54 protein-coding genes and 3 pseudogenes (1 of these 57 only partly in view) are annotated in these 56739 nt (G+C 57.3%); 27 read left to right on the top strand and 30 right to left on the bottom strand.

The features are described 5' to 3' along the window. Positions 1–221: the beginning of a TDT family transporter gene (locus RX972_RS20875; protein WP_316878060.1), read on the bottom strand. Its footprint begins 970 nt before the window's first position; 221 of the gene's 1191 nt are visible here — the first part of the coding sequence; it begins with the start codon at positions 219–221; its stop codon lies beyond the left edge, outside the window. Positions 222–325: 104 nt separating this feature from the next. Between RX972_RS20875 and RX972_RS20870 the strand changes: the two genes are divergently transcribed. The 4 genes and pseudogenes from RX972_RS20870 (at position 326) to RX972_RS20855 (ending at position 2887) form a co-directional block, all read left to right on the top strand. Continuing rightward, on the top strand, positions 326–1246 hold the full coding sequence (locus RX972_RS20870) for a LysR family transcriptional regulator (RefSeq protein ID WP_316878059.1): 921 nt from the start codon (positions 326–328) through the stop codon (positions 1244–1246). A gap of 252 nt (positions 1247–1498) precedes the next feature. Then, positions 1499–1969: a hypothetical protein gene (locus RX972_RS20865; protein WP_316878057.1), complete on the top strand. Its 471-nt coding sequence runs from the start codon at positions 1499–1501 to the stop codon at positions 1967–1969. Positions 1970–2004: 35 nt separating this feature from the next. Beyond that, a pseudogene (locus tag RX972_RS20860) lies at positions 2005–2390 on the top strand (IS66 family transposase); the annotation flags it as partial. A gap of 101 nt (positions 2391–2491) precedes the next feature. Then, complete coding sequence (locus RX972_RS20855; RefSeq protein ID WP_099269751.1) at positions 2492–2887, top strand: GFA family protein; 396 nt, start codon at positions 2492–2494, stop codon at positions 2885–2887. Between the two features lie 221 nt (positions 2888–3108). On the opposite strand, the gene RX972_RS20850 is transcribed toward RX972_RS20855, so the two are convergent. From RX972_RS20850 to RX972_RS20835, 4 genes and pseudogenes are all read right to left on the bottom strand, one after another. Next, positions 3109–3753 carry a DUF2268 domain-containing putative Zn-dependent protease gene (locus RX972_RS20850; RefSeq protein WP_316878054.1) on the bottom strand — a complete coding sequence of 215 codons (645 nt, stop codon included), beginning with the start codon at positions 3751–3753 and terminating at the stop codon, positions 3109–3111. Positions 3754–3797: 44 nt separating this feature from the next. Next, positions 3798–4181: pseudogene (locus tag RX972_RS20845) on the bottom strand (IS66 family transposase); the annotation flags it as partial. A 98-nt stretch (positions 4182–4279) separates the two neighbouring features. Further along, complete coding sequence (locus tag RX972_RS20840; RefSeq protein WP_316878052.1) at positions 4280–4969, bottom strand: carboxymuconolactone decarboxylase family protein; 690 nt, start codon at positions 4967–4969, stop codon at positions 4280–4282. 87 nt (positions 4970–5056) lie between these two features. Then, positions 5057–6037 (bottom strand): aldo/keto reductase, encoded by a 981-nt coding sequence (locus RX972_RS20835; protein ID WP_316878050.1) that lies wholly within the window; start codon positions 6035–6037, stop codon positions 5057–5059. Between the two features lie 132 nt (positions 6038–6169). Here RX972_RS20835 and RX972_RS20830 point away from each other — a divergent pair, with 132 nt between their 5' ends. Continuing rightward, entirely contained in the window at positions 6170–7063 is an 894-nt protein-coding gene (locus tag RX972_RS20830) for a LysR family transcriptional regulator (protein ID WP_316878048.1), read from the top strand. A gap of 139 nt (positions 7064–7202) precedes the next feature. Here the strand turns inward: RX972_RS20830 and RX972_RS20825 are convergent, their stop codons facing one another. Next, a complete protein-coding gene (locus RX972_RS20825; RefSeq protein WP_316878046.1) occupies positions 7203–7664 on the bottom strand; it encodes an NUDIX hydrolase in 462 nt (153 codons plus the stop codon). A gap of 113 nt (positions 7665–7777) precedes the next feature. Here RX972_RS20825 and RX972_RS20820 point away from each other — a divergent pair. From RX972_RS20820 to RX972_RS20810, 3 genes and pseudogenes are all read left to right on the top strand, one after another. After that, positions 7778–7960 (top strand): annotated as a pseudogene (locus RX972_RS20820) (IS5/IS1182 family transposase); the annotation flags it as partial. Between the two features lie 82 nt (positions 7961–8042). Beyond that, positions 8043–8543, top strand: a complete 501-nt coding sequence (locus RX972_RS20815; RefSeq protein ID WP_316878044.1) for a GNAT family N-acetyltransferase — start codon at positions 8043–8045, stop codon at positions 8541–8543. Between the two features lie 42 nt (positions 8544–8585). Further along, complete coding sequence (locus tag RX972_RS20810) at positions 8586–9086, top strand: DUF3916 domain-containing protein (RefSeq protein ID WP_316878042.1); 501 nt, start codon at positions 8586–8588, stop codon at positions 9084–9086. Positions 9087–9102: 16 nt separating this feature from the next. Here RX972_RS20810 and RX972_RS20805 read toward each other — a convergent pair whose 3' ends face one another. From RX972_RS20805 to RX972_RS20795, 3 genes are all read right to left on the bottom strand, one after another. Then, a complete protein-coding gene (locus RX972_RS20805) occupies positions 9103–9579 on the bottom strand; it encodes a cyclophilin-like fold protein (RefSeq protein ID WP_255881287.1) in 477 nt (158 codons plus the stop codon). Positions 9580–9626: 47 nt separating this feature from the next. Continuing rightward, the gene (locus RX972_RS20800; RefSeq protein ID WP_316878038.1) at positions 9627–10838 is read right to left on the bottom strand and encodes an MFS transporter; all 1212 of its coding nucleotides are present in this window, start codon (positions 10836–10838) and stop codon (positions 9627–9629) included. A 91-nt stretch (positions 10839–10929) separates the two neighbouring features. Next, on the bottom strand, positions 10930–11952 hold the full coding sequence (locus RX972_RS20795) for an alpha/beta hydrolase (RefSeq protein ID WP_316878036.1): 1023 nt from the start codon (positions 11950–11952) through the stop codon (positions 10930–10932). A 231-nt stretch (positions 11953–12183) separates the two neighbouring features. Between RX972_RS20795 and RX972_RS20790 the strand changes: the two genes are divergently transcribed. Then, positions 12184–13131 carry an AraC family transcriptional regulator gene (locus RX972_RS20790; RefSeq protein WP_099269754.1) on the top strand — a complete coding sequence of 316 codons (948 nt, stop codon included), beginning with the start codon at positions 12184–12186 and terminating at the stop codon, positions 13129–13131. Positions 13132–13259: 128 nt separating this feature from the next. Here the strand turns inward: RX972_RS20790 and RX972_RS20785 are convergent, their stop codons facing one another. Continuing rightward, a complete protein-coding gene (locus RX972_RS20785) occupies positions 13260–14708 on the bottom strand; it encodes a fatty acid desaturase (protein ID WP_316878034.1) in 1449 nt (482 codons plus the stop codon). A gap of 252 nt (positions 14709–14960) precedes the next feature. Between RX972_RS20785 and RX972_RS20780 the strand changes: the two genes are divergently transcribed. Continuing rightward, a complete protein-coding gene (locus RX972_RS20780; protein WP_027899302.1) occupies positions 14961–15626 on the top strand; it encodes a hypothetical protein in 666 nt (221 codons plus the stop codon). Further along, on the top strand, positions 15620–16735 hold the full coding sequence (locus tag RX972_RS20775) for a hypothetical protein (protein ID WP_316878032.1): 1116 nt from the start codon (positions 15620–15622) through the stop codon (positions 16733–16735). Before RX972_RS20780 ends, RX972_RS20775 begins: the two co-directional genes overlap by 7 nt. Here the strand turns inward: RX972_RS20775 and RX972_RS20770 are convergent. Both RX972_RS20770 and RX972_RS20765 read right to left on the bottom strand, forming a co-directional pair. Then, complete coding sequence (locus RX972_RS20770; protein WP_316878031.1) at positions 16723–17631, bottom strand: hypothetical protein; 909 nt, start codon at positions 17629–17631, stop codon at positions 16723–16725. The two genes, RX972_RS20775 and RX972_RS20770, sit on opposite strands and share 13 nt — an antisense overlap. Before the next feature lie 24 nt (positions 17632–17655). Beyond that, positions 17656–18522: a metal-dependent hydrolase gene (locus tag RX972_RS20765; RefSeq protein ID WP_316878029.1), complete on the bottom strand. Its 867-nt coding sequence runs from the start codon at positions 18520–18522 to the stop codon at positions 17656–17658. Positions 18523–18646: 124 nt separating this feature from the next. On the opposite strand from RX972_RS20765, the gene RX972_RS20760 reads away from it, so the two are divergent. From RX972_RS20760 to mnmH, 5 genes are all read left to right on the top strand, one after another. Then, positions 18647–19576: a fatty acid desaturase family protein gene (locus RX972_RS20760; protein ID WP_122807711.1), complete on the top strand. Its 930-nt coding sequence runs from the start codon at positions 18647–18649 to the stop codon at positions 19574–19576. Further along, entirely contained in the window at positions 19576–21180 is a 1605-nt protein-coding gene (locus RX972_RS20755; protein ID WP_316878070.1) for a GH3 auxin-responsive promoter family protein, read from the top strand. The genes RX972_RS20760 and RX972_RS20755 overlap by 1 nt, the downstream gene beginning before the upstream one ends. Continuing rightward, the gene (locus RX972_RS20750) at positions 21165–22265 is read left to right on the top strand and encodes an aromatic ring-hydroxylating dioxygenase subunit alpha (RefSeq protein WP_316878027.1); all 1101 of its coding nucleotides are present in this window, start codon (positions 21165–21167) and stop codon (positions 22263–22265) included. The genes RX972_RS20755 and RX972_RS20750 overlap by 16 nt, the downstream gene beginning before the upstream one ends. A 532-nt stretch (positions 22266–22797) precedes the next feature. Then, positions 22798–23832 (top strand): selenide, water dikinase SelD, encoded by a 1035-nt coding sequence (gene selD / locus RX972_RS20745; RefSeq protein WP_255886269.1) that lies wholly within the window; start codon positions 22798–22800, stop codon positions 23830–23832. Further along, positions 23832–24932, top strand: coding sequence for a tRNA 2-selenouridine(34) synthase MnmH (mnmH, locus tag RX972_RS20740; RefSeq protein WP_027899294.1), 1101 nt, complete (start codon positions 23832–23834; stop codon positions 24930–24932). The genes selD and mnmH overlap by 1 nt, the downstream gene beginning before the upstream one ends. Positions 24933–24954: 22 nt before the next feature. On the opposite strand, the gene RX972_RS20735 is transcribed toward mnmH, so the two are convergent. Next, positions 24955–26010, bottom strand: coding sequence for a permease (locus tag RX972_RS20735; RefSeq protein ID WP_231677220.1), 1056 nt, complete (start codon positions 26008–26010; stop codon positions 24955–24957). 153 nt (positions 26011–26163) lie between these two features. Here RX972_RS20735 and RX972_RS20730 point away from each other — a divergent pair, with 153 nt between their 5' ends. After that, positions 26164–26772, top strand: coding sequence for a glutathione S-transferase (locus tag RX972_RS20730; protein ID WP_316878021.1), 609 nt, complete (start codon positions 26164–26166; stop codon positions 26770–26772). Between the two features lie 394 nt (positions 26773–27166). Beyond that, positions 27167–27874 (top strand): tRNA (adenine(22)-N(1))-methyltransferase, encoded by a 708-nt coding sequence (locus RX972_RS20725; RefSeq protein WP_316878019.1) that lies wholly within the window; start codon positions 27167–27169, stop codon positions 27872–27874. Positions 27875–27949: 75 nt separating this feature from the next. On the opposite strand, the gene RX972_RS20720 is transcribed toward RX972_RS20725, so the two are convergent. Next, a complete protein-coding gene (locus RX972_RS20720; RefSeq protein WP_316878017.1) occupies positions 27950–28501 on the bottom strand; it encodes a hypothetical protein in 552 nt (183 codons plus the stop codon). A 359-nt stretch (positions 28502–28860) separates the two neighbouring features. On the opposite strand from RX972_RS20720, the gene RX972_RS20715 reads away from it, so the two are divergent. Beyond that, a complete protein-coding gene (locus RX972_RS20715; protein WP_316878015.1) occupies positions 28861–29487 on the top strand; it encodes a glutathione S-transferase in 627 nt (208 codons plus the stop codon). A 95-nt stretch (positions 29488–29582) separates the two neighbouring features. Here the strand turns inward: RX972_RS20715 and RX972_RS20710 are convergent, their stop codons facing one another. Further along, positions 29583–29741, bottom strand: coding sequence for a DUF2986 domain-containing protein (locus RX972_RS20710; RefSeq protein WP_122807705.1), 159 nt, complete (start codon positions 29739–29741; stop codon positions 29583–29585). Between the two features lie 85 nt (positions 29742–29826). Here RX972_RS20710 and RX972_RS20705 point away from each other — a divergent pair, with 85 nt between their 5' ends. Further along, on the top strand, positions 29827–30954 hold the full coding sequence (locus tag RX972_RS20705; RefSeq protein WP_316878013.1) for a tetratricopeptide repeat protein: 1128 nt from the start codon (positions 29827–29829) through the stop codon (positions 30952–30954). 237 nt (positions 30955–31191) lie between these two features. On the opposite strand, the gene RX972_RS20700 is transcribed toward RX972_RS20705, so the two are convergent. Next, a complete protein-coding gene (locus tag RX972_RS20700) occupies positions 31192–31566 on the bottom strand; it encodes a cupin domain-containing protein (protein WP_231677223.1) in 375 nt (124 codons plus the stop codon). 98 nt (positions 31567–31664) lie between these two features. On the opposite strand from RX972_RS20700, the gene RX972_RS20695 reads away from it, so the two are divergent. Next, the gene (locus RX972_RS20695; protein WP_316878010.1) at positions 31665–32516 is read left to right on the top strand and encodes a LysR family transcriptional regulator; all 852 of its coding nucleotides are present in this window, start codon (positions 31665–31667) and stop codon (positions 32514–32516) included. Between the two features lie 88 nt (positions 32517–32604). On the opposite strand, the gene aldA is transcribed toward RX972_RS20695, so the two are convergent. Genes aldA through RX972_RS20675 form a run of 4 tightly spaced genes read right to left on the bottom strand, consistent with a single transcriptional unit; the run spans position 32605 to position 37399 of the window. After that, positions 32605–34038: an aldehyde dehydrogenase gene (aldA, locus tag RX972_RS20690; protein ID WP_316878009.1), complete on the bottom strand. Its 1434-nt coding sequence runs from the start codon at positions 34036–34038 to the stop codon at positions 32605–32607. A 17-nt stretch (positions 34039–34055) separates the two neighbouring features. Then, the gene (locus tag RX972_RS20685) at positions 34056–34856 is read right to left on the bottom strand and encodes an HpcH/HpaI aldolase family protein (protein WP_263271382.1); all 801 of its coding nucleotides are present in this window, start codon (positions 34854–34856) and stop codon (positions 34056–34058) included. A gap of 42 nt (positions 34857–34898) precedes the next feature. Further along, positions 34899–36083, bottom strand: coding sequence for an L-rhamnonate dehydratase (gene rhmD / locus RX972_RS20680; protein WP_027899279.1), 1185 nt, complete (start codon positions 36081–36083; stop codon positions 34899–34901). A gap of 17 nt (positions 36084–36100) precedes the next feature. Then, positions 36101–37399 carry an MFS transporter gene (locus RX972_RS20675; protein WP_027899278.1) on the bottom strand — a complete coding sequence of 433 codons (1299 nt, stop codon included), beginning with the start codon at positions 37397–37399 and terminating at the stop codon, positions 36101–36103. A gap of 274 nt (positions 37400–37673) precedes the next feature. Here RX972_RS20675 and RX972_RS20670 point away from each other — a divergent pair, with 274 nt between their 5' ends. Then, positions 37674–38618, top strand: a complete 945-nt coding sequence (locus RX972_RS20670) for a LysR family transcriptional regulator (protein WP_099269778.1) — start codon at positions 37674–37676, stop codon at positions 38616–38618. 178 nt (positions 38619–38796) lie between these two features. Here RX972_RS20670 and RX972_RS20665 read toward each other — a convergent pair whose 3' ends face one another. Beyond that, entirely contained in the window at positions 38797–39360 is a 564-nt protein-coding gene (locus RX972_RS20665; protein WP_316878003.1) for an RNA 2'-phosphotransferase, read from the bottom strand. Between the two features lie 172 nt (positions 39361–39532). On the opposite strand from RX972_RS20665, the gene yfcF reads away from it, so the two are divergent. After that, on the top strand, positions 39533–40159 hold the full coding sequence (gene yfcF, locus RX972_RS20660; RefSeq protein WP_316878001.1) for a glutathione transferase: 627 nt from the start codon (positions 39533–39535) through the stop codon (positions 40157–40159). Between the two features lie 36 nt (positions 40160–40195). On the opposite strand, the gene RX972_RS20655 is transcribed toward yfcF, so the two are convergent. Next, entirely contained in the window at positions 40196–41506 is a 1311-nt protein-coding gene (locus RX972_RS20655) for an ATP-binding protein (protein WP_316877999.1), read from the bottom strand. Positions 41507–41556: 50 nt separating this feature from the next. After that, the gene (locus RX972_RS20650; RefSeq protein WP_316877997.1) at positions 41557–42261 is read right to left on the bottom strand and encodes a response regulator; all 705 of its coding nucleotides are present in this window, start codon (positions 42259–42261) and stop codon (positions 41557–41559) included. Between the two features lie 150 nt (positions 42262–42411). Here RX972_RS20650 and RX972_RS20645 point away from each other — a divergent pair, with 150 nt between their 5' ends. Both RX972_RS20645 and RX972_RS20640 read left to right on the top strand, forming a co-directional pair. Further along, positions 42412–43575: an efflux RND transporter periplasmic adaptor subunit gene (locus RX972_RS20645; RefSeq protein WP_316877995.1), complete on the top strand. Its 1164-nt coding sequence runs from the start codon at positions 42412–42414 to the stop codon at positions 43573–43575. Continuing rightward, positions 43575–46700 carry an efflux RND transporter permease subunit gene (locus tag RX972_RS20640; RefSeq protein WP_316877993.1) on the top strand — a complete coding sequence of 1042 codons (3126 nt, stop codon included), beginning with the start codon at positions 43575–43577 and terminating at the stop codon, positions 46698–46700. Before RX972_RS20645 ends, RX972_RS20640 begins: the two co-directional genes overlap by 1 nt. A gap of 269 nt (positions 46701–46969) precedes the next feature. On the opposite strand, the gene RX972_RS20635 is transcribed toward RX972_RS20640, so the two are convergent. The 4 genes from RX972_RS20635 to RX972_RS20620 form a co-directional block, all read right to left on the bottom strand. Then, positions 46970–47707, bottom strand: a complete 738-nt coding sequence (locus RX972_RS20635) for a leucine-rich repeat domain-containing protein (RefSeq protein WP_316877991.1) — start codon at positions 47705–47707, stop codon at positions 46970–46972. 128 nt (positions 47708–47835) lie between these two features. Further along, positions 47836–48360 carry a hypothetical protein gene (locus tag RX972_RS20630; RefSeq protein WP_316877989.1) on the bottom strand — a complete coding sequence of 175 codons (525 nt, stop codon included), beginning with the start codon at positions 48358–48360 and terminating at the stop codon, positions 47836–47838. A gap of 67 nt (positions 48361–48427) precedes the next feature. Then, complete coding sequence (locus tag RX972_RS20625; protein WP_231666609.1) at positions 48428–49336, bottom strand: hypothetical protein; 909 nt, start codon at positions 49334–49336, stop codon at positions 48428–48430. Further along, positions 49336–50028 (bottom strand): hypothetical protein, encoded by a 693-nt coding sequence (locus tag RX972_RS20620; protein WP_231666608.1) that lies wholly within the window; start codon positions 50026–50028, stop codon positions 49336–49338. Before RX972_RS20620 ends, RX972_RS20625 begins: the two co-directional genes overlap by 1 nt. A gap of 402 nt (positions 50029–50430) precedes the next feature. On the opposite strand from RX972_RS20620, the gene RX972_RS20615 reads away from it, so the two are divergent. Then, complete coding sequence (locus RX972_RS20615) at positions 50431–50859, top strand: DUF2231 domain-containing protein (RefSeq protein ID WP_316877986.1); 429 nt, start codon at positions 50431–50433, stop codon at positions 50857–50859. After that, positions 50856–52148 (top strand): PQQ-dependent sugar dehydrogenase, encoded by a 1293-nt coding sequence (locus tag RX972_RS20610; protein ID WP_122705293.1) that lies wholly within the window; start codon positions 50856–50858, stop codon positions 52146–52148. The genes RX972_RS20615 and RX972_RS20610 overlap by 4 nt, the downstream gene beginning before the upstream one ends. 177 nt (positions 52149–52325) lie before the next feature. Here the strand turns inward: RX972_RS20610 and RX972_RS20605 are convergent, their stop codons facing one another. From RX972_RS20605 to RX972_RS20595, 3 genes are all read right to left on the bottom strand, one after another. Continuing rightward, complete coding sequence (locus RX972_RS20605; RefSeq protein WP_316877983.1) at positions 52326–54743, bottom strand: TonB-dependent siderophore receptor; 2418 nt, start codon at positions 54741–54743, stop codon at positions 52326–52328. 196 nt (positions 54744–54939) lie between these two features. Beyond that, entirely contained in the window at positions 54940–55905 is a 966-nt protein-coding gene (locus tag RX972_RS20600) for a FecR family protein (protein ID WP_316877981.1), read from the bottom strand. A 112-nt stretch (positions 55906–56017) separates the two neighbouring features. Further along, positions 56018–56515, bottom strand: coding sequence for an RNA polymerase sigma factor (locus RX972_RS20595; protein ID WP_099269787.1), 498 nt, complete (start codon positions 56513–56515; stop codon positions 56018–56020). Positions 56516–56739 lie beyond the last annotated feature (224 nt).

Here is a 56739-nt window from a genome sequence, read left to right as displayed (position 1 = left end):
ACCACGAACAGCAAGATGTTCAATAACCAGATGATTTTGCCAAGCTGCCACAGAACCGGAATGTTTCCGGGCAGTTGGCCCAGCGCCAAAGCGAGGATGCCGGTGCCCATCGTGGTGGCGAACCAGTTGGGCGTGAACTGGCGGATAGCCTCTTTCGGCGTCGAGAGCGCCGCTAAAGGCTGCAGCCCCTGTAATACTTTTCCAAAGCTCAGGCTGTCCATCCCGCCACCCTCTGTGCAATTGATGAGACGACAAAGTAACGGGATGCATCTATCGAACAAAACGGGTAATTTCGCTATCTCTTACCCATCTGATAGGTAATCCGGTGAGACTGACCCTTCGCCAGCTCGATATTTTTCGGGCCATTGCTCAACAAGGCTCGACCACGAGCGCGAGCCTCGCTCTAGCCTTGTCCCAATCAGCCACCAGCGCTGCACTGCACGAGCTGGAAAACTCTTTGCAAGTCCGACTGTTCGACCGCGTTGGCAAGCGCCTGGTGCTCAACGATAACGGCCAACGGCTGCTCCCTCAGGCTATTCGCTTGCTAGAGGCGGCGGTCGAAATAGAAGATGGATTTCAGCACAGCGATCCCGTCGCACGATTGAAAGTGGGCTGTAGCACCACTATTGGCAACTACATCATGCCGCTCCTGATCCCTCTGCTGAGCAAGCGAGCGCCCGGGGTGCGGGTCGATGTGGTGATGGGCAACAGCGCCGATATCGCCAGTCAAGCAGCACAGCTTTCCATCGATATAGGCCTGATTGAGGGGCCTAGTCAGTTGCCCGAATTGAGCGTCCAGCGCTGGTTCGAAGATGAACTGGTGATCATAGCTGCAAGCAATCACCCGCTGGCGCGCAAAACACAGGTTTCCCTCGACGATCTTCGCGATGCGCCCTGGCTTATTCGCGAAGATGGTTCGGGTACGGCCGAAGAGGTTTTACAACTGCTCGTGCCCCGGCTTGGCCCTTGGAAAAACGCCCAGCAGATCGGTAGTTCCGAAGCGATCAAGCGGCTGGTAGCAGCCGGGGTCGGCATCAGTTGTTTGTCGTATTGGGTGGTTAGCGATCTGATTTCCGAGGGCAAGCTGGCCGTGCTTAACCATCCAGTGCCATCGCAGAAACGGCAGTTGTACACAGTTCACCATCGCGGCAAATTTATTTCACGAGCAATGGCCGAGCTTCAGCGAACGCTTGCTGATTTCACCTCGGTTGTGAGCGTGAGCGGTGCCATTGGAGGTAGTCGCTGATAGGAGGCTTGACGCAGCTTGGACATCCCCGCGCATGACCAAGAGTCATTTGCTGGCGCTGTAGGTTGCTTGGTTGCTGACGACGGAGAGATACGTGATCTCTCAGGTCCGATGTTCATGGACATGCTTCACATGCTGTCATAGCTCGCGGGACCAATTTCGGCCACAGGCGGTCTCTGGGAACGACGCTTGAACATGTGGAAATCGCGCCCGGTTAATGATTAGTTTGTTCATTTTCAGGAAATATTGTGAATGCCCGTTTTTGAAATTTTGCCGCTGGAAGCAATCGGGCCCGCACGACTTGGCGCTTCACGCGCAGCAGCAAGGGAAGCAATGTCTGTGAATGGATTCCCGCTTGAACGAGCCTATGGCCGCGTCGATTATTTCTGCGAAGCTTCCATCCAGCTTGAGTACGGCCCTGGCGATGAAGTCCAATTCATAGGCGTCTCCGGAAACTCTCAGCTCAACTTCACGTTTAGAGGAGTTGATGTTTTTTCTATACCTGCGACCGAATTGTTTTCACTAATGGCTGCCTCGGACAATTCCGGCCCCCATGAATTCGACCGTTATGAGTACTGCTTTCCGAACCAGATACTCACGCTTTGGGATGCTGATGAACAGTATGACCGTCAACGCGGAGAAGAACGTGAGGTGTGGGGCCAAGTCGGGATCGGCAATGATGCGTATGTGGCAGCCATCGAAGCTATTGAGAAAAAGCTATAACTGGCTGGGCGGTACTCGCGCAGGAGTGGGGTATTGAAAGGCTGCATGCTTGGATGATCGCCCAGCGTGATCTTGTGCCCGAAGGTTCGGCTATCAGCAGAGCACTCGATACAGCCTTAAACGCTGGGCAGCGCTGTCGGGCTACCTCGATGACGGTGCCGTGCCCATTGATAATAATTGGGCAGAAAACCAGATCCGACCATGGGCTCTTGGGCGCAAGAACTGGCTATTCGCCGGGTCACTATGCAGCGGGAAACGGGCTGCGGCGATCATGAGCTTGATCCAGTCTGCGCGGCTGAATGGCCATGATCCGTATGCCTATCTGAAGGACGTTCTCACGCGCCTGCCGACGCAGCGGGCTAGTGAAATCGATCAATTGCTGCCACACAACTGGCAACCGGTTTGGTTGCGCGGGGCCTGATACCGGAGGCATGCGTTACGCGTAGCATTCTAGTCACTGCTTGTTGTTCGATTTACGATGGTGACCATAATCTTCGCACTGTGTCGAAATCGGAGGATGAAATGAAAGGAAGCTGCGCTTGTGGGGCTGTAGGTTATGAGATCGATAGCATTGATACGCCGATTAGCCATTGTCATTGTCGTACCTGTCGGAAGACCCATGCTGCTGCTTATGTCTCCACAGCTGGGGTGCTGAGAGAGCATTTTAAATGGACTCAAGGCTTGGACGCATTGAGGGCTTTCGAGTCATCTCCCGGAAAGATCCGGCACTTCTGCTCCCACTGTGGATCGCACCTTGCAGCTGAGCGTAACGGCTCAAATGCAATGATCGTGCGCGTTGCGACGTTAGACGAGGAGCCTGGATCCAGGCCCAAGTATCACATCTGGACGGAGCAGGACGTAGCGTGGCTGGATGGGGAAGATCTCCCAAGGTACTCACAATGGCAGCCTGATCGATAACAGAAACGTTGCTTGGTCATATCGCCCGTTAGGTGCGTACCCGTTATGAAGCAGCGACATTGTCACTGCACCAGGGGAGCTTCAGCCATTCGTAAAACCGTTCGACATTAGGGAGGCTTTCTCCAAAAAATGTACGCGCCCGGCAATCCCGTCTTGCGTAATGTCATTGCCTGGCAAGCAATGACTGGCGGGGCCATCTTGATGACCTTAGCCCGAACGCCTTAGATAACTGCGAGCATGCCACGAAACGCTTGTGCCTCCATCTCCACGAGACTAGAAGAGGTACTGCCCTCATGCTCCAGGAGGAATCGTTTTACGAGCTGAAATCCAAGGGAGTAGCCCAACCATCTCGGGAGGTCGGATGCACCAAAGAACCACGCGTCGTGGCCATAATCCTTGCGACTCCAGTAGCTCGCCGCCATTCCGACATGGCGTCGAATCTCAGACACATCAAGGCGCTCCCATGGTTCAGGTAAACCACCACAGATTTCCTGTGCAAAAGCGCCCGCCAGCCCCTCCGAAACAAGCGCTTCACCCAATGATGATCCATAACCTGGCCCATCCCATCGGGCAGCATGGTGAAGCTCATGTGCGAACAATCGTTCGAGCGACGCTTCTTGGTTTGCTCTGAAAATGTCACTCGCAGGATCTACGGTCAAAAAAATAAGGCCTGGTTCGGGCGCATATCCTAGATGCCCCTTTTCTGGAATGACATGAGTGCCAGCTTTCACGATCACATCAAGTGGGCGCAACGGCATCAACACAATTGCTTTTTCGTAGGTTTCTAACAGGCGGGTGTGAAGCCAATTACGGTGATCGATAAGCGCGCCACGCGCGTCGATGAAATGGAAATTTATGGATGTCATTGGTATGCCTCCTTGCGTAAAGCCTTACGTAACGAGATAGGTTGTCACCTATGCGGCAACAGCTGATCGATTTTACTCGATCGCTGCGTCGGCAGGCGCGTGAGCACGTCCTTCAAATAAGTATACGGATCATGCCCACTGATCCGCGCAGATTGGATCAAACGCATGATCGCCGCCGCCCGTTTGCCGCTACGCAACGACCCTGCGAAGAGCCAGTTCTTGCGTCCAGGAGCCCATGGTCGGATCTGGTTCTCGCACCAGTTATTATCAATGGGTACAGCCCCGTCATCGAGGTAGCGCGACAGCGCTGCCTAGCGTTTCAGGCTGTAATCCCGCGCTCTGCTGATAGCCGAACCTTCAGGCACAAGGTCGCGCTGGGCGAACATCCAGGCATGCAGCGTCTCCACCACCGGTACGGCTTTTTTTTGGATGTTTTTACCCTGGATTTAGACGAACCCCTAGCTGGCGTGAAATGACCGACTCACGTCCGGCCATTCGACGTACAGCGCCAGATTTGCCAAGTGATTTACTCGGAGCGCTTTTCGAATATTTCTTTGGCGATGTCTGCCGCCGACATTGCGTTCGGCCAACCGGCGTAGAAGGCCAGATGAGTAATGATTTCGGCAGCCTGAATTTGGGTCAGACCGTTATCCATGGCTTTGTTCACATGAAAAGGCATTTGAGCGGCTTGCCCCACTGCAACCAGAGCCGCGACCGTGACCAGGCTGCGGTCACGAGGAGTCAGTGCCGGACGCAGCCACAGGTCATGGAACAGTACCGAAGTTGTATAGCCTGCGAGCGCGTCGAATGCAGGGCCGATCATCTGTTCTACCGCCGCCACGCGCATCTCCTCAAAGGCTTCATCGACTGGGAGCAGGTTGTCCTTTACATCCGCCAACGCGGTTGGTGGGATACCGCGAGTCTCAAAAACGTCTTTGGCGATGGATGCCGCCAATGTCGCATTGCCCCAGCCTGAATAGAAAGCCAAATGAGTGATGACTTCGGCCAGTTCGGTGGGCGTAACGCCATTTTCCAACGCCAAGTTGAATTGGCGAGCCATTTCGGCTGGCTGATGTCGCGCAATCAAGGCGGCAACAGTCACGATGCTGCGATCCCGGGGCAGCAGTTGCGGGCGCTGCCATATCTCTTCCAGAAGCACGTCCTGGGTGTAGCGCGCAAATGCCGGTACGGCGAAGTTAGCTTCGTCTGACTTCAAAGTGATCGCTCGCTCGTGCAGGTGAATAGTGGGAAACGAGTGCCTGACGGTGCCCCTGAAGAAACACCGTCAGGCGCTGAAGAACGCTTAACGGTTGATGGTTTTCATCATCTGCGCGGTGTAACGCTCACCTTGTACAGGCACCTTGGCCAGAACCTCACCGAGTTCACGAAGGTCTTCTACGGTCAATTCCACGGTTGCTCCGCCTACGTTCTCTTCAAGGCGATGCAGCTTGGTTGTACCTGGGATAGGCGCAATCCACGGCTTTTGTGCCAGCAGCCAGGCCAGTGCAATCTGGGCGGGGGTGGCTTGCTTGCGTTGGGCGATTTCACCGATCAGGGTGACGAGATGGTGGTTGGCCGCGCGGGCACCGTCAGCAAAACGAGGCAGATTGTTCCGGACATCACCGTTGGAGAAGGTCGTGCCAGCATCAATTTTCCCGGTCAAAAAACCTTTGCCCAATGGACTGAAGGGAATGAATCCAATCCCGAGCGCTTCGAGGGTTGGAATAATTTCCTGTTCAGGCTCACGGGTGAACATCGAATACTCACTTTGAAGTGCCGACAGCGGCTGCACCGCATGGGCGCGACGGATAGCGTCTACGCCGGCTTCACACATGCCAAAGTATTTCACCTTGCCTTCGGTGATGAGGTCGCGCACGGCCCCGGCAACATCTTCCATAGGAACATTGGGATCGACGCGATGTTGGTAAAACAGATCAATGCAGTCGGTCTTCAGGCGCTTGAGTGATGCTTCCGCCACCTGGCGGATGCGCTCAGGTCGACTGTCCAGCCCAGCGGCGGGAGTGCCGTCCTTAAAACCGAATTTTGTCGCAATGACAATCTGCTCGCGGAACGGTTGAACGGCTTCGCCAACCATTTCTTCGTTGACATGCCCATAGGCTTCTGCCGAATCGAAGTGGGTGACGCCACGCTCAAAGGCCGCCCGGATGAGTTTGATTGCGTCCGCTTTGTCAGTGGCGGTGCCATAGCCAAATGTCAGGCCCATGCAGCCCAGGCCAATGGCTGAAACTTCGAGGCCGTTGCTACCGATTTTGCGCTTATGCATCATCCATCTCCTTTGTGGGTATTGGAAACCAACCCACAAACTGTTTGGTTATTGGGGATGCAGTTACTTTATAAACATCTGACTCATTCAAGAACTGGCATACTGCGATAACCGGTATGAGGTTAATTCATAATGGCACAAAGCGATTTCAACAGCCTTGCGGTGTTCATCACCGTTGCGCGCGAGCGCAGCTTCACCAGAGCCGCGGCCCATTTGGGTGTGTCCCAATCCGCTATTAGCCATAGCATCCGCAGCCTTGAAGAACGTCTTGGTATCCGCTTGCTGACCCGCACCACACGCGGCGCGTCGCCGACCGAAGCCGGCGAGCGATTGCTTGTGAGCCTTGTGCCTTACTACGAGGGGATAGAAGCCGAAATTGCCGCGTTAGGAGAGCTGCGTGACAAGCCGGCCGGAACTATCCGGATCACCTCGCCCGACCATGCGGCATCTACCATTCTCTGGCCGAAACTCTCTAGGTTGCTGCCGGAATATCCCGATCTGACTATAGAGATCAACATCGGCTACAGGTTAATTGATATCGTCGCTGAACGCTTCGACGCCGGAGTGCGTATAGGCGATCAAGTGGCAAAGGACATGATCGCAGTCAGGATTTCCCCTGACTTTCGAATGGCTGTGGTGGGAGCGCCGAGTTACTTTGCTCATCGTGCAAAACCAAAGATTCCCCAAGATCTTACAACTCATAACTGCGCGAATCTGCGTTTACCGACTCATGGTGGTTTGTATGCCTGGGAGTTTTCCAAGGCCGGCAAGGCGCTACAGGTTCAGGTGTCTGGCCAGATGATATTTAGCAACTCACCCCAAATAATGGCCGCCGCTCTGCAAGGATGCGGGCTGGCATATGCACCGGAGGATCTTGTGCAGGCACATGTCGAGGATGGTCGGTTAATCCGTGTTCTAGAAGACTGGTCGCCAACTTTTCCCGGATATCACCTTTACTACCCGAGCAGGAGGCAGTCCTTGCCAGCCTTTTCACTGATCGTCAATGCTCTGCGCTACAAGAGTTAGGGGACTCTGCGGTCAAATCCAGTATGGTTGCGATTTTCTCCCTGGTGACCGACAACCTCCAGCAGTTGACCCACACCCATTATCAATGTCTGCTCTTGGCCCAGAGTGTGTAAAAACGCATATGGACTCGCGGTGACGGTTACGCATCCGGTTCGAAGACACCTACATCCACGAGCATCTCAACTAATGCCTCTGGCCATACCGTTTCTTCAGTAGATCTCAGTTCGGGAGCGGACCACCAGTGATGATCTGCCATGACCTGAGTCTCGTGTAGGGTCCATTCGGAGCTGGAAAGGACAAGGTTTTCTGCGTGCACAACGAAATACTGCTCAACTGCCAATACCGTCTCGCCGCTGGGCAGGAGCATTGAAAACCTGCGAGCTGCCACAGGTCCTATAACTTTGTTGACCTGAATACCGGTCTCCTCACGCAGTTCACGTATTGCCGCGCCGTGAAATGTTTCTCCATCCTCAAGGCCACCGCCAGGGGTGGCCCAGTAATTTCTCCCGGCTAAGGCACCGTCTTTGTGAAGAAATTTGAAAAGCAGGACATCTCGAGCGGGGCTTATAACTAGTAATCGTGCTGCCTTTCGCTCACGCATTTAACGTATATCTTCCCTAAAGTTTGAGATGTGGAGTGCAGTCCTGATTGGCGGGGGCGCCCACCTAGCTCGTAGCATTATGATGGGGTAATGATACTTCAGCAGGGCTGCCCATGAAGCGCTTCATCCAAGGTGAACATCGCGGCCAAAGCACATTGCTTCCCGAGAGCCTCGAAGACTACGTCAGCGATACCAAGCCCGTGCGCATAGTCGACGTCTTCGTCGACTAACTGGACTTGGTCAGTTTGGGTTTTGAAGGTGCTGTTCCTGCTGATACTGGCCGGCCTGCTTACCATCTTGACCAATGACCGACACCCTTGTGCATTACCCCACGCCGGTTAGTATCGGCGCATGGACGCTAATAGTGGAAAAGCCCAAATGACCCAGCATCAAACCCATATAGGCAGAGCTGACGAAGCTGACCTGGAAGGGATTCTAGAGCTCCAGGCTGCCAATCAAATCGCCCAGGGCGGTTCCCTTTCTGCAAGCCTGCCTCGCTCGCGAGTGGAGGCGATGATGAGCGAGATGCCGCTGATCGTCTCGCGGCGCGATGGACGCATCACTGGTTTCCTGATGACCACCACTCGAGCGATGAACGCGGATCTGCCTATCGTGCAAGCCATGTTTGCCGCTTATCACGGCGCGCCCGACGCCTATGTCTATGGCCCGATCTGTGTCGGAGAGCAAGAGCGCGTCAGAGGCCTGGCGCAGAAGATGTTTGCTGATCTGCGAAGCCTTGAGCCGGGGCGTGAGGGCGTTCTTTTCATACGCCAAGACAACGAACCCTCTCTGCGTGCCCATCTGAAAATGGGCATGAAAGAAGTCGCGCTTTTTTCATTCAACGGGTTTGAGTACGTTGTTTTTTCTTATGTCGGATAGTCCGGGCGACTACGTGGCGAATTGATTTTGGCAGGTCTGTGCATGAGAAAAATAAGTACCAGCGGCAAGCGAGTCAGGGGCGTTGCTCGCCGCCTTCGTGCATTGGAACGTTGGGCCTCAAGCTTCAGTGATATTTATTACCCTCGCTCTGAGAAAGGGGAAAAATATAACAACTTTAAAATCCCGGTCGATATGTCGTTAGTCCAAGGCTCTCGGGCCAGAATCGAAGTTCAGGCGTTCTGTATTCAACAGTTGCTCGAAGCCGCTGCCCATCTGTCCAGAGCCGCCGACCGTTCGCAGGATTACTATCGGGTCGCATGCATTTTTGTGTGGCCTTGGGTCCACCAGAGTGAGGTCACGGTTTTTTATGATCGAGATTATTACCTGAGCTTTTTAGGGCAAACCAATGCCCTTAAGCCTGATTTGTTAAGCCAGACGCTTGCATTGCATCTGCCCGAGCATTTTGTGGAGCACGGGCATGACGTGACCCAGCCGGACGACGAAGTCAAGGTTCGGTGGTGGTGTATCGGGGAGCCAGCGTGATCGTATCGTCAGTCGCCTATTGCGCAGCAAACACCACCCGAGCGCTGTTTCTTCCGAGCACCTGAGCCAGATCGTCTGCATCCTCGACCCGGCCAATCCGGGTGTATGAATAGGGCGAATCAAACGTCAGGTAAAAAAGCACCAACGTGTTCGAACCGTACAGCATGAGATCACCGTTACGGATCACGCCCGGACGGAAGGGTGCGGTAGGCAACTGCTGCGAGAGGGTGACGTGTTTCTCGTTGTCGTTAAGGTCAGGCATGTCCAGGGTGAGCGGCAACCTCGCAGCAAACGCCCGGCCGGTCTCGTTGTCAGCGAGAGTGACAGTGAAACGGCGTTCGCCAACCGTCATCGATATGCGTTGCTCATTTGTTCGTGTGGACGTCGCGGTTGTTTCTGCGACGGCCGATATCGATATGACCTGAGTGCCGAGAGCCATCAGGCCAACCATTACGCGCAGAGCACTTTGACGTAAGCGATGTAATCGGGTCATGAATATCTCCTTGTCGAGAGAAGCGCAGGATATCCGGCGCGTATGAGTCAACTCACCGTGTCAGCGGATGTTCGCGATACACCGGATGCGGCCCGCGCCGCCAACAGCGCTAGCACAGCGGCGACCACCAGCAACGCAGCGCTCAATTCGAAGGTGGCCTGGTAGCCGCTCAGGTCGAACACAAAACCGCCAACCGTCGCGCCCAGTGCGATTGCCAACTGAACAATCGCGACCATCAGCCCGCCGCCTGCTTCTGCATCGTCAGGCAGGGTTTTCGCCAGCCATGTCCACCATCCCACCGGCGCGGCAGTGGCAACCAGTCCCCAGAAGCCCAGCAGTACCGCTGTGGCAATCGATGAGCTGCCAAATGAAACCAATGCCAGTGCGATTACAGCCATCAGCATAGGGATAACAACCAGTGTTCGATGCAGACCGTTTTTGAGAAAGATCTCGATCAGGAATGTGCCCGCCAGACCGGACAGGCCCAGGATCAGCAGCATCAGTGAAAGCATCGAAACGCTGACATGCGTGACGGTCTCAAGGAACGGGCGCAGGTAAGTGAACAGCATGAACTGCCCCATGAAAAACACGCTGACCGCCACCATGCCCAATGCCACCGGCATCTTCTTCATCAACTGGAATACGTTGGTGCTGCCTTTACTGCCGACTGCTTTCATCGCAGGCAGGCTGAACAGCAGCCAGGCAGAGGCGAGCAGGGCGACCGGCACGACGCAGAAAAACGCTCCGCGCCAACCGATCAAGGCGCCAAGGAAACTTCCCAAAGGTGCCGCAACAACGGTCGCCAGCGCGTTGCCGCCATTGACGATAGCCATGGCCCGTGTCACCTGATCTTCCGGTACCAGCCGCATCGCCGTTGCTGCAGACAGTGACCAGAAACCTCCAATGGCAACGCCGATCAGTGCGCGTCCGGCCATGAATATTGAGTAGTTGGGGGCGAACGCTACCACGGTGCCGGAGATGATCATCAGCAGCGTGAGCGATAGCAGCAGCAACTTGCGGTCAACCCGCGCTGCTACTGCCGGGATCAGCAGGCTGGTGAACAGGGCGAACAGCCCCGACACGGAAATCCCTTGCCCGGCTTGCCCCTCGGTAACGTTCAGGTCGGCAGCAATGGGCGTCAGCAGGCTGACAGGCATGAACTCCGAAGCGACCAGTGCAAAAGCTGCGAGGGACATGGCGAGCACTGCGCCCCATGAATGCTGATTGTTCTGTCGGGAGGCGTGATAGGTGTTGGTCATTGAATGATGTGTCCTGTGGTGCTTGAAGCGTCGCGGCATCTGAGTCGATGCCGCGAAAAGATGTGGGTGCCCAGTCTCGGCACCCACCGGGTTACTTCAGGTTGCTTTGGAAGAACGTGGTCAGCTTGGCGAACGGTATGAGGTTGACCCGGTCATAGAGGTCAACGTGCCCTGCACCCGGGATAATGACCAGTTCTTTGGGCTCACCGGCACGCTTGAATGCATCCTCGCTGAACTCACGGGAGTGTGCCTCGGAGCCTGTGATGAACAGCATTGGGCGTGGCGAGATGGTCTCGATGTCGTTGAACGGGTAGAAGTTCATGAACTTCACGTTGCTGGCCAGCGTTGGCATTGTGGTGGTTTTTGGTGACGCGCCGGCTGGCGTGACCTCGCCGCGCGGTGTTCGGTAGAAGTCGTAAAACTCGTCGCCGATGGCATTGCCGGTCAGCGTGAGCGGGGTGCCGCCGGTGTAGCGAACGGGACCGCCCTGAAACTCTGCAAGGCGTTGATTAGCGGCTTCGCGAATGATCTGTTGGCGTTGTTCCGGTGTCACGGCGTGCTTGAGGCCGTTACGATTGGCGGCGCCCATGTCGTACATGCTGACGGTCGCGATGGCCTTCATTCGCGGGTCGATCTTGGCCGCACTGATAACAAAGCTGCCACTGCCGCAGATACCTATAACGCCGATTCGCTCACGATCAACAATCGGCTGAGTGGACAGGAAGTCCACCGCGGCGCTGAAGTCTTCCGCGTAGATCTCAGGTGCAACGGCGTTGCGCGGCATGCCTTCACTCTCGCCCCAGAACGACAGGTCCAGCGACAACGTGACGAAGCCTTGTTCCGCCATCTTGGTGGCATACAGGTTTGCACTCTGTTCTTTCACTGCGCCCATGGGATGGCCAACGATGATTGCGGCGTGTTTGGCTTTAGCATTCAGGCCTTTGGGCATGAATAGATTACCTGCCACTTTCATGCCGTACTGATTCTTGAACGTGACCTTTTCGGTGGTCACTTTCTCACTTTTGTAGAAGTTGTCCGCGCCGTTAGTCATATTGGCTCCTATTGAGGAAAACGAGGCAACAAGCAGCCCGAACGCAAGCAAGATACGTTTCACTTGGTATTCCTTTTAATGAGTGGTTGATTGCAGGCGTTATCAATCTGGATACCGGAGCAATCAGGAGGGTTGTTCAGTGCTGCAGGTCATTGATGATCATTTTCCCGGTATGGCGGCAGGCTCTGTAGTGCATTCCACTGACTTACTTGCCTGATCCTCTGAGTCTCTGTTTTTTTGCAGGACGCCTGAATGCCGCCGGGTTAGAGTTCAGTGAAGAGACGCGAGACGAATATGGCGATCAATAAAAACACTGCTGCTCAACACTCGTCGGCACAGGAAAAGCTGGCGCGGATCATTGGCGACCGGATCGACCGTCCGGGTGATTTCGGTACGCCCATCGAAGGGCTTGGCTTCTTCCGTCGTGAGCACCCGTCGCCACCTGTGGTGTGCATGGTCGAGCCGAGCATCATTCTTGTCGCCCGGGGCGAGAAGCAGCTGTGGGTCGGTGGCGAGGGATATCCGTACGACCCGTCGCGTTTCCTGATCACCTCGCTGAATTTGCCCGCCAATTCCGAAGTGCTGGCCGCTAGCCCGGAGCAACCCTGCCTTGGGCTGACACTGAAGCTGGATGTGCGCATGCTGGCTGAACTGGCAGCGCAGGGCGGTCTGTCGCCGGTCCGCGATAAATCCGTGGTGGGGGGCGTCGGCATCGGCACAGTGACCGATGCCTTGCTGGCCTCCTTCGAGCGCTTGCTGGCGCTGCTTGAGGAGCCCGACGCCATTGCGATTCTCGCCCCGCTGATCAAGCGCGAAATTCACTACCGGCTATTGATGAGCGACCAGGCGAACAGGCTGCGACAGATCACAGCCGTTGATGGCCAGGGCTATCGCATAGCCAAAGCCATCGACTGGCTGAAACTGAATTACACCTCCGCGCTCCGCGTCGACGAACTGGCGGCCCAGGTGCAAATGAGCGCTGCAACCTTTCACCATCACTTCCGCCAGCTCACCGCAATGAGCCCTTTGCAGTACCAGAAATGGCTACGGTTGAACGAGGCAAGGCGTCTGATGCTTAACGAACACAAGGATGTATCTACAGCGGCATTCAAAGTCGGCTACGAAAGCCCGTCTCAGTTCAGCCGTGAATACAGCCGCTTGTTCGGCGTACCGCCCAAGCGGGATATCACGGTGTTGAGGGGGCAGGGTGAGGTGGTTGAGGGGCGCCAGAGCGGTACTTGAAGTGGCTGCTTTTGGCAGATAACTGCCTCAAAGCCTCGGAAGACGCCATGAGCCGTATCGCCATTGCCGAGCTGCTGGAAGGCCAGGTGGGCGACTGAATGGAGCAGGAATCGGATGCCGAATACGCATCAGGATTTGCGCCGCAGCCCTGACCACATCAGCGACGGCAATGCCCGTGACGGCAGAAGGTGCTCGTCTTTGCCGACGGCGCCGGGCAGGGAATGCCAGGGGATGCTCGCTGTGCGGTGATGCTGCAGATGCAGGTTGATGTTGTACGGCCAGATGAAGAACCGCCCCAGCCAGCCCACGCGCCAGGCGTATGTCCATTCCTGCCAGCCGGGCGTGACGCCGGGGCCGCCGCTGTGCTCGGCAATGCTGCGAATTTTCTGCAGCAGAGTGCCCAGGGTGATCAGGGGGATGAACCACAGCATCGCCAGCAAGCCCACTTCCTGGATCGAGCATTGCCAGACAAGGCAGGCCACAATCATCAGCCAGACCAGCGCTGCGGCAAGCAAAGGCCGGGTGAGCCTGGGCGGCGCGCCACCGGCAGCCTTGTAGGCCGCGATGTTGCGCAGCGTATTGACCATCAGCAGGTCACCCAGCAGTTGTTTCGTCAGTAGCTTTGCGCTCAACGGCTGAAAACGCCACGGCTGACGGAAATAGAGGAAGCGGCGCTCCGGGTCCTGCTCGGTCCCGGCGTGCTGATGATGCTCAAGGTGCAGCGGGCGATAGAATTCGATGGGCACCAGGCCTGGAACACCGATCGCCAGGTTGGTCAGAAAGTCGTTGGTGCTGCGTCGCCGGGTCAGGTTGTAGTGGGTAGCGTCGTGATACAGCACGAACAGCGCGTGCTGGCGTGCTGCAACGATAAGCATGGCCAGCAGGTAAAAACGCCAGTCTGCGAGGTGAAGCGCGACGCGGATCGTGACCAGGATGCACAGCCACTCGAGCAACAGAGCCGACAAGGTGCGCATGTCCACCGCATAGTGCTTGAAGATCAGCGTCGCCACGCCGCAGGCGACACCGATGGCCGCGCCATAGGCCATGTCGGTAAACACATGCTGCCCGGTGGTCATTACCGTCAGCATCAGCACCACACTCCAGATGGTAAATATCCAGGCTTTTTGCAGTCGCAAGCCAGCCATTGCGACGCTGATTGCTACAGGCAATGCCACATGCCCGCTGGGCGAGGCGGCCAGTGGAGCATCGAGCCGGTACAGCCAGTCGAGCCAGGCAGAGCCGGTTTCAGGGCGCAGGATCATGGTTGGCCAAAACAGATGGCAGACCAGACACAAGCCCGCCGCGAGGGCACCGGCAAAGAACGCCGGCAGCAGCCATGTCGACTGACGCCCCATGTACACGAGCACCGGCATGACCATGGTGTAGCTGAGGTACAGGGGCAGCGTGAACGGGAGAAGGGGAACGTGAGCGTCGACAATTCCGGGCTGCACAAGCTGCACAGAACCCATGGGTACATGCGTGACCAGAAAGTACAGCAGGCCGGTGACCAACAGGTACATCATCAGCCAGGTAACAGGCCGATCAACGCTGGAAGCGGCGGAGTGAGGAGGGTGCATGTGGGCAAAGCCTGTCAGGATAAAGCCTGGTTCATTTGATACGTGCGCAAGCGGAAAGTCAGCCAGGCTGACAGGTGCGCAATGATGATTGCAGAGGCGGTGAGGCATTGAATTGAGCTGACAGATTCATTGCCCTCAGCTGCCCGGCCATTCAGAATCCGGTCATTGTGTATCCATACATCGAAGGCCTCCATGAGTTTGTGCGCGACTGCTGTACAGCGCTCCGATCTGCAACCGAGTGATATTGATCGGATGTTCGAGATTTATTCCGCCTGTTATCAGGATACCTGTCTGTTACGGTTCAAGCAGGATCTTGACGACAAGACCCACTGCGTCGTGCTGCGTGACGCCTGCGACACGATCATGGGCTTTTCGACGCTGAAGCTGTTTGAAATGCACTGGGACAACCAGCCCGGCAGGTTCATTTTCTCCGGCGACACCATCATTACTCCTGAACACTGGGGCAGCCAGCAGCTCGCTTTCGCCTGGTCCCGACTGATTGGCGACCTGTGGCGTCAGGCTCCCGACGTGCCCCTGTACTGGTTTCTGATCTGCAAAGGGCATCGGACTTATCGCTATCTGCGGGCGATGGTACTGGATTACGCCCCTCGTGCGGGGCATTTGACCGAACCTCATGTGCAGGCCTTGATGGATCACCTGGCGTATACGCGTTTTGGCGATGCCTACGACCCTGCCACCGGCCTGCTGTCCTTCAAGACTCCGCAGGGGCGGCTGACCGCAGAGCTTGCACAAGTGTCGGAAAATCATGCGAGGTTGCCGGACGTTGCCTACTTTCTGCAAAAAAACCCTGGTTATGCCAAGGGCGACGAGCTGGTTTGCCTGTGCCGCTTTACGCCTGAAAACCTGCGGCCGCTGGCGCGACGCCTGATCATGGCCGAGCAGCATTCGACGTGCTGATTCGTCAGGCGGGTCCGGCGGACAACTCGCAGCTTCTGGACTTTCAACAGCGTCACGCCATGCGCGGCAGCATGCCACTGCGCTTTGACCGCAGTCCTGATTACTTTGCCCTGCATCACTGCCATTCCGCCGATCACCGGACCTGGGTTGCCCAAAGTCCAGAAGGCGAGCTGCGCGGCTCGGCCAGTCTGGTGGTACGCGATGGTTACCTGCAGGGCAGCGCTGAACCGGTCGCCTATCTGGGTGATTTACGGTTGATGCCTGACCGCAGGCTGTCCCGCTCATGGATGGCAGAAGTCCAGACGCGTCTCGCCGATCTGTCCCTGCAGACAAGCGTGCAGCAAGCGTACTGCTGCATCATTCGCGATAACCCGCTGGCCATTCAGTCGCTGCTAGGACGACGGCGTGCCAACCCTCTGAAACTGGCCCACTGGCGTGGCTACAGCAATGTTTCGGTGTATGGCCAGCGCGGTTTGAGCAGCGCACCTCGCACGTGCGCCGGGGTGCAAGTGATCCACGCCGAGCCGCGACATATGGATGCACTGAGGGCGTTTCTCGACAGCGAGTCTTCCCGGCAATCGTTCGGCTGCGTGTTCAGCGAGGCGGAATTCGAGCGCAGGCTCAGCCATTGGCCTGACTTCAGCATTGGCTCGTTTTTGCTGGCGGTCGACGAGCGCGATAACCTGCTTGGCTGTGTGGCGCCATGGGATGCAGGAAAGATAAAACGGATCGTTGTCGAGCAAATGCCCGTGGCCCAACAGTTGCTGCGCCTGGGCTTCAACGCGATCGCACCGCTGGCCGGCCGACCGGGCATTGCCTCGCCGGGTAACGCCCTGCGAGATATCTACCTGACCCACCTACAGGTTCGACAGCGTGATCCCCACGTGTTTGCCGCTTTGCTGGATGCTGCCTGGGCGCAGGTGCGCAAAGATTATTCATTGATGCAGCTTTGCCTGTACGACCATGACCCGCTGTGGCCGGCGATGCGCCGTTATCGCAGTGTGTCCCTGCCGATGGACCTCTACACGGCTCCCTGCGGCAGCAACACCCCTGTTTTTACCGAGGCATGTGCGACGGGTGTTCCGGGGTTCGAGATCTATCTGGTGTGATCGGTTCTGACCGGCACGGTCTGGTGCAGGACTTCCAGCAACGTTCGCCAGAACCTTGCCGGATCAAACCCGGCGCCGCCCAGTATTGGCTGGCCATGATCCACATCCGGCAGGCAGATTTGCGGCAGGCCTGGTATTGCCAGGTCTTCCATATAGAACTGGCCATCATGCGCATGCCCCGGACGCAGGGCGTTCAGGCGTTGATGGTGTGTGTCGAAGCGTGAGCGCCGCACCGCAGACCAACTGACAACATGTACACAGTGCAGCGTGTCGGGCAGGGCGGACAGCATGTTGGCGACCTGCGGGTCGCGGTGGCTGCTGATGTCCCGTGTACCCTCGGCTAGCAGTGTGCTGTTGACCATCGCCTGACGAAACCTGTCCATGCGATAACCCGGGCCAGTGTCACGAGTGCTGTAGCCCAGCAAGTCGTCAATGATCGGCGAGGGGCCAACGGGCGGTTGCACCAGCGCGATGCCGTCACAGGCGTCGAGCAAGGCCGGGTTCTGGGTCAGCGTCGCCAGCGTATCCAGACTGCCTTTGCTGTGTGCCAGCACCACAAATCGCTGCCTGGGTCTGAGGCGTTTGCCGAGTACCGTTGCAATGTGTTCGCCCTGCGCAATGACCCCGCGCGAAGACCGCACCGGCATGCGCAGAACCTCGTAGCCCTCAGACTTCAGCGACCGCGCACAGGCCCGATTGCAATAGAGTATGAATTCCGAATAAAGCCCTGCGACCAGCACCACCAGTGTGTCCTTCGGCAGGGTGGACGGGGGCGTTCGCCAGCTTTTGAGGAACAGTTCGGTCCAGTCCAGCGCTGCAGGCGGGCGCACGAAGTCTGTAGCCGGGAAATGGCTTTGCCAGTCGTCAAAGCCCTCGGGTGTCCAGATATTAGTCATGCGGATTGGCCCTGAACCCTGCGCTCAACGCCGCTCATCGAGCGCCTGGCGAGCGCTGTCGAGAAGCTCGCGGGTATCGATGCGGTTGGGGTGGAAGCCGGGCAAAAACCAGAACAGCCCGGCAGGCACGATGCGCGAAAGCAGGCCCGGATTGACGAACAGCCACCACTGCAAACGCAGCCATTCACGCCAGTTGCGGTGTTGTTTGTCGCCGTGCACCAAGTGATAGGTGAAGTATGCGAGATCGAAGGTGAAATACACCGACAGGCTGATCATCGCCACACAGCGAAGCAGGTAACGCCATACCGGGTTGTGCTCGACGGTGCACAGCACGTCATAGGCAACTGCCTTGTGCTCGATCTCTTCCAGCGCATGCCAGCGCCACAGGCCAACCATTGTCGGGTCGGCGTCCTTGAGGTAGGCCGGGTTACGCAAAAGCTGATCGGACAGTATCGCGGTGATGTGTTCAAGGCTGGCGGTCAGTGCCAGCCGGAAGCTGGCCGGTAGCCGCTCGCTTTCCTTTCTACGCCGCAGCAGCATGCGTTCCAGCTTTTCGACCGGCGCGCCTTGTGCGCCAAGCCGCTGGTTGTAGGCGCGGTGCTCGCGCATGTGTGAGGCTTCCTGATAGATGAAGTCGTCGACGGCCTTGTCGAGCGCGCTGCCCTTGGCGAGCTTGTGGCGAAAATGCACCACGCTTTCGATGAAGATTCTTTCCCCCTGAGGGAACATGAACGACAGGCAGTCGAAAAAGCGCGTGGTGTGCGCCCGACCTGCGTGCCAGTAACGTGGGATGCTGTCATCGAAGGTAAAGCGTATCGAGCGGTAAGCGATAACCTGCGGGGAGAGCTGTGCCGCCGAGCGTCGTGAGAGGATGCGTTTGAACAGCGACATGGTGCCCGGCTTACTGTGATGATCAGGGCGCACAGTGTGCCAGAGTCCGGCAGGCTTGAAACTGCCGAATAAACTTCCGCATGCGCAGGCAGGTATACTCTGCATTTTTACATGTGGTTACTTTATGCGCACTTATAAGGATATTTTGCCAGCACGCCGTTTCGACACGGCAAATCTGGCGGTGCTGGCCCTCCAGACGCTGCTCTGGGGCGGGACCCTCACATGGCTGTCACACACCGACGCAGGTGCGTGGAAATGGCTGATCCTGATTCCGTTCTGTCTGGTCATGCAAGGCGTGTTCTCGATGATGCATGAGGCGTTTCACAGTCTCGCGCACAGCAACAAGACAACCAATTACCTGATGATGTGCTGGGCTTCCACCCTGTTTGGCGCCTCCGCGACGCTGATCCACATCAACCACCTAGGGCATCACTCGCGAAACCGTACGCGTGCTGAGCTGGCGGACTTCGCCATGCCGGATGAATCGTTGCTGCGCAAACGCCTGGAATACTATTTTGCAGTGCTTGGCGGTATCTGGCTGGCGGCGTTCATCGGCAGCCTGCTGCTGCCTTTGCTGCCCCCGCGCGTGGCCGATCGCTGGTCGCAAAGTGGTGAGGTCAACACTTATGCAGCGGCGTTCAAAGACTTCTCCATCAACGACTTTCGGCGTATCCGCAAGGAAGTTATCGCAGGCATTATCGTGTGGCTGGCGTGCGCGTATCTGTTTGGCTGGACCTGGGAAGTGGTGCTGATTACCTACATCGCGTTTGGTTTTTCCTGGTCGTCACTGCAGTGGGTCTACCACATGCGTACCCCGATAGATGTCGTCGAAGGTGCCTACAACATGCGTGCGCCGCGTTTGGTTCGCTGGGCATTCCTCAACTTCAATTACAACCTGACTCACCACCGTCATTCGCAGATGCACTGGCAGCACATGCATGCGGCATCGAACCTCAAGGAAACCCGGCCACTGTGGTTCGGCTGGCTCCAGGTGTTCACGCCGCCGCAGCGATTGCCCGATGACCTGTCCAGTCTCGACAAGACCTATTTTTGATGCAGACCGATGGCGACGTAAAGAGAGCGCTCTGGCAGTCATTCATTGACAGTACGCACGCCGTACTGGACCAGTGGCAGACGCAGTTCAAGCAACCTGAGCAGGCTCAGGAGCGTTTGTTGCTGGGCATGTTGTCTGCCAATCGCGATTGTGCGTTTGGCCGTGCCCATGACTTTGCCGGGATTCGCAACGCCAGCGACTTTCGGGACAAGGTGCCGCCATTCACTTACGCGCAACTGCAGCCTTGGGTCGAACAGGCGCAGCACGACAGCGGCGCGGTGCTTACTAACAGCCCACCGTTGTTTTTCGAGCGCAGCAGCGGCAATAGCGCGCTGCAGAAACACATCCCCTACACGCGGGAATTTCTTGCCCAGTTGCAGGGTTCGTTGACGGTCTGGCTGGCTGACATGTACCGCCAGGTTCCGGAAATCAGCCACGGCAGCGGCTATTGGTCAATGTCGCCGCCCTTGCAGCAATCTGCGATAAGCGCCAATGGCATACCGATTGGCAGTGTCAGCGATCTGCAATACCTGCAAGGCAGTGCAATTGCCGGGCTGGCGGGCACTCTGCTGATCCCCGACATGGCTCATGACGTTGTGCACTGGCGCAGGCAAACGCTGCTTGCCCTGGTTGCCGATGCCGACCTGAGCATTATCAGCGTGTGGAGCCCGACGTTTCTGAGCAGCCTGCTACAACCTTTGCTCGACACCGAAAACCCCGAAAGCCGGCAGACCTGTGACTGGCTCGAAGCAATGCTGCCAGCGCCGCGCAAACAAGCCTTGCGCCATGCCCGTGCTCAAGGAGTATTCACTGAGCTATGGCCGCGTCTGGCAGCGGTCAGTTGCTGGATGGACGGGCCTAGTCGTGGGTACGCGGCGCAACTGGCGACGCGTTTTCCTCAGGCACGCTGGTTGCCAAAAGGCCTGTTCGCCACCGAAGGCGTGGTCAGTGTGCCGTTTGGCGAAGGGGCGGGCTGCCCGCTGGCGATTGGCAGTCATTATCTGGAATTCGTCGGTGACGACGGTCTGCCGAAAGGCGCTCACTCGCTACGCATGGGCGAAACCGCGCAAGTGTTGCTGACCACCGGGGCGGGTCTTTACCGGTATGCCTTGGGTGATCGGGTACGCGTGGTCGGCAAACAGGGCGATACGCCGCGGGTAGAGTTTGTCGGGCGCAGCGCAAGTGCCTGCGATCTGGTGGGTGAGAAACTGGATGAACAGCTTGTCGAGGGTGTTCTGGCGCAGTGCATCGACAGTGCAGACAGCGCATGCCTGATTCCTGACTCCAGAAACACACCGCCGCATTATGTAGCCCTTGTGTCGACATCATCGGCGATACCCTGCGAGGTATTGGCAAACGACATCGACACAGCGTTGCAAAGCTCCTTTCACTATGGTCATGCGCGCACGCTGGGTCAGTTGGGACCGGTACGTGTGCGTCTGGTGAGTGGCGGCGCGCAACAACTCGCAGCGTTGCTGCAACGCGCGGCGGAGGCAACCGGCATTCGTGCGGGCGACGTCAAACCGCGCGCTTTGATCAGTCGACTGGACACGGCCAATGCCCTCCTTGCAATCACGGAAGAACCTGAATGCCCGCACGTTTGAGCAGCGACATCGACACGCCTGACACCGAGACACGTGGCGATGGCACGCGCGAGCAATGGTATGTGGCGTGCACGCAAAAGCAATTGCGCAACGGCAAACCTTACCGTGCGACGATTCTCGGCCTGAACATCGTCCTGTTTCGCCAGCGCAGCGGAAAGGCGGCGGCGCTGCTCGACCAGTGCGTGCACCGAGGTACCCGGCTGTCGGCCGGTAAAATCACCGATGACTGCCTGGTGTGCCCGTATCACGGCTGGCGCTACGACGCGACCGGGCACGTGGTGCATATTCCCAGCGTGGATGCCGAGCAGGGCGAACCGAAGTCGCCCGGTTATCGCTACAGGCAGCGCCATTTTTCGGTGTGCGAGCAGGATGGGCTGGTCTGGGTGTACACCGGTACGGGCGATGCTCGCGACACACCGATTTTCCGGCTTCCCGCCTATGGCGAGCGTCCGTGGCAATCCTATTTCATGATCAACACCTTTGACGCCGATGTAGGCAGTCTGGTGCAGAACTTTCTGGATGTGCCGCACACGGTGTTCGTTCATGAAGGTATTTTTCGGTCGAGCAGCGGTCGCGCAATGGAGGCGACGCTGGCTTGCAAGGCGCAGAGCATCGAGGTCGTCTATCACGATGAGGTCGACGAGATCGGCCTGATGCAATGGCTGACCAACCCGGACGCTGAGCCACTGGTGCACACGGATCGCTTCCTGGCGCCAAATGTGACCTTTTGTGATTACTTGTGGGGCGCACGCTCAGGCTTTCTGATCATCAGCCAGATCACCCCGGTCAATGATCGCCAGTCACGCGTCTACACCTACATCGCCTACCGTTTTCCGATGCCGCGCTGGGTGTTGCGAATACTGCGTCCGTTCATTCATCTGTACACGCACATCGTGATTCAGCAGGACGTCAAAATCATTCGCGCACACCGCGAGGGTCTCGACAACGTGCCCAACTTCAAACCGTGCAATGTGCCTGCCGATGCCATCCATATGGGCGTCGAACAGTTGCTCGCAGCGGTTCGACGCGGCGAGACGCTGCCGGAAGCGCAGCGTCGCGAGCGGCGGATCCGATTCGAACTTTGACAGCCTGGTGTTTCAACCGGCTTAGAGCTTCGGCTGAACTGAACTCGCCAGTTGCGTCGGTGACGGCAGCACAACACCGCACGAATGTGATGACTGAAGGCGCGCTGTTCGATTTGGAATGCTCTGCCAATTGATGTGCTGGTGAAGGGTCGGTCGCAAGGGTTGACTTGATTCCCAGGCTGGGTACTGAGCAGTTAACCTAAGCACCTTTCGTTCTGCAAAGCGCTCAACATGGCCATCAACCTGTTAACCGAATCCATGCTCGGACACTGGCGCGCTCCGTCGGGCGTCTGGTTATGCGAGTTCCAGTTCGGGAGCCGATTGATCTACGTCGAGCACCGCAATGGCGAGTCGCCTGACCGTCGGCCTGCCGCAGCTCAGCGCCTCGTTAATGCTACATGGGAGGATTTGCCGCAAGCGCTGATGTTTCCCGAGAAGCAGTGCAAGGGCTGCGTCAGCGTGATGAGTCCGCGCAATCTGTTGTTCTTTGCCTCTGTTAGACTGCCACCCTTTACACGCAGAGTGGCATCCAATGAGCGCAAAGGTTCGTTTGACCCAATACAGCCACGGCGCCGGCTGCGGTTGCAAGATATCGCCTCAAGTGCTTGAGGTGATCCTCGCTGGCAGCGGCGCACAAAATCTCGATCCAAAGCTTTGGGTGGGTAATGCGTCGCGTGACGATGCGGCGGTCTACGCCATTGATGAAGAGCGCGGAGTCGTCTCAACTACCGATTTCTTCATGCCTATCGTCGACGACCCCTACGATTTCGGCCGTATTGCCGCGACTAACGCTATCAGCGATATCTATGCCATGGGTGGAGATCCAATCATGGCCATCGCCATTCTCGGCTGGCCGGTCAACGTGCTTGCTCCCGAAATCGCTCGTGAAGTGATTCGCGGTGGCCGTGCAGTTTGTGACGCTGCGGGCATCCCGCTCGCCGGTGGACACTCCATTGATGCGCCAGAACCAATCTTTGGCCTGGCGGTGACGGGGCTGGTCGAAAAGCGTTTCATGAAACGTAACGACACGGCCACCCTGGGCTGTACGCTTTATCTGACCAAACCATTGGGGATCGGTGTGCTAACCACCGCCGAGAAACAAGGCCTGCTGCGCGACGCCGACATTGGCGTGGCGCGGGACCAGATGTGCACGCTCAACACGATCGGCAGCCGCTTCGGCAAGCTTGCCGGGGTCACCGCGATGACCGATGTCACCGGTTTCGGCCTGCTGGGTCATTTGGTGGAAATGGCCGACGGCAGCCGCTTGACCGCACGTATCGAGGCCAGTGCCGTGCCGCGCCTGGCCAGTGTCGATTATTACCTTGAGCAAGGGTGCGTACCGGGAGGCACGCTGCGCAACTTTGACAGTTACGGGGGCCGCATCGGCAAATTGACCGAATGGCAGAAACATCTGCTCTGCGACCCGCAAACAAGTGGCGGCCTCCTTGTAGCCGTAGCCCCAGAGGGGCAAACGCAGTTTCTGCAGACCGCCACCGACCTGGGACTGAGTTTGCGCCCCATAGGCACGCTGATCGAGCGCCAGGCTAACGCCGTCGAGGTGTTCTGATGCGCGAGAACAGCGCCGACTTGCGCCATATTTTTTTAAACGATATCCCGCTGATGGACGTCCGCGCGCCCGTGGAGTTTGCGAAAGGGGCCTTTGGGCAGTCCGTTAACCTGCCGCTGATGAACGATGCCGAGCGTGAGGCCGTCGGCACGGCCTATAAACAACAGGGACAGCAGGCCGCCATCGAGTTGGGGCATCAGTTGGTGTCCGGGGCTACCAAAGAAGCACGTATTGAAGGCTGGGCTGAGTTCGTCCGCTGTCAGCCGGAAGGCTATCTGTATTGCTTTCGCGGTGGCCTGCGGTCGCAGATCACCCAGCAGTGGCTGAAAGACATCGCCGGTATCCCTTACCCGCGTGTGTCAGGCGGTTACAAGGCAATGCGCACCTTCCTTATCGACACCATCGAGTGCGCCGTTCAGGAGTGTGACATGGTCGTGGTCGGGGGCTTGACCGGGTCCGGCAAGACTGAAGTGCTGGCGGGGTTGAGTAACGCCCTCGACCTCGAAGGCCACGCGAACCATCGCGGCTCCAGCTTCGGCAAACGTGTCAGTGCTCAGCCCGGGCAGATCGACTTTGAAAATGCCCTGGCTGTGGACATCCTGAAGAAACGCCATCGCGGTGCCGAACATTTCGTACTCGAGGACGAAGGTCGCGCTATTGGCAGCCGTGCAGTGCCTCTTTCGCTGTTTCGGCAGATGCAAGCCGCGCCTCTGGTGTGGCTGCAAGACAGCGTCGAGAGTCGGGTTGAACGGATCCTCAAGGATTACGTTATCGACCTGTGCGCAGATTTTGTCGCTGTCCATGGCGCGGAGGAAGGATTCAATGCGTTCGCCGAACGCCTGCGCCAGAGTCTGGCCAGCAACCTCAGGCGCCTGGGGGGAGAGCGCTACAATCGCCTGGCGGTGATTATGGATAGCGCCCTGCAGATGCAGCAGGCAACGGGGCTGGTGGACGCTCATCGGCAATGGATCGAGCAATTGCTCACCGAGTACTATGACCCGATGTACGCCTACCAGCGTGACAGCAAGTCCGGGCGTATCGAGTTTGCCGGTGATCAGGCCGCCGTCAGGGATTATTTACTGCAGCGCCGCCACGCGTGAACCCAGCGGCGCCTGCGCCTTTCTAGAAGACCAGCGCCGCGATGACGCCGCTGATAATGCCCACCAGCATGGTCAGCAATGCGACGGCCACCAGCACCCGACGATCAAAGGATTTGCGCAGCATCAATAGCGACGGCAGGCTGACGCTCGGCAGCGTCATCAATAGCGCTACTGCTGGAGCTGTACCCAAGCCGACCCCCATGAGGGCCTGCACGATAGGAATTTCTGCCGCGGTGGGGATCACAAACAAAGTGCCCACGACAGCAAGTGGCACCAGCCATAGCCAGCTATCGGTCATTGCTCCATCAACGTGAGGGAATAACCATACCCGTGCCGCTCCGAGGATCAGCACCGCCAGCACGTAGATCGGGATGGTGGTCCAGAACAACTGCCACATCGTGCGTAACCACTGCACCGGGAGACTGCGGGTATCTGCGGCAGTGGCCACCTCAACAGCATCCACAGCCGCTTTCGGCAGCGCCTCTGGTCGCGACATGTGCTGGGCGAGTAAAGACGCACCGAGCACAAGTCCAACGCCTGCCACCAGGCGCAGGGCGGTGAACTGCCAGCCGAGTACGAAGCCCATGAAGATCAAGGTAGCGGGGTTAAGTACCGGGTTAGCAATCCAGAACGCCAACGCCGCACCCTCCGACACGTTCTGTCGCCGTAGCCCGGCCGCCACGGGGGCCGCGCAGCAGCTGCACATCATGCCCGGCAGAGCGAACAAGCTCCCCCGCAGCGTAGAGCCCAAGCCCGCTTTTCCAAACGCGCGCAGCAACCAGTCGCGGGGAATAAGCACTTGTACCAACGAGCCAAGGATGATCGCCAGAACGGCAGCCTTCCAGATCGCCAGAAAATACACTTGGGCATAAGTCAGCGCAGCCAACAACGGCGACGTCAGATTATCGTTGAGGATCGAGCCGCCAATGCTATGGGTATCGGCGGCGATGAACGACTTGAGGTAATAAGGTGACCACTTGACGTAGTACAGGCCGATGACGGCCACCAGCAGAAACACCGCCGGTTTGCACCAAAATGCCCAGGAGCGCGTTGTGGAGGGTGGGGACTGGCTAATCATTATGAAATCCGTGCGTAAGCGAACGTCTATGATACGTCAACGCTGGCTGTCAGTTGGCAACAATGACTGCGCGCCAGGAGAGCAGCTAGTGGCCAGGAGTATGTAATCGCTGCTAACTAATACTCTCACTTACGACCAATGGAGGGTTGAGGCATGTACACGCTTTTCGGAGTAGAGGGTTCTGGTTCCGCAGCTATCGAGATAGCACTGAAATATTGCGGCGCCGACTACCGGTTGGTGGCAGCCAGTTCCTGGGAGGAGGGCAGTGGCAGGGATGAGCTGCGACGGATTAATCCGCTACTGCAAGTGCCCACTCTGGTTTTACCCGATGGCACTGTGCTGACTGAAAGCGCGGCGATATTGACCTGTCTCGGACTGGAGTTTCCTGCTTCGGGGCTATTGTCCCTGAACCCGTCTGAACGAGCTATACAACTCCGCGGTTTGGTGTACATCGCCTCAAACTGTTACGCAGCCATCGGCATCATCGATTACCCGGAGCGCTGGTTGCCTGACGGGAACCCGGATCACTTGCAGCAACTGGTTAACGGCGCAAAGTCCCGGTTGTACGGACACTGGGAGACGTTTAGCGATGTATTTGGGGGCACGGCGGCGTGGCGCCCTGACAATCCAGGTGCTGTCGAGATTCTGGCTTGCGTCGTCACACGATGGGCCGGTACGCGTGAACATCTGCAGCTATCACGGCCGGACTTTTATGCCTCGCTATTGGATATCGATGGTCATGTAGCAACTGCGTCGGCCTGATTCCACAGGTCTGATCGGTTTTGTGGGCGCCGAGCTTGCTCGCGATGCTGGCAACACAGTTGTCAGCCGGGGCGCGTTCAGCCCTATCGCGAGCAAGCTCAGCTCCTATCAAACAAGAAATAACTACCTGATCTGGAATGCATTTTCTGTAGGAGTGAGCTTGCTCGCGATAGCTTCAGCACAGGCAATATATTCATCGACCAACAGATCGAATCGCGAGCAAGCTCACTCCTACAGGTCCCGTGTTTGCTGCGCGACAGCGTGGTGTAGCGACACCGGGGCAGCTCCCACAGGTTCTGCGCAATTCCAGGGTTGATATGCGCTGCATTGCTCGCCAGAATCGCGCCCCTGTCCGGTGATTCGTGCTGGATGTCAGCGGTGAAAGGGGCTGCAGTTGAACGAACAGACATTGTCCAGGCGCCTGGAGCGCGTCGCGGCGCATGTGCCTGCGGGGGCGCGACTGGCCGATATCGGCTCGGATCACGGTTACCTGCCGGTCGCCTTGATGCGCCGCGGATCTATTGCGGCGGCAGTGGCGGGGGAGGTGGCATTGACTCCGTTCCGCGCGGCCGAACGCACGGTTCGTGAGAACGATCTGGACCAATTGATCACCGTACGCATGGCCAATGGTCTGGCTGCGATCCAGCCGGAAGACGGGATTACGGCCATCAGCATCTGCGGCATGGGCGGCGAGACGATCCGCGACATTCTTGAAGAAGGCAAAGCCCATTTGACTGGCGAAGAGCGTCTGATCCTGCAGCCCAACGGCGGCGAGCGGCCGCTGCGCCAGTGGCTGATGGAAAACGGTTATTGCATCCTTAGTGAGGAAGTACTGCGGGAAAACCGGTTCGACTACGAAGTCATCGTTGCCGAGCGCGCTGGGCCTGTGGTCTACACCCCCGAGGAACTGTACTTCGGCCCGCTACAGATGAAGGCTCGCAGCCCGGCTTTTCTGCTCAAGTGGCGCCGCATGCTGCGTCATAAGCAGCAAACCCTGAACCACTTCGCCCGGGCTCGGCAGGCGCTGCCCGAGGAGAAGCTGGAAGACGCTGCGCGGCAGGTTCGCTGGATAAGCGAATTGCTGGCTGTGACTGGAGCATGACGCAGTGAGCGCTCGTTTATCTGGGAGGCGGTCTTGAAACTTCCCTTGGCCGAGACGTCACCAGACAGCTTTCAATCAGTGCCCACCCTCTAAAGATCTCCGGACAATTGCCTGAAGCATACGTCGACGAATCATGCCGCTCACTGGCCGTATTGCGTACCAATACGGCGTGAAACGTTTGAGCGCCTGATGATCCAGGCAATGCACCCGCGTTTGAGTGGTTATCCGGGTTAGCCCTGACTCCAGGTGCTGGCAAGTAAAACTGAGCGCAAGTTTGACGCTGCCCGCCTCACAAAAACGTTGAAAGGCTTCTGCATCGGCCACAGGAGCCTGACCGAAGTCAGCCTGCCAGAACTTTCCTGCCAGTCCGTAGACGACTTCGGTGTCGCCATCGCGATGCAGCAGGGTGAAGTTGTCCATCCCGAAACTCGCTTTAGCGCTTGATGCCGAGCGCTGAAACAATCGCATGGGTAGCTCGCGTAACTGAATGGCGTAGCGAAAAAACCGGTCATTTTCAGGTCGATAGTTAACGGCCTCAGCCATTAACCGGGCCGGACTGACTGAGCTTTCCAGCAAGTGGGTTTCACTGAACTGGTAGTCAGGCAGGTAACGATCAATAAGATGCATCCGTACTCCTCATTGCAGGATCGTGTCGACCGGGCAGGGTGATAGATCAGGCATTTTTCCATGTGTGTGTCTGGATTTTCCTGCCTCTCTGCAGTATTGCGCAATCACGATCTGTTCCAGTGATCCCGGTTGACTTCTGGTGGGTTAAAAGCTTCGGTTCAGGCTTGTCTTGCAGCACGGATACTAAAGCGGGCGCACTGACGTCCAGGCGGTTCCGGCAACGTCAGGCTTCCGGAAGCATTGTTTGTCCTGATGCGGTCAGGCCAGATGACTGCCGCATACTTCTGTTCAACGTTACAACTATCGCTGTTGTGCGGAGTCTCTTTATAGACCTTTCACTGTCGAGCAACGGAGCTTTCATGATTACGGTCCATCACCTCAACAACTCGCGCTCCCAGCGCATCCTGTGGCTGCTCGAAGAGCTCGACCTGCCATACGAAATCAAGCGCTACGAGCGCGATCCGAAAACCAATCTCGCGCCACCTGAGCTCAAGGCTGTCAACGCGCTGGGTAAATCCCCGGTGATTGAAGACGGTCCTCACGTGATCATTGAGTCCGGCGCTATTGTCGATTACCTGATCCGCCGCCATGGCGACGGCCGTTTGCAGCCGGACCCGGCAACCGCTACTTACGATGAGTACGTGCAATGGCTGCACTTTGCTGAAGGTTCGGCGATGCTGCCGTTGATGCTCAATCTTTACGTAGGTCGCCTGGGTGACGCCGGTTCGCCGCTGCATCCGCGTATCGAATCGGAAGTGGCCAATTATCTGGGCTATCTCAACGAAGCACTGGGGCTGACGCCGTTTCTGGTGGGTGAAGAATTGACCGGTGCGGATATCCAGATGAGCTTCATCGGCGAGTTGGCCAAGGCGCAGGGCAAGTTGCAGCCGTACCCGAATGTGGCGGCGTGGGTACAACGTTTCCAGGAAAGACCCGCTTATCGCAGGGCGCTGGAGCAGGGTGGGGAATACGTGTTTGCCAAGTAACTGTCGAGTTGCTGGCTGACTCAGGGCCGATCGGTCGAGTGCGTGTTGATCATGTAGCTGGATGCATGATCAACCTCCGTTCTCGCAGCCATCTATCAACCTTCGGAAGGCGCGACGACTTCCTGATCAGGTTCAGCGTCAAGCTTCAACCGGTCGGCCTTGCTGATGTATTTAGGTTTTTTGGGTGCCAGCTTGGCACTGGCCTTTTTGGCTTTTGCCTTGAATAGCTGCTGTAGTTTTTTCTGGCGGTTCATGTTTCTGCTCAGCTTGTGATTCTTGAGTGATTCGGCGGGAATTCTAACAGCGAATCCTTTGGTCTTTAGCTGAATCGCGCTGACCATGATCTCCTATCGAGCCGAAAGCTACCATCTAACTTGTCACTGCTGTATTTTCATACTTCTTATGGGGCGGCGTAACTGGAAGTTGAAGCTTTGTGCCTCAAACCCTGAAAACTCATGTTGTGCCAGGTTCGTCGTAAGGAACATTATGCGTATTCGAGCTTTTAAGACTTTGCTGACTCTGCCTATGCTCTTCGTGATGCTTTACGCGCAGGCGGCAAAGCCCGGCGCGAGCGATGAGGCGATACGTCTGTTCTCAACTGAGCAATACCGGGCGTCGATAGAGGAGTCAGACAGGGTGCTCAAGTCGGACCCGACTGACACCGAGGCCTTGAATGTAAAGGCTTTGGCTGTGTCGATGCTGGGCGACGATCAAGCCGCTATACGGCTGGTGACTCAGGCACTCGAGATCGTTAAAAAGGACGGTCAGGCGTCGATTACCCAGCAGGCGAATTACTGGAACAACCTCGGGTATTTCAACGAGCGACAACGCAATTATCAGGTTGCCATTAGCTGTCATGAGAAAGCCTTGAAGATGCGGCTTTCCGCATTTGGTGCGGACAACCTGCAAACTGCCGATAGCTATAACAATCTGGGAACGACACTGAGCAAGCTCGGCCGTTATGACGAGGCCTTCGATAATCTGCGTAAAAACCTCGCATTGAGAAAACGGCTATCCGGTGAGCGTGACCATTCGGTTGCCGTGGCACTGAATAACCTAGGCAATGCTTACAACCTTCAGGGCGACTACAAAGCCTCTTTGCCACTTTTTCAACAGGCGCTGGATATTGATGCGCCGCTGTATGGCGTGCAGCATCCGGTAATTGCCGTGCGCTGGAACAATATTGGCGATGCTTATCGAGGACTAGGCCAATACGATCAGGCCGAAGTTTTCCTCACGAAAGCATTGAACAGCGATCTTGCGAGCTTTGGCGAGAACCATCCCAAAGTGTCACTGCGCTATTTCAATCTGGCCAAAATTTACGAGGCTCAAGGCGACAAGCTCAAAGCCCGAGCCGCCTACGCCAAGGCGCTGCAGATAGTCCGTAACGTTGATCCTGAAGATGCGGGGCAGATTCAATATTTTGAGGCGAAGCTGCGAGAACTGGGGGCCAAGTCAGGGGCATGATTTTGATCCATGAGTCCGATCAAAAACTATTCAACTATTTGATTTGGGATGACACCGCGCTGTCGCACAGTAAACACAGGACTTGTAGGAGCTGCCGAAGGCTGCGATCGCGGTGTGTCAGGATACATGCTTCGCAGCCTTCGGCAGCTCCTACATAAACTGCATTTCAATCCTGTAGTTTGCGTGTTGTTTGAGAGGCGCGCATAAATTCAGATAGTCACTTGAAGCTGAATATTCCTATCTCAACTGCCTTTCGATGGGCACGGTTCTGGCGCTGACTTCATCGCCTGTATGCCGTGTCGTGACCGTTTCAATCAGCATGATTCCGCACTCATCTTCAGCCACCGGGTTATGTCTGACCTGCCTGGGGATGATGCAGAATTCGCCCGGCCTGAGGATGATGTCGCGGTCCTCCAGCTGAATTTTCAGGGTCCCATAGACCACCATGAACATCTCGTCTTCATCTGCATGGGCGTGCCACATCAATTCGCCTTTCAGCTTCGCAACCTTGATGTACTGGTCGTTAACCTGGCCGATGACGTGCGGAGACCAATACTGAGTAACTTCAGCCAGGGCTGATTCGATGTTGATGGTATTACCGCTTGGGATCATGGTTCTAACTCCGGTGAGAGAGCGTCAATTTACGTCGGTGAGATGACTGGCCATATCGAATGTTTATAATGGGGGCATTAATATTTGTAATGGCCCCCATGTCCAGACTTCGCACTATTGATCTCGTTTTGATCCGTACATTTGTTGCGGTTGCCGAGACAGGCAGCATCAGCGCAGCAGCGCGACAGTTGCACCTTACCCAAGGCGGGATCAGCCAGCAGATCAAACGCCTTGAGAGCTTCTTCAATTGCATGTTGCTGGTGCGTGATCCTGGTGGAACCCAACTGACAGAACGAGGGGCAGACTTTCTGCCCAAAGCCAGGCGTCTACTTGATCACAGCGACAGTCTATACGAGGACATGACAGGGATAGTCGGCACCCGAAGCGTGCGGGTTGGCGTGCCTTACGACATGGCCGGTGCTCATTTTTCACCGATCCTCAAGAACTACGCTCATCACCATCCTGACGTAGAGGTCACTATCGTGACTGGCTCGTCCCTCGATCTGATGAGTGATTTCACGAAGGGGCTGATTGACCTCACACTGCGCCAGTGCCCCGAAAGCGAAGGTGTTGGAGAGCGGCTGTACGCGGAACCATTGGTATGGTTGAGCGCCTCGGATGAGCTGCTGCGCCAACGGCCTTTGCCGTTATGCTTCGTGACGCCAACCTGTACGTTTCGAAAAACCGTGTTTACCTTGCTGATCGAATCGCACATCAGTTGGCGCGTGGTGTTTGAAAATGCTTCGGTCGACGCCACGTTATCAACTGTTCGCAGTGGCCTGGCCCTGACGCCGTGGCTGCGCTCGCTGGTGCCCGAGGGCCTCCAGGAGGTTGGGGTAGAGTCCGGATTGCCTGTGCTGCCAGAGTTTGCAATCGAACTTCACGTCTCGCCGAATGCGAGTAGCAGTGCGTTGCAGATGGCAGAGGTTATTCGTCAACATTACCGATAGCGGGCAGTGTGCAGGCAGCGTCCTTTGCTTTAACCCGTCTGGCATAGAGGGGGCTTGATCAGGATTGTGAGCAAGCCCCCAAGGACCTTCAAGCCTGAATGTAGACAACATGCGTATGGGTGTACTCATACAACCCATGCTTGCCGTCCGCGCCGCCGACGCCAGACTTTCTGACACCGGCATGAAAGCCCTGCATAGCCTCGAAGTTTTCTCGATTGATGTAGGTTTCGCCAAAGTCGATTTCACGGATGGCGTACATCGCCTTGCTCAGGTCCCGGGTATACAGCGATGACGTCACGCCGTATTCGCAGTCATTGGCCAGGGCAATAGCTTCATCAAGGTCATCGACAATCTGGATGGGCAGCACGGGGCCGAATATCTCTTTGCGCATGATCTCCATGTCAGCGCTGCAACCCGTCAGCACTGTTGGCTGGAAGTGGAAGCCCTGGCCGAGGTCGGCGATGTTGCCGCCGGTGATCAGGTTGGCGCCTTGTGCCTGGGCTGTTTTGACTTTGGCGGCAACGCTTTCCAGCCCTTGGCGGTTGATCAGCGGGCCCATTTCTACCGTGCTGTCGGCCAGTGGATCACCGTAGCGGGTCGCAGCCATGGCAGCGCTGATCCTGTCGATGAATTCATCGGCGACGCCACGTTCGACGTATACCCGCTCAGCGCAGTTGCACACTTGTCCGGTGTTGATGATCCGCGAGTCGCGAATGGCTTTGACGGCAAGTTCCAGGTCCGCATCGGCGAGCACGATGGCAGGGGCTTTACCGCCCAGCTCAAGGTTGAGTTTGGTGATGTTGGGCGCTGCCGCGCTCATGATTCGTGCACCGGTTTCGACGCTTCCGGTGAAGCTGATCATGTCCACTTGCTGATGTGATGTCAGCGCTGCACCGACCCGGCCATCTCCGCAAACCACGTTGAAAACGCCTGCAGGAAGGTCTGTTTCAGCAACCAGTCTGGCAAACTCGAAACAGTTATTGGGTGTCTCTTCGCTGGGCTTGATGACGATGGTATTACCCGTAACCAGCGCCGGAGCCATCTTGCGAGCGATCAGGAAAAACGGGAAGTTCCACGGCAGGATGCCCGCCACCACACCCAGCGGTTTGCGAAACATGAAGATGTTCTCGCCCGGACGATCGCTGGTAATGATTTCACCTTCAATGCGCCGCGCCCACTCGGCCATATAGTCGAGGTAGTCCGCGGTGAAGTTGACCTCTACTTCGGCCAACCCATAGATCTTGCCTTGCTCCAGGGTGATGGTGCGGGCCAGGTGGGCGACGTTTTCACGCAGCTTGCTGGCGATCTTGCGCAGATAACCTGCACGTTCGTTGGCCGGACGTTTTGCCCATGCCGACTGGGCTGAGCGGGCTGCGGCAAGGGCGCGATCCACTTGATCGGAATCCGAGGCAGGGACTCTGGCGAGCACTGCGCCGGTCGCCGGGTTGAGCACGTCAAAGTGTTCGGCGCTGGGGACGAATTCGCCGTTGATATAGTTTTCGTAAACCGGTACTGAAGACATGGTCGGGTTCCTTCCAGTCAATAGGTGCGTGAGGCCGGGCGTTGTTCGGTGGCGTCACGATAAAGCGCGAGGTTGTTGAGTGCCGCCTGGCGCATCAGGCTGATGTCGATGGCCACTGCGATGAACTGGCAGCCCCAGCTTTGATAGCGGCGCGCGTCCTCTTCAGCCGGGGCCAGAATTCCGCTGACCTTGCCAGCCGCAAGGGTGGCATCAATCGCATGGCGGATTTTTTCCTGCACTTCAGGGTGAGACGGGTTGCCGATATGGCCCAGCCCCGTGGACAGGTCAGCCGGGCCGATGAATACCGCATCCACGCCTTCCACCGCAGCGATTTCAGCGACGTTATCGACGCCCGCGCGAGACTCTACCTGCACAATCAGGCAAAGCTCTTCATGGGCCGTATTGATGTAGTCGGGCACGCCGTCCCAGCGAGTGGCGCGGGTCAGACCGCCGCCGACGCCACGAATACCGTGTGGCGGATAGCGGGTGGCCTGTACCAGCGCGCGAGCCTGCGCAGCTGTCTCGACCATGGGAATCATCAGGGTCTGGGTGCCGATATCCAGCAACTGCTTGATCAGCACCGGGTCGTGACTCACGGCGCGCACGATCGGCGCGGTGGAGTAGGGCGCTACTGCCTGTAACTGGGCAAGGATCGAAGGCACGGTATTGGGCGCGTGCTCGCCATCAATGAGCATCCAGTCGTAGCCAAAGCTGGCGGTGATTTCAGCGCCGTATCCCGTGGCAAAGCCAGCCCAGATACCGTATTGCGGCTCGCCTTTGGCCAAGGCGGCCTTGAAGGCGTTACGTGGCATTTTCATAAGGACTCCTGTCGAGTCGAGCTCGAGCATCAAATTGCGCAATCAGTGCTGGTAGGGGCGATGCAGCTGGCACTCAGGGTTCAGCGTCACGCCAAAGCCCGGCTGATCGAGTTTCGAAATCCGCATGCGACCGTTTTCCGGGACCGGTTCACCGAGTAGTTGTGGATGGAACATGGGCACCACTTCGTCGGCCTTGGGCGCCATCATCAGGAATTCAGCGAACGGGCTGTTGGTACGCGTGGCCACAAAGTGATAGCTGTAAACAGAAGATCCGTGGGGTACAACCATCGCGCTGTGGGCGTCGGCCAGCGCCGAGATCTTGATCAGTTCGGTGATCCCGCCACACCAGCCGACGTCCGGCTGGATGATGTCGCAGCAGCCCATTTCCAGCAGCATCCGGAACCCCCAGCGTGTTGCTTCATGCTCGCCGGTGGTGACCAGCATGCCGGTGGGAACGGCTTTTTTAAGCGCGGCGTAGCCCCAGTAGTCATCAGGCGACAGCGCTTCTTCGATCCACTTCAAACCAAACTCGTGAGCACCCTGGGCCAGACGCGTGGCGTAGTTGAGGTCCAGGCTCATCCAGCAATCGAGCATCAGCCAGAAATCCTTGCCAACACGCTCGCGCATGACCGCCAGCTCTTCCAGGTTCTTGCGCAGGCCTTCTTCGCCCTCGGCCGGGCCGTGGTGCAGCGGCAGCTTGCCGCCGATGAAACCCATTTTTTGCGCCAGGTCCGGACGGGCGCCGGTGGCATAGAATTGCAGTTCGTCGCGGACTGCACCGCCCAGTAACTGGTGCACGGGTTCTTTGCGGACCTTGCCAAGCAAATCCCAAAGCGCCAGGTCGATACCGGAAATCGTGTTGATCACCAGCCCCTTGCGCCCGTAATACTGGGAGGAGAAATACATCTGATCCCAGATGCGTTCGATATCGGTGACCTTCGCGCCTTCGACAAAACGTGCCAGGTGTTTCTCTACGATATAGGCCGCAGGTTCGCCGCCGGTGGTGACGGCAAAACCGATATTGCCTTCCGAGTCCTCGACCTCGACAACGAGAGTGCCGAGCACGTTGATACCGAAGCTGCGACGGCTCTGGCGGTACTCCGGGTATTTGCTCATCGGTGTGGCGATGTGATCGTCGATCCAGTGGCCGTCGCCCTGATCGTGATAGTCGGCGCCACCTCCGCGCAGGACAAAGGCGCGAACATGTTTGATGGTTGGAATGGCCATGATGTAATTCCTCCTGGTCAGACTTGAAAAGTCGGTTGCTTGCGAGGGACAGCCTGACTTGGCGGGCGAATGCCCATGATCAGCGCTGCGGCAATGAGTGTCGTGACGGCCAGCACGTACAAGCCGGCTGCCGGAGAATGAAAGGAGGCTTCTGCCCAGTTCTTCAGAATCGGCGCAATGAACCCGCCCAGTGCTCCGAAAGAGTTGATCAGCGCGATAGCACCGGCTGCGGCAGCACCAGCCAGGAAGCTACCGGGGAATGTCCAGAACACCGGTTGCACGGCAATAAAACCCGAGGCAGCGAAGCACAGCGCAAGAATGCCGAGCATCGGGTTGGCGAAGGTCACCGAGGCGGCGATTCCCAGTCCCGAGACCACCAGGGTCAGTGCGGCCACGGTGCGACGCTGGCCGGTGCGGTCGGCGATTGCCGGAATCTTCCAGGCAGCCAACAGTGCGCATAACCATGGTACAGCGCTCACCAGCCCGACCATCAGGCCGACTTTAGTGCCCAGCAATCCAGCCACCTGACTGGGCAGATAGAAAACCACGCCATACACGCTGGCCTGGATCAGCAGATAAATCAGGCACAGATACAGAACCGCAGGCTGGCAAAGGATTTTCAGCAAGCTGCCGTGCGCTTGTTTCTGGCTGTCCTCGGCATCCAGCACGGCTTGCAACTGGTGACGCTCTTCTGGCGTAAGCCATTTAGCGTCGGCAGGGCGGTTGTCGAGATAGAAATAGGCCCAGACACCGACCACGCTCGCCATTAATCCTTCGACTGCAAACAGCCACTGCCAGCCGTGGGTGCCCATGAAGCCGTCCAGTTCAAGCAACAAGCCAGATAATGGGCTGCCGAAGATGAAGGCCAGTGGCGCGCCGAAATAGAAGAAACCCATGGCCTTGCCGCGTGAAGCGCTGGGAAACCAGTAGGTGAGGTACAGAATTACGCCCGGAAAGAAACCAGCCTCAGCCACACCCAGCAGAAAGCGCAGAACGTAGAAGGTGGTTTCGTTGTGGGCGAACATCATGGCGGCGGAGACAAGGCCCCAGGTCACCATGATCCGGCACATCCAGAGGCGGGCGCCGATCTTGTGCATGATCAGGTTGCTGGGCACCTCCAGCAACGCGTAACCGGCGAAGAAAACCCCAGCGCCGAACGCGAAGGCAGCGTCGCCGATGCCGGTATCGGCCTGGAATGCCTGTTTGGCAAAGCCAACGTTGGCACGATCAAGGAACGCCATGATGTACATCAGCAACAGAAACGGCAGCAGCCGCCAGGAGACCTTGCGCAGTAAAGTCGCGGGTAGAGTGTTCACGTCAGTTTCCTTTTTGGAATTATTTGACTGCGTAAATTTTCAAAGCAGATGAAGGGGCGCGTTGGGCCTCAACAGGATGCAGATAACGGGCTGGCTTGCGGAGTGCGACGGCTGTAAGCGGGGGACAAAAAGAGGGCGGCAGAGCGTTTCATTGGATTCACCTCGGTGGGTGTTGTTTTCTTGTGCTGAGGACTCTACTGCCTGGCAGGGATGCGTGACTAATCGAATTAAGCTTATAGTCGATACCTTATAGTTATCGATTGCAGAGGGCAGTATGAGTGTCGAGCGGTCTCCCCATCAGCTGTTTGGCCGGCTGCGTTACAAGCATCTGCAGATGCTGGTGGTGCTCGGCTCCAGCCTCAATCTGCACCGCGCATCATTGAGCATGAGCATGTCTCAGCCTGCGGCGACCCGGATGCTTCAGGAAATCGAAGACATGTTCGGCTGCGAGCTGTTCGAGCGGTTGCCACGGGGCATGCGTCCTACCGCGTTGGGGCGTGAGCTGCTGCGCTTTGCCGAGGCGGCACTGAGTGGGCTGGATCGCTGCGCCGCCGATATTGCCGTGCGCAAGCAGGGTGGTTATGGGTATTTGTCGATCGGTACGATTATGGGTGCGGCGCCTGATCTGGTGATGAACGCCGTCGCCGAGATCAAAGGGCTCAATCCGCAACTGCGCATCCGGATCATGGGCGATACCAGCGATCAGGTGGTGCAGTTGCTGGAGCAGGGGCGTGTGGACATCGCCGTGACGCGGCGCAACCTCATCACTGATCGTGAGCAATACGAGTTCGAGCCTTTGGGCAACGAGCGGCTGATTGCCGTGGTGCACAGCGGCCATCCGTTGGCTCGCCGTCGCAAGTTGCAATGGGCAGAGCTGGTCAGGGACTGGCCGTGGATTTTGCAACCCGAGACCAGCCCGGCCCGCATCGCCATCGAGCAGGCGTTGCAAAAGCTTGAACTGCCGATACCCGCCGATATCATCGAGTGCAGCTCGGTGTACTCCATGCAGCAATTGGTGCAGTTGACTGATGCCCTGATGGTGCTTTCCGAGTCGGCCATGCGGGACTACCTGAAGATGGGCCTGGTCAAAGCGCTGCCGGTCACGCTGGACGCGCAGATGGCCCCGTTCGGCTTGCTACGCCGCAAAGGCGAACCGGTCAGTCGCGAGCTTCAGCACTTCATTGATTTGCTGCGTAAACGAGCTCGTGAGGCGGCGTGACGCGGCGGTAAACCTGAAACGCATTCCTGTAGGAGCTCACGAGCACCGCGAGGCAGCGAAGGAGGACTGTCTGATACACCGCTATCGCGGCCTCGCGGTGCTCGTGCGCTCCTACAGGTTTTTCGGTTTTCTGGTTTCCCGGTTTTTCCGCGAGACAGCGCCGCAATCGTATGTTGCTCTAAAAATCCTCAACTGAAGTTCTGCTCAAAAACTCAACCGGCACACACTCCACCAACCACACGCCATTGTCAGCCTGAAAAAACTGCATGCCTGCATTTCTCATGGCTTGGGTGTCTACGGTAAGCAGTACAGGTTTTCCATACCGCTTGCCTACCTCGACGGCAGTTTCTTGATGTTCCGACAGATGAACATGGTGTCTGCTGCCAGGGATCAGTCCTTGCGCCTCGATGGACGCCATGAAACGCTCGGCGGTGCCGTGATAAAGCACGGCGGGCGGCACCTTTTCGTCAAGTTGTAGCTGAACAAGTGCAGTGCTGTGACCTTGCGCAGCCCTTATACGCTGGCCGTCTTCGGAGACCGTGAAACGCTTCTTTTCATTGGAATCCACCACCTCGAGCAGCATCGTGTGATCGAACGTCTGGCCGTGCTGTCCGGCTTTTTCGATCAGGTCTGCGATGTCGGCCCAGCCGTCGCGATCCAGTGTTAACCCAATGGATTCGGGACCGTGGCGCAGGACATAGCTGAGGAACTTGCTGAGGTCATCTCGTTGTTTCCTGTTCAAAGGAACTGTCCTTATTCATGAGTGTTCAGGCGCGTTATTGTTCTTGGCGAAACGGGAACAGGCAAGCGCGTCTGTCTTTATTCCCCATTGGAATACGCCCATGAAAATCATGAATTTCATTTATCTCCATGAACCTCGTAGCGTGTCGTCTTCTGCATAAGGAGATGAACCTGTGAATAACCTGCGCTTGTATGTTGACTCGCAATTCACCAGCCCCTACGCCATGTCGGCTTTCGTGGTACTGCGCGAAAAGGGCATCGAATTCGAACTGATTCCTGTGGATCTCGAGGCGTCTGAAAATCAGTCAGCTGATTACGCCAGCCTTTCGCTAACGCAACGGGTACCAACGCTGTTACATGGCGACTTTGCACTGTCCGAGTCGTCAGCGATTACCGAGTATCTGGAAGAGGTTTTTCCCGAGTCTCCGGTTTATCCAAAAAATCCCAGGCAGCGTGCAAAAGCGCGGCAGGTTCAGGCATGGATTCGCAGTGACCTGCTACCCATTCGTCAGGAGCGCTCCACGCTGGTTGTGTTCTATGGCGTCAAGGCCAGCCCCTTATCGCCGGATGCCGAGTCCGCAACACGCAAGCTGTTCAGCGCAGCACAAGCACTGCTTGCCGACAGCCCAGCGTACTTGTTTGGCGAGTGGTCAATCGCCGATGTGGATCTGGCGGTGATGCTGAATCGGCTGATACTCAATGGCGACCCAGTGCCGACCGTACTGGTGGAGTATGCACAGCGCCAATGGCAACGGCCGAGTGTGCAGGAATGGGTCGGTTTTCAGCGTCCGCCGTTGTAGCTGGGTGCCTGTGATGTCCGCTATTGCCAATAGCGGTCATCCAGCCTTGGCAAACGGCAAAAGTATCTCAAACCTGGCGCCACCCAGTGTTGACGAGCCCACCGTAATATTCCCGCTCTGGCATTCAATGGCGCGTCGACTGATTGCCAGCCCCAACCCAAACCCTCCCGTGTCGCGATCACGGCTTCTGTCCATTCGGTAAAACGGCTCGAAGATGCGTTCCTGCTCGCTGGGAGGAATGCCTATGCCGTCATCCTCGACGCTGAACATCAGGCCGTTTTCAGGATGCCTGCGCGCACTGACTTTGACCTGCTTTTCACAGTATCGAATTGCATTGTTGATCAGGTTCTGGAGTGCGCGTGCGGTGAGGCGCGGGTCGAGTACGAACCGTTCGGGCGTAGTTTCAAATTGCAGAATCAGGCTGAAGTTCCGGCTTTCCTGCTCGTCGATAAACCCGCCCAGAACGCTGTCCAGATACGCCTGCACGGGCACCTCTTGCAGGTCCGGAAGTTGATAGGGCGATTGCAGGCGAGTGTACGAGAGCAGCTCGTCAATCAATGAGTCCAATTCCCGTACATGGCCGATCATTTGTTCAAGCCGCAGCTTTGTCGGTGGCTCCAGTGGGTCGGCCATGACCAGTGCCATGCCGAATTCCAGCCTCGATAAGGGCGTGCGCAGTTCATGGGAGACGGCATTCAGTAGCTCTTGCTGCTGATTGAGCAGGCCTTCGATGTCCTGAGCCATTTTGTCGAACACCTGGGCCAGGTCGCCGATGTTCGAGCGCGGTGATATTTGCGTGCGCTCGGCGAGGTTACCCTTGCCCAGCATCATCGCGGTGCGCTTGAGACGTTGCAGGTCGCGCCAGTGTGGTCGCACCCATATCAACATGCAGCCCAGCAGTGCCGCACCCACCAGAATATTCATCAGCCAGTAGATGATGTTGATATCGACCGGGGGATCCGGAGATACCAGCTTGATGACCTTATCACCGGGCAACAGCGTCAAGGCCGTGCCCCATTCGCCGTAATAGCCTCTGCGCACGGCGTTCTTGCCTTGCACGAGGTCGGCGCGCTCGCTGTCGTTCAGGCTCGCATCAGTCAGCGGGATGACCCTGAGCTGCAGGGGGGCAAAGTCTTCATGCAGCTCGCGTTCGAGCGCGGGCCACTGGTTTTGCGGTGTGTGCATGAAACGCACCTGAATCAGCCGCAGCGTGCCTTTGATCTGCTGCTGGTTGTAGGTGACGGTGCGCTCATCGAACAGTTTCAGCACCAGCTCTGGCACGGTATACAGCGCTACGCCGTACGTCACCAGCATGATCAGGTAAAGCCGGGCGAGCATCTTGAACATGGCGATTGATCAACTGTGAAGGTCAGAAGGAGGACAGGGCGGTGAACGGGTTACTCATCCCATTCGGAACGGCTCAACAAGTAACCTTTGCCCCAGACGGTTTTGATCTTGCGCGGTTCGCCCGGAGAGTCTTCGAATTTGCGCCGCAGTTTGGAAATGGCCACATCCACCGATCGGTCGACCCCGTTGAACTCGATGCCGCGCAGTTGCTGGATCAACTGATCCCGGCTCAGGACTTCACCTACGTGACGAGCAAGTACCAGAAGCAAGTTGTATTCACCTGACGATAATTCCACGTCTTGCTTGCGCCATTGCACCTGACGCTCAGTCTGGTCGATGAGCAACTGGCCGAGCACGATTTGCTGGCTGTTTTCAAGAGGTGTGACGGCGGGTGTGCTGCGTCGCAACAGGGTGCGAATCCGGGCCAATAGCACCCGCGGCTCACAGGGCTTGGCAACGTAATCATCGGCACCGGTTTCCAGACCCAGTATCTGATCGTCGCTTTGGTCGCGGGCGGTGAGCATGAGAATGGGCAAGCCGGGTTTTTCGTCGCGCAATTGCCTGCATACATGCAAGCCGTCCAGCCCTGGCAGCATCAGGTCGAGAATGACCAGGTCCGGGTTCAGCCGATGCATGCTTTCGAGCGCGCGGTCGCCACGGTTGATCACCGCCACGTTGTATTCGAAGCGCTGCAGGTAGCTGGCAATCAGCTCAGACAGCGCCGCGTCATCCTCGACAAGCATTATCCTGGTCATTCTTCGGGCCGTTTCGCAAAGTTAGCAGCATAACCATGGCATGCCGTATTGGTACGAAGCCTTAACACTTCTTCACATCTTTCCAACACTTGTTTACATGCGCCCTGGCGCGCGTCTTTAGCATGGCGTTATCTTCAGGGGAACGCCATCATGCCGTCTTTTTTTCGTCTCGATCCACGCCGTTTGCTGTTGTGTGCCGGTCTTGTTGCGCTGACCGGTTGTGGTGAGCCACCAGCCCAGCAGCAGATGCCACCGCCGCAAGTCAGCGTCGAGACCGTCAAGACTCAGCCCCTGACCATCACAACAGAGTTGAATGGACGTCTGGTTTCGCCGCGCACCGTCGAGGTTCGTGCGCGCGTCGCAGGCATCGTGCTGCAGCGGGTTTATCGCGAGGGCACTGACGTCAAACAGGGCGATGTTCTGTTTCGCATTGATCCTGCGCCGTTTCAGGCGGATGTCGACAGCGCTGAGGCGGCTCTTCGCAAGGCAGAGGCCAACCAGTATCAAACCCGCTTGCAGGCAGAGCGTTACGCCGAGTTGGTGAAGATCAACGCCGTGAGCCGTCAGGAGTCGGAAAACGCCCGCGCCAGCTTTCTGCAGGCCGATGCGGACGTGGCTTCAAGTCGGGCGGCGCTCAAACGCTCGCGCTTGAGCCTGGGTTATGCAACGGTTACCGCGCCGATATCCGGGCGTATCAGCAAGGCACTGGTCACAGAAGGCGCGCTGGTGGGGCAGGGCGATGCGACCCCGCTGGCAACCATTCAGCAATTGCAGCCCATCTATGCCGACATTAATCAGTCCACCCGCCAGATCAGCGAGCTGCGCAGTTCGTTGCGTCAGGGTTATTTGCAGCAACTGGAACAGGGCCAGATCACTGCGACGCTGATCCAGGAGGATGGCAGCCCTTACCCCATCAAAGGCAAGTTGCTGTTCTCCGACCTGACCGTTGATCAAAGTACCGGCCAGATCGTGCTGCGCAGCGAGTTTCCCAACCCGCAAAGCGAGCTGTTGCCGGGCAGTTTCATCCGGGTAAAGCTGGATCAGGCCCGCGTTGAGCAGGGTATTACTGTTGCCCAGCGCGCAGTGCAGCGCGACGCGGCCGGCAAAGCATTGGTCCTGGTCGTCGACGCGGAAGGCAAGGCTCAGGAACGCGCCGTCGAACTGGGTGATGTGCAAAACAACCGCTGGATCGTGAAAACCGGCCTCAGTGCGGGAGACCGGGTGGTGGTGTCGGGCTTGCAGCATGTTCAGCCTGGAGCGGCAGTGACCGCTGAAGAACAGGGTGTGCCAGCCTCTGCTCAGGAGCATAAGTAATGCCGCAGTTTTTTATTGATCGGCCGGTATTTGCCTGGGTCATCGCGTTGTTCATTGTCCTCGCGGGTCTGTTGGCGATACCTAACCTGCCCGTCGCTCAATACCCCAGCGTCGCGCCGCCGCAAATAGAACTGACGGCCACGTATCCCGGCGCGTCCGCCCAGACCATCGATGAAAGTGTGGTCAGCCTGATCGAGCAGGAACTGAACGGTGTTAATCACCTGCTCTATTTCAGTTCCAGCAGCAGCCAGAACACGGCCACCATGACCGTGACTTTCCAGCCGGGCACCGATCCCGAGCTGGCCAAGGTCGACGTACAGAACCGGTTGAAAGTGGTTGAACCACGCCTGCCTCGTGCCGTCACTCAGCAAGGCTTGCAGATCGAGGAAACGTCAGCGGGCTTTCTGATGATTGCGACACTGACCTCTATGGACGGGCGTCTGGATGAAATTGCCCTGAGTGACTATCTGACCCGTAATGTGGTCAACGAACTCAAGCGTCTTGATGGTGTGGGCAAGGCGCAATTGTTTGGCTCCGAGCGCGCGATGCGGATCTGGATCGATCCGCAGAAGCTCGTGGCGTTCAACCTGACACCGGCTGATGTCAGCCTCGCTATATCCGAGCAGAACGTACAGGTCTCAGCGGGGAGCATCGGCGACTTGCCGTCGTCATCCGATCAGGAGCTGACGGCGACGGTCATGGTTAAAGGGCAACTGAGTTCGCCGCAGGAGTTCGCTTCGATTGTGCTCAAAGCCAACCCCAACGGCTCCAACGTAACGGTCGGCGACGTGGCGCGGGTTGAAGTCGGTGGCCAGAATTACAACTTCGCGACCCGCCTCGACGGTAAGGCATCAGTCGCGGTGGGGGTGCAATTGGCGCCTGCGGGCAACGCCATGAGTACTGCGACCCAGGTCCGGGAGAAACTGGATGAGCTGTCGCGGTACTTCCCGGCCGGGGTGAAATACGACATTCCTTACGACACATCGCCCTTCGTCAAAGTATCGATCACCAAAGTCATCTACACCCTGGTGGAGGCCATGGTGCTGGTGTTCATCGTGATGTTTCTGTTCCTGCAGAACATTCGCTATACGCTAATTCCGGCCCTTGTGGTGCCCGTGGCGTTGATGGGCACATTTGCCGTGATGTATGTGGTTGGTTTTTCCATCAACGTACTGACGCTGTTCGGCATGGTGTTGGCCATCGGCATTCTGGTGGATGATGCGATTGTGGTGGTGGAGAACGTCGAGCGGTTGATGGTGCAAGAAGGCTTATCGCCCAAAGAGGCTACGCGCAAGGCCATGACCGAAATCAGCAGCGCGATCATCGGCATCACACTGGTGCTGACCGCGGTGTTTATTCCCATGGCCTTCATGCCCGGCTCGGTCGGCGTGATCTATCAACAGTTCTCAATCTCCATGGCCGTCGCCATTGTGTTCTCGGCGTTCCTGGCCCTTAGCCTGACACCGGCGTTGTGCGCGACATTACTCAAGCCTATTCCTGCTAATTCACATCACGAGAAGAAAGGCTTTTTTGGCTGGTTCAACCGACGTTTTGATCGTCTCAGCGACGGTTATGAAAGCTGGGTGAGCAAGGCCGTGCGCCAGTTGGGCCGTTACATGCTGGTGTTCGTGGTGTTGGTTGGCGTCATGGGCGTGCTGTTCACCCGTCTTCCATCCTCGTTCCTGCCGGTTGAGGATCAGGGCTACACCATCACGGATATTCAGCTGCCACCGGGCGCCAGCCAGAACCGTACCATCGAAATCGCCAAACAGATCGAAGCGCATAACGCGCAGGAGCCCGGCATCGCCAATACGGTGATGATTCTCGGCTTCAGCTTTTCCGGGAGCGGGCAGAACGCAGCGCTGGCGTTTACCACCTTGAAGGATTGGTCGGAACGGACAGCACAGGATTCTGCGCAATCTATCGCCGATCGTGCCAGCGCCGTGTTTTTTGGCCTCAAAGACGCCATGGTATTCAGTTTGCTTCCGCCGCCGGTAGAAGGTCTGGGCACGTCAGGTGGTTTTGAAGTGCGCTTGCAGGATCGCGGCTCACAGGGCTACGACGCATTGCGGCAGGCGCGTGACGATCTGCTGGGCAGGATCAGTAAAAGTCCGATTCTGCAGAACGTGCGCGAAGCCTCGTTGGCGGAAACTCCTCAGGTCAACATCGAGGTAGACCGTCAGCAAGCCAATGCCATGGGCATTTCATTTGCCGACATCGCCAACGTGCTGTCGACGTCGTTGGGTTCTGCTTACGTGAATGACTTTCCGAATCAGGGGCGCATGCAGCAAGTGATTGTGCAAAGCGAAGGTGATCGCAGGCAGCAGGTGGATGACCTGCTGAAGCTCGAAGTCAAAAACAGTCAGGGTCGTATGGTCCCGGTGTCAGCCTTCGCCAAGGTCAACTGGAGCAGAGGACCGGCGCAGCTCAATCGCTACAACGGTTATCCCTCGGTGAGCCTGTCCGGCGAACCGTCGCCGGGTCATAGCACCGGTGAAGCCATGGAAGAAATGGAGCGTCTGGCTTCAGGGTTGCCATCCGGTTTTGCTCTGCAATGGACCGGCTTGTCGTTGCAGGAGCGTATCTCGGGCGGTCAGGCTCCGCTGTTGCTCGGCCTGTCGATGTTGGTGGTGTTTCTGTGTCTGGCAGCACTCTATGAGAGCTGGGCGATCCCGGCTGCGGTGCTGTTGGTCGTGCCGCTGGGGATCATCGGTGCGGTGCTGGCGGTGACGTTGCGTGGCATGCCCAACGATGTGTTTTTCAAAGTGGGGCTGATCACCATTATTGGTCTGTCGGCGAAGAACGCCATCCTGATCATCGAGTTTGCCAAGAGCCTGCATGATCAGGGCATGGGCCGGGTCGAGGCGAGCATTCAGGCTGCGCGCCTGCGGCTACGACCGATCATCATGACCTCGCTGGCCTTCATACTCGGCGTGGTGCCATTGGTCTTTGCTTCAGGTGCGAGTTCGGCCAGCCAGCAAGCCATCGGCACCGGCGTAATCGGCGGCATGCTGACGGCAACCCTGGCGGTGGTTTTTGTCCCGGTGTTCTTTGTGCTGGTCATGGGGATGGTGGAAAAGGTCAGGCCGAAGGCGAAAGTCGACGAGGGCATGACGCGTGATTAAGTTGTCGCTGCTCGCCGTTGCCGGTCCCTGAAACCGCGTAGCAAACGGGGACCAAGGAGCGCGCTTGCCCGCGATAGCGTCAGCACAGCCGATATATTTATTGACTGAAAGACCGCATCGCGGGCAAGCGCGCTCCTACAGATAAAAGCATTCCAAACCAGATAGTTTTTTTGGTGAGAGTGCGCCCGGTGTCCGTGAAGCACACATGAACCCTGTAGGAGTGAGCTTGCTCGCGATAGCGGTAGATCTGTTAAGAGGATGCCGACTGGTTATTCAGCAGATGATGCGTCGACCACCATCTGTTCGAATTGCTGAGTCAGTTTTTCAAACCGTGGCGCATCACAAACGGGGCAGAGGAAAGGCATTCTGCGCCCGGTGAACATCGAGGTGAATGCATCACACTTGACGCAACGCAGATGCGTTTTTACGTGCGCAGTCAGCGGTTCTGCGAGCTGCGCGTTTAACTTGCCTGCAAGGAAGGCGATCTGCGTCCGCTGGAACTGATTTGTCAGGCTCAAATACCGAAGGTTCGAGCAGCGAGCAAGGCTGGAGATATCGTCGGTCTCGAGCTTCATATTTGCTATGGAAAGCCTGTTGAGATTGGGAATACGCGATACCGACTCGATTGAGTCAAGGCGCAGCGGCGCCGATCCTCCACCCACATTTCCGGACAGGTGCAGTTCGGTGAGCTCGCTCAAGGTTTCAACCCCGTCCAGTCGACGCAGTTTTGGGAAGTCTCCAATTGTCAGGTGCGTCAAACCTTTCAACCTGAAAACAGGTTCAAGCGATTCAATTTTAGTCGCCCATTCCAACCGTAACTGGCGCGTCCTGATAAGCGTCTCGATCCCGTCGAGTGTGGGCAGTTTAATGTTGTAAAGGCGTAACTCAGTCGCGATGCACCTGGACAGAATGACAGGCCATACTTTGGCTGAGATATTCCTGAGATCAAGCTCGTTTCTTTCTGCCAGTTCGTGTTCGGCGAATTCTCTATCGAGCAGTAAAGCCATTGTCCGGATCTACCCAACTGTTTCATGACGTGAGTGAGTGTTTAGGGCGCCCGAGTATAGGCATGCTCGCGATTCACCGGATTGATTTGAGGTCAGGTTCCGCTGTTTTTAGAGTGAGCCCCCAAGCGTTACTCAATACGGGACACCCAGGTTGTGGTTATCCCGTCTGACTCAGGAGGTAGCTCGTTCAGCAGAACGGCTTCCTCGTCACCTTGATTCAGGAAAATGATGAAGTCTCCGGTCTCGAAAAGGATCTTGAAACCCACCAAGTGTCCTTTCTGATTTGGCCATGTATCAACCATTCCGATGACGTCTTCAACGGCAATATTGACCAGATGAGAGGCCTCAAGATCCTGAAGTAAGTCCTCTCTAAGCCACGAGCAGGTGTCTCCAGATTCAAGGTCGAAGGAGATGGGCGGTTCAAGCGGGAGCAAATCCGCACCCACGCTTTCACCGTTACTCAGCAGATACATTGACAGGTAACCGTGCTCGCCGAGTTGCCACTCGATCGACCCTTTACCGATCAGACATTTTTCGCCATTGAAATAATATTGATCATGCAAAATCCCTGACACTTTCCGGCCAATCAACGTGCGCGCGTTAATGAGGTCCTGGGCGCTTCTGTCTGGTTTTGATGTCATGCGGGCGTTCACCAGAGAATGATTCCTCGGAGGTTGGATCCGGCTGTAATGACCATACTCGCAGGCAAGTCACTGATGGCTAGCGCCCGTAAGCCGCCTGCAATTGTGCCGCCGTCAATGGGTCTTCAAACGGCACTGGTACTGACTTCACCGAGCCGTAGAGGTTGCGGTAACGCCAATAGTTGCCATTGCTGGCTAACTGATAACCGCGCTCTACCACTCGCTGGCCATCCAGCACATAGCGCAATGTCTCCTGGGCAGCTTCGGGCGGTGCCGGGAGCATCAAGTCGGCGGTCAGCACGCGCATTGATTCGTCGATGCACTCGTCGAGGGCCGCTGTGACCTGCTTCAAATCCAGGGAGCCGTCATCGATGCAACCTTTACCACAGCGCCGAATGGGCTGGCTGGTGACTTCGATGCGCATGCGATACAGCGCTGAACCGGCAATGTCCTGCACCTGCACCTGATTGATCAGCACGAAACTGCCGCGATCAGGCGTAAGCATCAGTTTCGGCTCGATCACCAGGCGTGCGCTGACGTTGCCTGTGCCCTGTTTGAGGCCTGCCGCTAGCGAGGCTTGCTGAAAGCGCTGTTCCAGACGCTCTTGCAAAGGCACGCCACCCAGTAGCTCGGCCAACGGACGCGACTCTTTGGCGGCGGCCGTTTCTGCATCTCTCTGCAAGCTACCGCTGCCCATCTGGGTGTTGATCAGGCTGGCGACCAGCAGGCCCGCGAGCCCGGCAGCATTGCCCGAACTCGCAATCAGATTATGGCTCGCCGTCGCAGCCTTCTGCGCCGCTTCGGAGTCGACCACAGTGCTTGCACCGACAAATGCCTGCGGCAGTTGCATGTCGACCTTGACTCCGTGTGCCTGGACGTAGGACACAGCCTCCTGAGACTTGAAACCGGTCTGTGGCGCGGGCTTCTGAGCACAACCGGCGAGCATGAGCAGCACCAGCGCCGTGGCCGCTGTCGATAGGCTTTTCATTATTCGAACGGGGTAATCATTTGCTGACGGCTTGTGTCCATCGCCTGATAGAAAGCGTTGGTCAGATTGGTATAAGTCGGCTCATCCCACTCGCCCTGAGCGGCCTGCACTACGGCGAAGGGTTTGAACCACAGCAGTCTGTTGTCAGCCAGATCGACGACCATACCTTGTCCACCTATCTGCGCCATGGGCACGCTGGTCGGTACGATGCTGTAATAGCTTCGGGTGGCTCCGGTGCCCTGGATGTTGACCAACAGCAGACGGTCTACGCCATAAGCTGCCTTGATCGGGCTCAGGTCACGGACTGTGTAGCCTTCACGGAAACTGACTTCTTTATAGGTCTTCAGATCCACTGGCTCATTGATGCGCTTTGCCTTGTAACCCTTGGCTTGCAACTTGGCAACGATGGCATCCGGCAGTGTATTGAGGTCGCGCACCTGCCATTTTTCGACATTCCCGCTGAGCTTGCTGTTCATACCCGTGTTGATGGCTAAATCCAGAAGCCCCTGATTGCCGGTCAGCACCAGCGCAGGCTCTGGTACTACGTTGATCGCCACGCCGATAACCGGTTCTTTGGCATCCCAGAATTGTTTATCAAGCGCTACCGGCGGTTGAACATGGGCGCAGCCGGTGAGTGTCAGGCAGGCAAGCAACGTCAGTGCGGCCATGGTGCGCAGAGTATGAAGATTCATGTAACAAGTCCCTTTGATTTAAAACGATGATGCCTCTATCGGCAGCAACTCCGATAAATGTAGTGGCACTTTGGTTTTATTTTCATTTTCAGCGTGTTGGCATGTGACAGCGTATTGATCAGGGCCAAAGCAGCCTGTTCTCGGAACATCCCGAAAAAGATTGCTATCAGGCCTCAGGTTTCCGTCAGCTCGGAAGCCTCGATTAAATTTGGCACTGTGTAGGTCTATGGACGAACCGGAGAAACTCTTCTTCAGACTGTTTTTCAAAATATTTCGACATGAAATGCACTGAACTAACGCGTCGGCACAACGATCCTTTTCTTTGCGCAGTCAGCGCGACCCTGTCTGCCAGTGCATTTGCGCTGAGTATTGCTCAGGGTCGCTCAACGATAAGGAGCCGCCGTGACCGTTACTACTCACCCCCTTTACCGGACTACACCTAGCCCGCTACCCGCGATCTTGCTTGCCGGTACCGTCCCGCTGTTTCTCGGTGCTTTGCTGAGTGACATCGCTTACGCCCAGACCTACCAGATTCAGTGGGCCAACTTTGCCTCCTGGCTGATTGCCGGAGGGCTGCTTTTCTGTGGCTTGGCGTTGTTGTTTGCACTGGTCAATCTGATCCGTGCGGACCACAAGGCAGGCCGTCCGGTCGCTTATTTCCTGCTCCTTCTGGTTACGTGGGCGCTGGGCCTGATCAACGCGTTCGAGCATGCGAAGGACGCTTGGGCGATGATGCCGACAGGGCTGATTTTATCTGTAGTCGTAACGCTGCTGTCCGTTGTTGCGGCGTGGACCGGGCTTACCAATCTGCGTTCGGGAGGTGCGGAATGAAGCATTCAGGCGCATTGACCGTTTTGAGCATGTCGTTGTTTTTGAGCGCCTGTGGTGGCGATGGCGAAAGCACCCAGGCACGCGGTCCTGATCCAAAGCTGCCGGAACCGCAACGCACGCTACTGCCGAGCATGAAGATTGCCGAGCCGGTGGCCTGGGGTGATCAAAAGCCCACTGTTCCCGAGGGCTTCAGCATCACCGCGATTGCGACTGACCTGAGGATTCCGCGTCAGACGCTGGTCCTGCCCAACGGCGATATTCTGGTTGCAGAAGGACGTGGCGGCAGCGCGGCCAAGCTCAAACCCAAGGATGTGATTGCCAGTGTGATCAAGGCCAAGGGCAACACCCAAGTCAAAGGCGGCAACCGTCTGACCTTGCTGCGTGATGCTGATGGCGACGGCAATTACGAGTTGAAGACGCTTTTCGCTGAAGATCTCAACGCGCCTTATGGCCTGGCCTTTGCTAACGGCAAGCTCTATGTCGCCAATCAGGACGCATTGGTAAGTTTCGATTATCAGGACGGGCAGACCAAAGCCAGCGGTGCTCCCACCAAGCTCACCGACCTGCCTTCGCAGATCAACCACCACTGGACCAAGGCGCTGACGATTAGCCCGGATGGCCGTTACCTGTATGTCGGGATCGGTTCGAACAGCAACGTCACTGAGCGCGGTATGGAGGTCGAGATCGACCGTGCCATGGTCTGGCAGATCGATGCTGAGACCGGGGCGCACAAGCCTTATGCAACAGGCCTGCGTAACCCGACGGCACTGACCATTCAGCCTGAAACCGGGAAGTTGTGGACGGTGGTCAACGAGCGTGACGAACTGGGGCCTGATCTGGTGCCTGATTATCTGACGTCGGTGAAGGAGGGCGGTTTCTACGGTTGGCCTTACAGCTATTGGGGCCAGAACGTCGACCCGCGTGCGCAACCGCAGAATCCTGAAAAGGTCGCCTCGGCTATCAAACCGGATTACAGCCTCGGCTCGCACGTTGCTGCACTGGGTGTCGACTTTTCCATCCCGGCCATGGGTGACAAGTTCGCCAACGGTGTTTTTGTCGGCGAGCACGGCAGTTGGAACCGTCCGAATCCGGTGGGTTACAAGGTGATCTTCGTACCGTTCAACAATGGTATCCCTGCGGGTGAGCCGGTTGATTTTGCGACTGGCTTCCGCGGCGCGGACGGGAAAACCCGCGGTCGCCCGGTGGGTGTGACGGTTGACCCGAAAGGTGCGCTGATCATCGCTGACGATCTTGCCAACACCGTCTGGAGAGTGACGCGTAATCGTTGAGTCCAGTGCCCCGAGGTGAGGAATATCGCCTCGGGGCAGCTTTTGCAAACTCCTGTAGGAGCTGCCGAAGGCTGCGATGGCGATACTCCTGACGCACCGCTATCGCAGCCTTCGGCAGCTCCTACAGATCCGTGTTTGCTTCGCGACAGCCGCGATTCTCAAATAGGCAACATCAGCTCAATACTTCCAGGTCACCGACGCCGTCAGGTTGCGCGGTGCGCCGTAGTTGGTTGAGCCAGCAGCCTGATACAGCGACAACAGGTATTTCTGATCGGTGACGTTGTTCATGTTCAACGACGTGCTCCAGTGATCATCGAAGTCATAGCTGGCCATCAGGTCGACCAGCGCATAGGCGTCTTGCCGAACGTTGCCGTTGGTGTCGACTTCAGTCCCGCTTTGCCACTGGATGCGAGTCCCGACCCTGGCCTGAGGCAGGGCTGGCAGGCGGTAGGTCAAGCTGCCGCGCACGGTATGAGTGGGGATGTACTTGCGCGCCTCGTCGCCATTGGCGTCTTCGATTCGCACGAAGGTATAACCGCCCGCCAGTTCCAGACCGGGCAATGCTTCACCGGAGGCTTCCAGTTCCACGCCGCGGCTTTTGAAGTCCTCGCCTCGGTATACAAATTGACTGCCCTGTATTCCGGCGGACTCAGCGACGTTTTGCTGGTCGGTCTTGAACACGGCAGCCGTTACCGTCAGCCGCTCGTCGAGCAGACGGCCCTTCACGCCGACTTCGGTGCTTTTGCCTTCAAGTGGCTGAAGCACTCCGCCACTGACACTGCGCACGTACTGCGGTTTGAAGATTTCGGTCCAGCTGGTGTACAGGCTCCACTGTGGGGTGAGGTCGTAGACCAGGCCGGTGTAAGGCGTCACCTTGCCGTGTACGCGGGTATCGTGGGGTGATCCATAGCCCGCACCTTCTCCATCGGCGCTGAGCATCCGTGCCCCGGCGATCCAGTGCAGGTCATCGGTAACGCTGAAGCGCGCACCGGCGAACACACTTTTCTGCCGATCGGTGAAAAGCTGGGTGTTGACGTCGTTAGTGAAATCAAAGGCCGGTTGTACAACCGCACCGGCCAGGGCGTCCTCAAGGCTGGCCATGATGTAGCCGGAGACATCTTTATAGTGTCCGCGCTCCTTATGGTGAGTGCGTCCGTAATTGGCGCCTACGGTCAGTTGGTGCTCGCGCCCCAACAGGCTGAAAGGCCCGGACAACTGGGCCTCGCCGATCACTTGATGCTCGGTGCTGGTGGTGCGATTGACGTAGGCAAAAACGTCCGTCGCTGTTGCCGGGATGGCGTACAGCATCTTCGTGTCCTGATGCTGACTGACCCCGGTCAGAGTGATCTTGCTGGCCCAGCCGTTATCGAAATCGTGAGTCAGCTCGGCGAAGGCGCGTTTGGTGTGGATGTCCCAGTACGTCCAGGGTTGGCCGATGCTGGAGCTGCGGCTGCTGTAGTGAATACGATTGCCTGCGAAGTCGGCAATGGGCAGGGCGCCCCAAGTGCTGCCATTTGAATAGCTGTCCTGCTGGGAAAAGCCCACGGTCAGGGTGTCAGCGTCAGACAAGTCGAAAGCCAGCAGGCCAGCGACGACGTTGACCTCATGGCTGTACTGATCGAGGTAGGAGTTGCCTTTGTCGTGTGCCGTGATGAATCGTCCGCGCACGTTACCGCTGTCCGTTAGCGGGCCGGAAACATCCAGGCCCAGTCGACGGTTGTCCCAGGAACCGGCACTGGCATCGACTTTCGCCTGGAATGTATCGGTAGGCCGCTTGCGAACGAAATTGACGGTAGCCGACGGGTTACCCGCACCACTCATGAGTCCATTGGCGCCATGCAGCACGTCGATTTGTTCGAACTCGGTCATGTCCTGATCACCGAGCAGCACGCCGCCAGAAAATGGCATGCCCATGCCATCGTATTCGAAGTTATCGATGGTAAAGCCGCGCGAGGTGAAGGCCGTGCGATCAGTCTCGAACTGTTCGACGGTGACCGAGGGCGCGCTGCGCAGGGCTTCTTTCACACTGTTGAGTTGGAAATCGTCCATTTGCTCGCGGGTCACGACAGTCACCGCTTGCGGAGTCTCCCTGTCGCTCAGGCCCAAGCGGGTAGTGCTAGAGACGGGTTTGCCCTGATAGCCGAAGCTCTGGATGCTGTCCGGGGTGATGCGGGATTGAATCTGCATGGCGGGCAGGTTCATTTCGTTGGTGATATTCGCCTGGGCAACCGGCACCAGATAGACCGTCATCGCGTCCGTGCGGGAAAAGCTGTAGCCGCTGCCTTGCAGCAACCCGGCCAGGCCTTCTTCCGCCGAGTACGAACCCACCACCGCATTACTGCGCAGACTCGCATCGAGGTTCCCATCCAGCAGCACGTTTTGCCCGGTCTGTTGGCTGAACACTAACAACGCCTGGCGTAACTGCTGAGCGGGAATATTCAGTGCCAGCTTTTCGATTGAGCTGCCCGCGGTAGTACCTTGTGCCGCATGTGCCTGAATGGCTCCAGCCAGTAGCGTGCAGGCAAGTACTGCCCCATGGGCACCAAGTCGCCATTGCATGCCGGTTTTACGCCCAGGAGTGTGGTGCTTTGCCATTCAGGTTGTTCCCTATGAGATGCGCATGGATATGCGAACAGCTATCAGTCACATCTAAGACGGATGACCTTTGGCAATACCTGAAGGTGTTTTGAAATATTTGTAGCGGGTGTCTGTTGAAGGTCGAGGTTGGGGGTTGGGAAACTTCGTGGGACTTGGTTTAGCCGGAGGAATGCCTCGCGGCTGTCTTTGACGATCATGCGGCGTGAATGATGGTCACAAGGTCGGTGTAGCTCGTGATCTTCACTGCCAGGGCCTTGGAAAGCACATCCAGCATCTGGTCAGGTCGATTCAGGTTGAGAATCAGACTGACCCGTCGCGCCGCCAGTTGCGGGTCCGCGATGAATATTCTGCCTTCTCGCCAGCGTTGAAGTTCGCTGACGACCGCGCTCAGCGGTTTGTCGAAGAACACCAGTCGACCATTGCGCCAGGCGAGCACCTGATCCAGCTCCGCGTGCTGGATCTCCTCCGCCCGATTGGCACTGAAACGCAATGAAAGGCCTTCTCCCAGGTCGGTTTGCTGGCTCGCGGTAACCACGCGTACGGTGCCTCGACTCACGGTCAGCAACGTGCTCTCACTGTCGCATGACAGGCAGAACTCGCCGTTGTTGGCCAGTACCCGACCGGCTTCTGTGTTGATCGAAAGCTCGCCGACAGCGGCTGGCACAACGTTGAAAAATACTTCGCCCTGCAGCAGTTCCACGGCCCGTTGTGTGGAGGAAAAGTCGATGTTCAGCGCGGTGTTGCCGGCGAGTTCAACCGTAGACCCATCGGCCAGACGTACCGTGCGCCGTTCACCCACGGCGGTCCGCAAGTCCGCAAACGGTGACCCGATGCCCTTCAGCCAGAGCGTCGTTGCACTCGCTGTGACGGCGACAGCGCATGCCGCTACACCCAATCCGACAAAGCGACGCCGGGATAACTGAGTGCCGACCGCAGGAGCTGGCGGTTTAGCCACCAGGGCTGACGCTGCCCACAGTTTTTCAAGTCGGGCATACGCCTGAGCATGCACGGGATCAGCGTCGAGCCATGCTGCCAGCGCTTCGTGCTCGGCCGGAGTCGCTGATCCGCCGTGCATCAGCGCAAACCACACGCTGGCCTGATGGCTCACGTCATCAGGCTGCGCAGCGGAGGGGTGAAGAATCGGAGGTTCAGCGCTCATAGGTCAATCAAGTCAGGGTGGGCGGGTGCTGTCGGCGCAGTGTAATCCAGCACGCCTGCACTCGTCCGCTGCCGGTTTGCCAGGTTGCCTGGTTTCAGTCGAGTAAAGGGGCTCACTCGGGCATCCCGAGTTTCAACAAATCCAGGGCTCTGACCATTCGACTGAAGGCGGTTTTCGAGGAGATCCCGAGGCGTTCGCCAATCTCTACATAGGTCAGGCCTTCGACCCGCACCATCAGGAACACCTCACGACAGGGTTCCGGCATGTTCTGAATCACTTCATTGAGTGCCGACAGTTGTTGATTGGCAATGGCCGCTTGCTCCAGCGTCGGGGTTCGCTGTTCGGCTTCGCTCATGTCCTGCAGATCCAGCGGCTCGCCTTTGCGATGCTCCTGACGTCGGGTGTGATCGATAAACAGGTTACGGGCACTGGAGAACAGGTAGGCGCGAAAGTTTTCGATGCGTGTCCGGCCCATCTGCTCTGACAGGCGGATGAAGGTGTCCTGCGTCAGGTCGGCAGCGGTCTCTTTGCAGCGCAAGCGACGATCCAGATAAGCCTGAATTTCTCCGCGATGGGCGAGATATAACGCCTTGAGATCTGAGCCGGACATGAGGCCACCTTAACTGGCATGGAAGCAAGCGCGGCAAAATATCACAAACGAGAATCATTTGCGATATTGGGGCGAGTTGCTTGCTCGCCAGGCAGGCGCCTCGGTCCGTCAGGCACACCGCGTTATCGTTCTTCGCGGGCAAGCCCGGCTCCTATCAAACAAACTACAACTATTTGATTTGGAGTACTTTTTCATCTGTAGGAGCGCGCTTGCCCGCGATCGCG

The organism is Pseudomonas syringae group sp. J309-1 (assembly GCF_032582135.1).
Classification (GTDB): Bacteria; Pseudomonadota; Gammaproteobacteria; order Pseudomonadales; family Pseudomonadaceae; genus Aquipseudomonas; species Aquipseudomonas quasicaspiana.
The sequence above is the reverse complement of the archived record's forward strand: the minus strand, read 5'-3'. Positions and strand labels throughout refer to the sequence as shown.

Bases quoted from the DNA above. Each gene is read 5' to 3' on its own strand.
- RX972_RS20635 (WP_316877991.1), bottom strand. From the start codon at position 47,707: ATGGCTTTACTGCTCGATAGAGAATTCGCCGAACACGAACTGGCAGAA.
- selD (WP_255886269.1), top strand. From the start codon at position 22,798: ATGAGCGCAAAGGTTCGTTTGACCCAATACAGCCACGGCGCCGGCTGC.
- RX972_RS20755 (WP_316878070.1), top strand. From the start codon at position 19,576: ATGCAGACCGATGGCGACGTAAAGAGAGCGCTCTGGCAGTCATTCATT.
- RX972_RS20695 (WP_316878010.1), top strand. From the start codon at position 31,665: ATGTCCAGACTTCGCACTATTGATCTCGTTTTGATCCGTACATTTGTT.
- RX972_RS20655 (WP_316877999.1), bottom strand. From the start codon at position 41,506: ATGTTCAAGATGCTCGCCCGGCTTTACCTGATCATGCTGGTGACGTAC.
- RX972_RS20605 (WP_316877983.1), bottom strand. From the start codon at position 54,743: ATGGCAAAGCACCACACTCCTGGGCGTAAAACCGGCATGCAATGGCGA.
- RX972_RS20800 (WP_316878038.1), bottom strand. From the start codon at position 10,838: ATGACCAACACCTATCACGCCTCCCGACAGAACAATCAGCATTCATGG.
- RX972_RS20785 (WP_316878034.1), bottom strand. From the start codon at position 14,708: ATGCACCCTCCTCACTCCGCCGCTTCCAGCGTTGATCGGCCTGTTACC.
- RX972_RS20670 (WP_099269778.1), top strand. From the start codon at position 37,674: ATGAGTGTCGAGCGGTCTCCCCATCAGCTGTTTGGCCGGCTGCGTTAC.
- RX972_RS20730 (WP_316878021.1), top strand. From the start codon at position 26,164: ATGTACACGCTTTTCGGAGTAGAGGGTTCTGGTTCCGCAGCTATCGAG.
- rhmD (WP_027899279.1), bottom strand. From the start codon at position 36,083: ATGGCCATTCCAACCATCAAACATGTTCGCGCCTTTGTCCTGCGCGGA.
- RX972_RS20620 (WP_231666608.1), bottom strand. From the start codon at position 50,028: ATGAATCTTCATACTCTGCGCACCATGGCCGCACTGACGTTGCTTGCC.
- RX972_RS20645 (WP_316877995.1), top strand. From the start codon at position 42,412: ATGCCGTCTTTTTTTCGTCTCGATCCACGCCGTTTGCTGTTGTGTGCC.
- RX972_RS20700 (WP_231677223.1), bottom strand. From the start codon at position 31,566: ATGATCCCAAGCGGTAATACCATCAACATCGAATCAGCCCTGGCTGAA.
- aldA (WP_316878009.1), bottom strand. From the start codon at position 34,038: ATGTCTTCAGTACCGGTTTACGAAAACTATATCAACGGCGAATTCGTC.
- RX972_RS20810 (WP_316878042.1), top strand. From the start codon at position 8,586: ATGAGAAAAATAAGTACCAGCGGCAAGCGAGTCAGGGGCGTTGCTCGC.
- RX972_RS20735 (WP_231677220.1), bottom strand. From the start codon at position 26,010: ATGATTAGCCAGTCCCCACCCTCCACAACGCGCTCCTGGGCATTTTGG.
- RX972_RS20825 (WP_316878046.1), bottom strand. From the start codon at position 7,664: ATGCGTGAGCGAAAGGCAGCACGATTACTAGTTATAAGCCCCGCTCGA.
- RX972_RS20790 (WP_099269754.1), top strand. From the start codon at position 12,184: ATGGCGATCAATAAAAACACTGCTGCTCAACACTCGTCGGCACAGGAA.
- mnmH (WP_027899294.1), top strand. From the start codon at position 23,832: ATGCGCGAGAACAGCGCCGACTTGCGCCATATTTTTTTAAACGATATC.
- RX972_RS20610 (WP_122705293.1), top strand. From the start codon at position 50,856: ATGAAGCATTCAGGCGCATTGACCGTTTTGAGCATGTCGTTGTTTTTG.
- RX972_RS20650 (WP_316877997.1), bottom strand. From the start codon at position 42,261: ATGACCAGGATAATGCTTGTCGAGGATGACGCGGCGCTGTCTGAGCTG.
- RX972_RS20770 (WP_316878031.1), bottom strand. From the start codon at position 17,631: ATGACTAATATCTGGACACCCGAGGGCTTTGACGACTGGCAAAGCCAT.
- RX972_RS20640 (WP_316877993.1), top strand. From the start codon at position 43,575: ATGCCGCAGTTTTTTATTGATCGGCCGGTATTTGCCTGGGTCATCGCG.
- RX972_RS20710 (WP_122807705.1), bottom strand. From the start codon at position 29,741: ATGAACCGCCAGAAAAAACTACAGCAGCTATTCAAGGCAAAAGCCAAA.
- RX972_RS20715 (WP_316878015.1), top strand. From the start codon at position 28,861: ATGATTACGGTCCATCACCTCAACAACTCGCGCTCCCAGCGCATCCTG.
- RX972_RS20780 (WP_027899302.1), top strand. From the start codon at position 14,961: ATGTTCGAGATTTATTCCGCCTGTTATCAGGATACCTGTCTGTTACGG.
- RX972_RS20625 (WP_231666609.1), bottom strand. From the start codon at position 49,336: ATGAAAAGCCTATCGACAGCGGCCACGGCGCTGGTGCTGCTCATGCTC.
- RX972_RS20855 (WP_099269751.1), top strand. From the start codon at position 2,492: ATGAAAGGAAGCTGCGCTTGTGGGGCTGTAGGTTATGAGATCGATAGC.
- RX972_RS20685 (WP_263271382.1), bottom strand. From the start codon at position 34,856: ATGAAAATGCCACGTAACGCCTTCAAGGCCGCCTTGGCCAAAGGCGAG.
- RX972_RS20595 (WP_099269787.1), bottom strand. From the start codon at position 56,515: ATGTCCGGCTCAGATCTCAAGGCGTTATATCTCGCCCATCGCGGAGAA.
- RX972_RS20750 (WP_316878027.1), top strand. From the start codon at position 21,165: ATGCCCGCACGTTTGAGCAGCGACATCGACACGCCTGACACCGAGACA.
- RX972_RS20815 (WP_316878044.1), top strand. From the start codon at position 8,043: ATGACCCAGCATCAAACCCATATAGGCAGAGCTGACGAAGCTGACCTG.
- RX972_RS20760 (WP_122807711.1), top strand. From the start codon at position 18,647: ATGCGCACTTATAAGGATATTTTGCCAGCACGCCGTTTCGACACGGCA.
- RX972_RS20720 (WP_316878017.1), bottom strand. From the start codon at position 28,501: ATGCATCTTATTGATCGTTACCTGCCTGACTACCAGTTCAGTGAAACC.
- RX972_RS20850 (WP_316878054.1), bottom strand. From the start codon at position 3,753: ATGACATCCATAAATTTCCATTTCATCGACGCGCGTGGCGCGCTTATC.
- RX972_RS20830 (WP_316878048.1), top strand. From the start codon at position 6,170: ATGGCACAAAGCGATTTCAACAGCCTTGCGGTGTTCATCACCGTTGCG.
- RX972_RS20600 (WP_316877981.1), bottom strand. From the start codon at position 55,905: ATGAGCGCTGAACCTCCGATTCTTCACCCCTCCGCTGCGCAGCCTGAT.
- RX972_RS20865 (WP_316878057.1), top strand. From the start codon at position 1,499: ATGCCCGTTTTTGAAATTTTGCCGCTGGAAGCAATCGGGCCCGCACGA.
- RX972_RS20765 (WP_316878029.1), bottom strand. From the start codon at position 18,522: ATGTCGCTGTTCAAACGCATCCTCTCACGACGCTCGGCGGCACAGCTC.
- RX972_RS20805 (WP_255881287.1), bottom strand. From the start codon at position 9,579: ATGACCCGATTACATCGCTTACGTCAAAGTGCTCTGCGCGTAATGGTT.
- RX972_RS20835 (WP_316878050.1), bottom strand. From the start codon at position 6,037: ATGCATAAGCGCAAAATCGGTAGCAACGGCCTCGAAGTTTCAGCCATT.
- RX972_RS20705 (WP_316878013.1), top strand. From the start codon at position 29,827: ATGATCTCCTATCGAGCCGAAAGCTACCATCTAACTTGTCACTGCTGT.